Source organism: Telluria sp. RB2R28, from assembly GCF_059685835.1.
This window is the reverse complement of sequence record NZ_JCASIK010000001.1, coordinates 1-57,671: the sequence shown is the minus strand read 5'-3', so window position 1 is coordinate 57,671 and position 57,671 is coordinate 1. Positions and strand designations below refer to the sequence as shown.

45 protein-coding genes (1 of these 45 running past the window's edge) are annotated in these 57,671 nt (G+C 64.2%); 13 read left to right on the top strand and 32 right to left on the bottom strand.

Going from position 1 to position 57,671, the window contains the following annotated elements; translation table 11 throughout:
• Positions 1-477, top strand: the 3' portion of a protein-coding gene (locus AC56LV_RS00225; protein WP_499555105.1) for a hypothetical protein. It extends 48 nt beyond the left edge of the window; only the last 477 of its 525 coding nucleotides appear in the window; the start codon falls outside the window, past its left edge; it ends in the stop codon at positions 475-477.
• Between the two features lie 98 nt (positions 478-575).
• Here AC56LV_RS00225 and AC56LV_RS00220 read toward each other — a convergent pair whose 3' ends face one another.
• The 5 genes from AC56LV_RS00220 to AC56LV_RS00200 form a co-directional block, all read right to left on the bottom strand.
• Entirely contained in the window at positions 576-2,387 is a 1,812-nt protein-coding gene (locus AC56LV_RS00220; protein WP_499555103.1) for a glycoside hydrolase family 2 protein, read from the bottom strand.
• A complete protein-coding gene (galK, locus tag AC56LV_RS00215; RefSeq protein WP_499555101.1) occupies positions 2,374-3,489 on the bottom strand; it encodes a galactokinase in 1,116 nt (371 codons plus the stop codon). The genes AC56LV_RS00220 and galK overlap by 14 nt, the downstream gene beginning before the upstream one ends.
• Entirely contained in the window at positions 3,486-4,589 is a 1,104-nt protein-coding gene (locus AC56LV_RS00210; RefSeq protein WP_499555099.1) for a M24 family metallopeptidase, read from the bottom strand. Before AC56LV_RS00210 ends, galK begins: the two co-directional genes overlap by 4 nt.
• The gene (galT, locus tag AC56LV_RS00205) at positions 4,586-5,680 is read right to left on the bottom strand and encodes a galactose-1-phosphate uridylyltransferase (RefSeq protein ID WP_499555097.1); all 1,095 of its coding nucleotides are present in this window, start codon (positions 5,678-5,680) and stop codon (positions 4,586-4,588) included. Before galT ends, AC56LV_RS00210 begins: the two co-directional genes overlap by 4 nt.
• Positions 5,681-6,043: 363 nt before the next feature.
• Positions 6,044-7,570, bottom strand: coding sequence for a dipeptidase (locus AC56LV_RS00200; RefSeq protein ID WP_499555095.1), 1,527 nt, complete (start codon positions 7,568-7,570; stop codon positions 6,044-6,046).
• A gap of 125 nt (positions 7,571-7,695) precedes the next feature.
• On the opposite strand from AC56LV_RS00200, the gene AC56LV_RS00195 reads away from it, so the two are divergent.
• Positions 7,696-8,562: a pirin family protein gene (locus tag AC56LV_RS00195; protein WP_499555093.1), complete on the top strand. Its 867-nt coding sequence runs from the start codon at positions 7,696-7,698 to the stop codon at positions 8,560-8,562.
• On the opposite strand, the gene AC56LV_RS00190 is transcribed toward AC56LV_RS00195, so the two are convergent.
• Complete coding sequence (locus AC56LV_RS00190; protein WP_499555091.1) at positions 8,548-8,940, bottom strand: hypothetical protein; 393 nt, start codon at positions 8,938-8,940, stop codon at positions 8,548-8,550. The two genes, AC56LV_RS00195 and AC56LV_RS00190, sit on opposite strands and share 15 nt — an antisense overlap.
• Before the next feature lie 260 nt (positions 8,941-9,200).
• On the opposite strand from AC56LV_RS00190, the gene AC56LV_RS00185 reads away from it, so the two are divergent.
• Complete coding sequence (locus tag AC56LV_RS00185) at positions 9,201-10,226, top strand: asparaginase (RefSeq protein WP_499555089.1); 1,026 nt, start codon at positions 9,201-9,203, stop codon at positions 10,224-10,226.
• A 140-nt stretch (positions 10,227-10,366) separates the two neighbouring features.
• On the top strand, positions 10,367-11,968 hold the full coding sequence (locus AC56LV_RS00180) for a methyl-accepting chemotaxis protein (RefSeq protein ID WP_499555087.1): 1,602 nt from the start codon (positions 10,367-10,369) through the stop codon (positions 11,966-11,968).
• Positions 11,969-11,988: 20 nt separating this feature from the next.
• Here AC56LV_RS00180 and AC56LV_RS00175 read toward each other — a convergent pair whose 3' ends face one another.
• From AC56LV_RS00175 to AC56LV_RS00135, 9 genes are all read right to left on the bottom strand, one after another.
• On the bottom strand, positions 11,989-12,846 hold the full coding sequence (locus AC56LV_RS00175; RefSeq protein ID WP_499555085.1) for a hypothetical protein: 858 nt from the start codon (positions 12,844-12,846) through the stop codon (positions 11,989-11,991).
• An 87-nt stretch (positions 12,847-12,933) separates the two neighbouring features.
• On the bottom strand, positions 12,934-13,629 hold the full coding sequence (locus AC56LV_RS00170; protein WP_499555083.1) for a fumarylacetoacetate hydrolase family protein: 696 nt from the start codon (positions 13,627-13,629) through the stop codon (positions 12,934-12,936).
• A gap of 70 nt (positions 13,630-13,699) precedes the next feature.
• Positions 13,700-16,573, bottom strand: a complete 2,874-nt coding sequence (locus AC56LV_RS00165; protein ID WP_499555081.1) for an ATP-binding protein — start codon at positions 16,571-16,573, stop codon at positions 13,700-13,702.
• Positions 16,574-16,752: 179 nt separating this feature from the next.
• Positions 16,753-17,694 carry a LysR family transcriptional regulator gene (locus AC56LV_RS00160; protein ID WP_499555079.1) on the bottom strand — a complete coding sequence of 314 codons (942 nt, stop codon included), beginning with the start codon at positions 17,692-17,694 and terminating at the stop codon, positions 16,753-16,755.
• Positions 17,695-17,698: 4 nt separating this feature from the next.
• On the bottom strand, positions 17,699-18,646 hold the full coding sequence (locus tag AC56LV_RS00155; protein WP_499555078.1) for a glycoside hydrolase family 43 protein: 948 nt from the start codon (positions 18,644-18,646) through the stop codon (positions 17,699-17,701).
• 14 nt (positions 18,647-18,660) lie between these two features.
• Entirely contained in the window at positions 18,661-19,626 is a 966-nt protein-coding gene (gene yjfF / locus AC56LV_RS00150; protein ID WP_499555076.1) for a galactofuranose ABC transporter, permease protein YjfF, read from the bottom strand.
• Entirely contained in the window at positions 19,623-20,630 is a 1,008-nt protein-coding gene (locus AC56LV_RS00145) for an ABC transporter permease (RefSeq protein ID WP_499556755.1), read from the bottom strand. Before AC56LV_RS00145 ends, yjfF begins: the two co-directional genes overlap by 4 nt.
• Before the next feature lie 59 nt (positions 20,631-20,689).
• Positions 20,690-22,222: a sugar ABC transporter ATP-binding protein gene (locus AC56LV_RS00140; RefSeq protein ID WP_499555074.1), complete on the bottom strand. Its 1,533-nt coding sequence runs from the start codon at positions 22,220-22,222 to the stop codon at positions 20,690-20,692.
• Positions 22,223-22,229: 7 nt separating this feature from the next.
• Entirely contained in the window at positions 22,230-23,192 is a 963-nt protein-coding gene (locus AC56LV_RS00135) for an ABC transporter substrate-binding protein (RefSeq protein WP_499555072.1), read from the bottom strand.
• Positions 23,193-23,377: 185 nt separating this feature from the next.
• On the opposite strand from AC56LV_RS00135, the gene AC56LV_RS00130 reads away from it, so the two are divergent.
• The 3 genes from AC56LV_RS00130 to AC56LV_RS00120 are packed head-to-tail and all read left to right on the top strand — an operon-like array spanning position 23,378 to position 25,412.
• Positions 23,378-24,253, top strand: a complete 876-nt coding sequence (locus AC56LV_RS00130) for a ParA family protein (RefSeq protein WP_499555070.1) — start codon at positions 23,378-23,380, stop codon at positions 24,251-24,253.
• Complete coding sequence (locus AC56LV_RS00125) at positions 24,250-24,717, top strand: hypothetical protein (RefSeq protein ID WP_499555068.1); 468 nt, start codon at positions 24,250-24,252, stop codon at positions 24,715-24,717. The genes AC56LV_RS00130 and AC56LV_RS00125 overlap by 4 nt, the downstream gene beginning before the upstream one ends.
• A complete protein-coding gene (locus AC56LV_RS00120) occupies positions 24,714-25,412 on the top strand; it encodes a hypothetical protein (RefSeq protein WP_499555066.1) in 699 nt (232 codons plus the stop codon). The genes AC56LV_RS00125 and AC56LV_RS00120 overlap by 4 nt, the downstream gene beginning before the upstream one ends.
• Positions 25,413-25,646: 234 nt before the next feature.
• Here the strand turns inward: AC56LV_RS00120 and AC56LV_RS00115 are convergent, their stop codons facing one another.
• Complete coding sequence (locus AC56LV_RS00115; protein WP_499555064.1) at positions 25,647-26,624, bottom strand: ferritin-like domain-containing protein; 978 nt, start codon at positions 26,622-26,624, stop codon at positions 25,647-25,649.
• A gap of 243 nt (positions 26,625-26,867) precedes the next feature.
• Here AC56LV_RS00115 and AC56LV_RS00110 point away from each other — a divergent pair, with 243 nt between their 5' ends.
• Both AC56LV_RS00110 and AC56LV_RS00105 read left to right on the top strand, forming a co-directional pair.
• The gene (locus tag AC56LV_RS00110; RefSeq protein WP_499555062.1) at positions 26,868-27,455 is read left to right on the top strand and encodes a sigma-70 family RNA polymerase sigma factor; all 588 of its coding nucleotides are present in this window, start codon (positions 26,868-26,870) and stop codon (positions 27,453-27,455) included.
• Positions 27,452-28,168, top strand: a complete 717-nt coding sequence (locus AC56LV_RS00105) for an anti-sigma factor (protein WP_499555060.1) — start codon at positions 27,452-27,454, stop codon at positions 28,166-28,168. The genes AC56LV_RS00110 and AC56LV_RS00105 overlap by 4 nt, the downstream gene beginning before the upstream one ends.
• An 18-nt stretch (positions 28,169-28,186) precedes the next feature.
• Here AC56LV_RS00105 and AC56LV_RS00100 read toward each other — a convergent pair whose 3' ends face one another.
• The 12 genes from AC56LV_RS00100 to AC56LV_RS00045 form a co-directional block, all read right to left on the bottom strand.
• On the bottom strand, positions 28,187-30,544 hold the full coding sequence (locus AC56LV_RS00100; RefSeq protein WP_499555058.1) for a beta-L-arabinofuranosidase domain-containing protein: 2,358 nt from the start codon (positions 30,542-30,544) through the stop codon (positions 28,187-28,189).
• Positions 30,541-31,557 (bottom strand): arabinan endo-1,5-alpha-L-arabinosidase, encoded by a 1,017-nt coding sequence (locus tag AC56LV_RS00095; RefSeq protein WP_499555057.1) that lies wholly within the window; start codon positions 31,555-31,557, stop codon positions 30,541-30,543. Before AC56LV_RS00095 ends, AC56LV_RS00100 begins: the two co-directional genes overlap by 4 nt.
• A complete protein-coding gene (locus AC56LV_RS00090) occupies positions 31,558-33,102 on the bottom strand; it encodes an alpha-N-arabinofuranosidase (RefSeq protein ID WP_499555055.1) in 1,545 nt (514 codons plus the stop codon). It lies immediately after the preceding gene.
• Between the two features lie 78 nt (positions 33,103-33,180).
• The gene (locus AC56LV_RS00085; protein WP_499555053.1) at positions 33,181-33,948 is read right to left on the bottom strand and encodes an SDR family NAD(P)-dependent oxidoreductase; all 768 of its coding nucleotides are present in this window, start codon (positions 33,946-33,948) and stop codon (positions 33,181-33,183) included.
• Between the two features lie 31 nt (positions 33,949-33,979).
• Positions 33,980-35,551 carry an aldehyde dehydrogenase (NADP(+)) gene (locus tag AC56LV_RS00080; RefSeq protein WP_499555051.1) on the bottom strand — a complete coding sequence of 524 codons (1,572 nt, stop codon included), beginning with the start codon at positions 35,549-35,551 and terminating at the stop codon, positions 33,980-33,982.
• Positions 35,548-36,540 (bottom strand): AraD1 family protein, encoded by a 993-nt coding sequence (araD1, locus tag AC56LV_RS00075; RefSeq protein ID WP_499555049.1) that lies wholly within the window; start codon positions 36,538-36,540, stop codon positions 35,548-35,550. The genes AC56LV_RS00080 and araD1 overlap by 4 nt, the downstream gene beginning before the upstream one ends.
• Positions 36,541-36,564: 24 nt before the next feature.
• A complete protein-coding gene (locus tag AC56LV_RS00070; RefSeq protein WP_499555047.1) occupies positions 36,565-38,307 on the bottom strand; it encodes an IlvD/Edd family dehydratase in 1,743 nt (580 codons plus the stop codon).
• 151 nt (positions 38,308-38,458) lie between these two features.
• On the bottom strand, positions 38,459-39,340 hold the full coding sequence (locus tag AC56LV_RS00065) for an SMP-30/gluconolactonase/LRE family protein (RefSeq protein ID WP_499555045.1): 882 nt from the start codon (positions 39,338-39,340) through the stop codon (positions 38,459-38,461).
• A complete protein-coding gene (locus tag AC56LV_RS00060; RefSeq protein WP_499555044.1) occupies positions 39,337-40,389 on the bottom strand; it encodes an aldose epimerase family protein in 1,053 nt (350 codons plus the stop codon). Before AC56LV_RS00060 ends, AC56LV_RS00065 begins: the two co-directional genes overlap by 4 nt.
• Positions 40,390-40,402: 13 nt before the next feature.
• Positions 40,403-41,353 carry a glycoside hydrolase family 43 protein gene (locus AC56LV_RS00055; protein ID WP_499555042.1) on the bottom strand — a complete coding sequence of 317 codons (951 nt, stop codon included), beginning with the start codon at positions 41,351-41,353 and terminating at the stop codon, positions 40,403-40,405.
• 22 nt (positions 41,354-41,375) lie between these two features.
• The gene (locus tag AC56LV_RS00050; RefSeq protein ID WP_499555040.1) at positions 41,376-42,737 is read right to left on the bottom strand and encodes an MFS transporter; all 1,362 of its coding nucleotides are present in this window, start codon (positions 42,735-42,737) and stop codon (positions 41,376-41,378) included.
• Between the two features lie 93 nt (positions 42,738-42,830).
• The gene (locus AC56LV_RS00045) at positions 42,831-45,539 is read right to left on the bottom strand and encodes a TonB-dependent receptor (protein ID WP_499555038.1); all 2,709 of its coding nucleotides are present in this window, start codon (positions 45,537-45,539) and stop codon (positions 42,831-42,833) included.
• A gap of 580 nt (positions 45,540-46,119) precedes the next feature.
• Here AC56LV_RS00045 and AC56LV_RS00040 point away from each other — a divergent pair.
• Positions 46,120-47,142, top strand: a complete 1,023-nt coding sequence (locus AC56LV_RS00040) for a porin (RefSeq protein ID WP_499555036.1) — start codon at positions 46,120-46,122, stop codon at positions 47,140-47,142.
• Between the two features lie 392 nt (positions 47,143-47,534).
• Here the strand turns inward: AC56LV_RS00040 and AC56LV_RS00035 are convergent, their stop codons facing one another.
• The 3 genes from AC56LV_RS00035 to AC56LV_RS00025 all read right to left on the bottom strand — a co-directional run bounded on the left by AC56LV_RS00035 (position 47,535) and on the right by AC56LV_RS00025 (position 51,757).
• Positions 47,535-49,274: a methyl-accepting chemotaxis protein gene (locus tag AC56LV_RS00035; protein ID WP_499555034.1), complete on the bottom strand. Its 1,740-nt coding sequence runs from the start codon at positions 49,272-49,274 to the stop codon at positions 47,535-47,537.
• 25 nt (positions 49,275-49,299) lie between these two features.
• On the bottom strand, positions 49,300-49,770 hold the full coding sequence (locus AC56LV_RS00030; protein ID WP_499555032.1) for a chemotaxis protein CheW: 471 nt from the start codon (positions 49,768-49,770) through the stop codon (positions 49,300-49,302).
• 232 nt (positions 49,771-50,002) lie between these two features.
• Positions 50,003-51,757: a methyl-accepting chemotaxis protein gene (locus AC56LV_RS00025; RefSeq protein WP_499555030.1), complete on the bottom strand. Its 1,755-nt coding sequence runs from the start codon at positions 51,755-51,757 to the stop codon at positions 50,003-50,005.
• A 267-nt stretch (positions 51,758-52,024) separates the two neighbouring features.
• Between AC56LV_RS00025 and AC56LV_RS00020 the strand changes: the two genes are divergently transcribed.
• Together AC56LV_RS00020 and AC56LV_RS00015 are read left to right on the top strand one after the other, a co-directional pair.
• Entirely contained in the window at positions 52,025-52,555 is a 531-nt protein-coding gene (locus AC56LV_RS00020) for a GNAT family N-acetyltransferase (protein ID WP_499555028.1), read from the top strand.
• Between the two features lie 113 nt (positions 52,556-52,668).
• Positions 52,669-55,251: a hybrid sensor histidine kinase/response regulator gene (locus tag AC56LV_RS00015; protein WP_499555026.1), complete on the top strand. Its 2,583-nt coding sequence runs from the start codon at positions 52,669-52,671 to the stop codon at positions 55,249-55,251.
• Positions 55,252-55,276: 25 nt separating this feature from the next.
• On the opposite strand, the gene AC56LV_RS00010 is transcribed toward AC56LV_RS00015, so the two are convergent.
• Positions 55,277-56,914: a M28 family peptidase gene (locus AC56LV_RS00010; RefSeq protein ID WP_499555024.1), complete on the bottom strand. Its 1,638-nt coding sequence runs from the start codon at positions 56,912-56,914 to the stop codon at positions 55,277-55,279.
• Between the two features lie 138 nt (positions 56,915-57,052).
• Between AC56LV_RS00010 and AC56LV_RS00005 the strand changes: the two genes are divergently transcribed.
• Positions 57,053-57,460, top strand: coding sequence for a putative quinol monooxygenase (locus AC56LV_RS00005; RefSeq protein ID WP_499555022.1), 408 nt, complete (start codon positions 57,053-57,055; stop codon positions 57,458-57,460).
• The last annotated feature ends 211 nt before the right edge of the window (positions 57,461-57,671 follow it).

Below are 57,671 nucleotides of genomic sequence, written 5' to 3'. Positions count from 1 at the left end.
GTGCTCACCATAACGGGCTGCGCCAGCGACATGTACAGTGACGCAACGAGCAGCAGCAACGATGATGTCGCCAGCAGGGGCGACGTGGACCGCATTGTGACCAGCTCGGCCATCACGTCGGCCAGTGCGGGGACGTCCGGCAGCAAGGGTGCCACCGAATCGGGCAGTGCCGGCATGCAGGACGAGCGTGGCGACCGGCCCGCCGCCGCCGCTGCGCGCACGCCAGCGCCAAATGGCACGGTGCTGTCCATCGCCGCCGCTGCTGCTGCCCAGAGTGGTGTGAGCACAAGCGACGCGTCCATGGGCGCCAGTGGCACGGCCGGCACCTCCGGCAGTGGCGGTGGCAGCGCCGACCAGGCCTACCGCGTCACGGTACGGATGGACGACGGCAGCACCCAGGTCATCACGTACCCAGGCACACCCGACTTCCGCATCGGCGAGCGCATCAATGTGACGGGCGGCGCAATCCGGCGCTGACCGCATGCGCTCGTACAAAGGCCACATGCGCCTGCGCGACATGTGGCCTGGTAGACGCTCAGCGGGCAGGCCGTACAGGCCCTGCCCCCGGAAAGGCGTTACGGCGTGCCAGGATCCTTGCCCTCTTCCACCGCGCGCTGGAACAGTGGCATATTGCGCGTGGCGGCGCTGATCACATCGAGCGGCAGTTTCGGCGAGCGATCGGCATTCAGCAAGCCATTGGCTTCCTGGAACGTGTCCGTGAACTGCGTGTAGCAGAAACCACTGAACATGAACGTCTCGTTGACCACCTGCAGCAGGCGCCGGTACTGCTTCAGATAGCTTTCGGCCGTGTGCGCGCGGCTGTAGCCCCACGTGGTTTCGTCGGGATTGGGCGTCTGCTTCGGATCGTAGGCGATGCCGCCGAATTCCGTCAGCACGATCGGCTGGCCGCGATGCGGGAAGCCATCAAGCGTCAGGATGCGACCACCAGGGCGGCGCTGATCGAACAGCGTGCGCACCGGGTCGGTGACGGCGTAGCGCGCCAGCACTTTCTCGGGATCGCTGTCGTAGTCGTGGATACCCAGGATATCGGTGGCCGACGCCTCCCAGCCATCGTTGCCGATCACGGGGCGGGTGGAGTCGAGCGTGCGCGTCAGGTGGTACAGCGCCTCGACGGCATTGCGATGCGCCTGCGTGAGCGTCAGGTTCGGCACACCCCACGACTCATTGAAAGCCACCCAGACGATGATGCACGGGTGGCTGTAGTCGCGCTCGATTGCCTCGGTCCACTCCTTGACCATGCGCGTGATCGCGCGCGGGCTGAAGCGGTAGGCCGATGGCATTTCTTCCCACACCATCAGGCCCAGCTTGTCGGCCCAGTAAAGAAAGCGCGGATCCTCGATCTTCTGGTGCTTGCGTACGCCATTAAAGCCCATCAGCTTGGCCAGCTCGACGTCGCGCTTCAGGTGCTCGTCGGACGGGGCCGTCATGAACGATTCCGGCCAGTAGCCCTGGTCCAGCACCAGGCGCAGCTGGTACGGGCGGCCATTGAGCATGAAGCGGTCACGGTTGATCGACACCGAGCGCAGCGCCGTGTACGAGCGGATGCGGTCCAGCACCACGTCGCCTGCGCGCAGGGTCACTTCGGCATCGAGCAAGGTCGGGCGTTCCGGGCTCCACAGGATCTCATTGCGCGAATCGTCGATCCCCGGATCGGACAGCGCGATCTTGCGGTTCGCCTCACCATTGAGCAGCTTGTAGTAATCGTCGGCCAGCAACTGGTCGCCGTGCCAGATCTTGACTTCGACAAACAGCTCTTCCTGGATATCGCCGGTGGCAAACACTTCGCAGCCGATTTCATAGGTCTCGAACACCGGCGTCCAGCGCAGCTTCTGGATATACGTCTGCGAGACCTGCTCGATCCAGACAGTCTGCCAGATGCCCGTGGTGCGTGGATACCAGATCGAGTGCGCATCGAGCAGCCAGTCCTGCTTGCCGCGCGGCTTGGCCAGGTCGGCCGGATCGTCTTCGACCCAAACCGTGACGACCTGCTTGCCATCCGCGTTCAGGGTGCCGGAAATATCGGCGGAAAACGGCGTGTGTCCACCCTCGTGCTCGACGACCAGTTGGCCGTTGACCCAGACGCGTGCGCTGTAGTCGACCGCGCCGAAGTGCAGGATCGTGCGCCCATCCATGGGCATGACCTCGAATTCGCGCTGGTACCAGACGAAGCGGTGAAAGCCCGTGTCCTCGATGCCGCTCATCGCGGTTTCCGGCGCAAACGGCACGGTGATTTCATGCGTCCATTCCTTCACGTCCGACGGCAGCGTGTAGTGCCCTTCGTCATCGAAGCAGAACTGCCATGTGCCGTTCAGGTTCTGCCACTGGTCGCGCACCAGTTGCGGACGCGGATATTCAAACTGATTCATTCTTGTCCTTTCTGTCAGTTGGCACCGGAATCAGGATGCGTCCCTGGACGTCATTGCCTGGTCCATGGTGGTCGTGATACGCCGCCAGCGCGGTAGCGGCTGCTTCTTGCGCCTGCCCCTTGCGGCACAGGGCGACGCAGGCGCCGCCGAAGCCGGCGCCGGTCAGGCGCGCGCCCAGCACGCCTGGCGCAGCGCGCAGCGCCTCGCACAGGACGTCGAGCGCGCGGATCGAGACTTCGTAATCGTCACGCAGGCTCACGTGCGACGCGTTCATCAGTTCGCCGAAGCGTTCGGCGTCGACGCCCTTGGCGGCCTCGAGCACGCGCAGGTTTTCCTGCACCACGTGGCGGGCCCGTTCGCGCAGTGGCGACGGCAGCGTCTCGACCGATGCCGGGTCGACCACGTCGCGCAGCGCCGTCACGCCCAGGATGCGCGAGGCTTCTTCGCATTCGGCGCGGCGTTCGTTGTACTTGCTGGCCGCCAGCGTGCGCGCCACGCCCGAATCGATCACGATCAGTTCGGTCTCTGGCGGCAGTGCCGACAGGTGGTGTTCGAGCGTGCGCGCATCGATGAACAGCATATTGGTTTCATCGGCCAGGCTCGACGCCATCTGGTCCATGATCCCGCAGTTCACGTGCGCGTACTCGATTTCGGCGCGCTGGGCGATGCGCGCCAGCTTGACGTCGTCGAGCTCGAACCCCAGCAGCGCGCGCATGGCGCGCAGCGTGGCCACTTCGAGCGCGGCCGACGACGACAGGCCCGAGCCCACCGGCAGGTCGGTCTCGACGTACACGCGCAGCGGCGGCACCTCGATGCCCTCGGCCTGCACGAGGCGGATGCAGCCCTCGATATAGCTGCCGAAGCCCTGCGGCGCGCTGCTGTCCTTCGCGAACGTGACAGTCGCGTCGAAGTTGGGCGAATAGAAGTGGAAATGGTCGTCGCCACTGCGGCTCATGGCCACCAGCGTGCGCTGGGGCGTGGCCACCGGCAGCATGAAGCCGTCGTTGTAGTCGGTGTGCTCGCCCAGCAGGTTCACGCGGCCCGGAGCTGATGCGTTCACCTCGGGCGCGCCGCCAAAGAAGGTATCGGTCGTGATGGTCATGCGTCCACCTCCAGCCAGAGCGGCCGCTGACGGCCTTGGATATCCACCGACGGCCAGGCCGGGTCGAAGGTCAGGTTTTCGAGTCCGTCGGGGCCGAGCAGGAACGTGTCTTCGATCTTCATACCGTTATAACTTGGATTGAACGCAAATGCCATGCCCTGTTCGAGCTGCGTGGCCGTGCTGGGGGTAGCCACGATCTCGCGCGCCAGGTAGCCGGTGATGCCGCCCTGGTGGTGTTCGCGGATCGCGTCCTCGACGTCGGCGTGGTGATAGGCCTGGGCCAGCGCGTGATACACCGACGACAGCGATTTGCCCGGCGCCACGGCCGCCAGGCCGGTGGCCTCGAGCGCCATCAACGCGCGCTGGGCCGTTGGCGCCGAGCCAGCGCCGCCAAAGCTCACGAAACGCGTCAGGTTGGCATACAGGCCGTGGCGGCGCGCGCAGAACACGAGCATGGCGCGCTCGCCGATCGGCTCGTGCGATGGCGTCGCATGGCGAAACAGCGGCAAGCGCCGCGCACCGGCCACCAGCACCAGCGCCGGGTGGATGCCGCGGCGCCACAGCGCCTCGGCGCCGGCACCGGCCAATTGCTGCTCGGTCCAGTCGGGCCGGGCGCGGTGCAGCACCTCGGTCATCGCTTCGGCCGCTTCACGCCCCAGCAGGCGGTAGCGCGCCTGCTCGGCGTCGCCCAGCACCAGCTTGCGCTGGCGGAGCGGCAGCGGCAACGGCAGTTCGTCCGCCTGCGGGCGGTCCGACAGCACCGGCCGGCCCTCGGCCGCGGCCAGCACGAAATGCTCGCGCAGCTCGGGTTCGGCCCATGGCTCGATATGAAAGCTGAACCCGGCCGGTACTTCTTCGAGGCGCAGGCGCTCGCCTTCGATCTGGTCGGTCAGCACGCAGGCGTCGCCCGCAGTGACCAGCACTTCGGCAATGCCCGTGTCGGTGGTGTGCAGCACGGCGCTCGAGCCGCCGGCCGTGACCCACGCGAACCAGTCGGTACCGCGCAGGCGCACGGCGCCGGCGCCGCTGGCGGCAAGGGTGGCGCGCAGCAGCGCGAGTTTGTCGGCGACCTCCTGGGCGCGCATATCGATGTCCGTCATGCGCCCTCCTCCAGGTCGATCTCGACCTGCTGCAATTCGTACGCTGTGGTCTCGGGCAGCACGTCCATCGCGAACATGCCAGCGGCCAGCTCGGTGCCGGCCAGGTATTTCAGGCGATCGCGCGTGCGGTACGGCGGATAGAACTGGGCGTGCAGCTGCGTCTCGGGATGCTCGGCGCCGTCGGTCGGCGCCTGGTACCACGCCATCAGGTACGGGAACGGCCGGTTCCATAGCGTCTCGTACTTGAGCAGCACGGTCTTGAGCGCGCGCGCCAGCGAGTCGCGCTGCGGCGGCGTGAGCGCCGCGAAATCCTTGCACGGCGCGGTCGGCATCACCCAGACCTCGTACGGATAACGGGCGCAGGCTGGCACGAAGGCGATGGCGAAATCGTCCTGGTACAGCACGCGCTTGCCATCGGCCGCTTCGTCGCGCGCCATGTCGCACAGCATGCTCGCGCCGTGCTGCTGGTAGTAGTCACGCTCTTGCGCGAGCATGCGCGCCGGGACCGACGGCACGAACGGGTACGAGTAGATCTGGCCGTGCGGATGGTGCAGCGTCACGCCCACTTCGGCGCCGCGGTTTTCGAACGGCAGCACGTACTGGATGTGCGGCAGGCTCCCCACGCGCGTGGTGCGATCGCCCCACACCTGCAGCAAGAGCGCAATGCGCGACAGCGGCAAGTGGGCCAGCGCCGTGTTCGGATCCTGCGTGAACACGACCACTTCGCACTGGCCATTGGCCGGCGCGGTCTGCACCGTCACCGACGGCGGATCGTGCGACTCGAGCGCCAGCGACGGAAAGCGGTTGTCAAACACGGCGATCTCGTAGTCGCCAGCCGGCATCTCGGTGGGATTGGCAGGGTCGATCGTCGGCGCCAGCGGGTTGTACTGGGGTGGCGGCTGATACGTGCGGTTCTGGCGGAACGCAGCATAGGTCACCCACTCGCCGCGCAGCGGATGCCAGCGCAGGTGCGGGTTGGCGTGCTGTGGATCGGAAAATGGGCTGGTTGCAACGAGGCCATCGGGGATGGGCCGGTTGCTGTAGAGAGTAAGGTTGCGTCCGTCCGGTTTTTTGAGTTCTTTACTGTGCATGGCAATCAATAAGGTTCGGTCACATCCGGCGCGAACGCGCACGCCAACATCGACGCATTGGCGCGCTCGCGGCTGCAGGAGCTTGGCTCCAAGCCGATCCTATCATGCTGTATTTGCCACATTTTCTGCACGGAACCTGGTACTTTTCCAGGCGACAATACTGTGGCTGTATCAAGACGATACCGCCCTTGGCATACAACGATGATTCACAAGGGAGAGCGCCCTTGGGAGCGCTCCACGGCAGGGATATTGTAGTCCGGCGCCTACGCACAAATTAGAAGTTTTTACACTACCTGGCAAGAAGCATCCCTACAAGTCAGCCGTGGCAACTACGGCATTCCGGCAGGGCTGCAGAGCACTCGCTTAGCGCGCCAGCTCGACCAGCACCGCCGTGTACATCTGCAGGTTCAGCAGCAGTTGTTTCGTCGTGATGAACTCGTGCTCCGAATGCCCGGAATATTTCTGGCCCGGCATCGATGGCCCGAAGCTGACGGCATTCGGGAACAGGCGCGAGTTGGTCCCGCCGCCGATGGCAACCGGCTTCGCATCCTTCATGCCGGTGAAATAGGCAAAGGTCGCCAGCAGCGTCGGCACCTGCGGCGCATCGTTCAGCACCCACGGATCGCGCACGCCGACCTTGATGTTGGTGAGCGGGACCTGGCGCGCCTGCCACTGGCTCAGTGCGGCGTTGATTTCATCGGTCAGTTGCGCGCCCGTCTTGCCTTGCGGGCGGCGCACATTGATCGCCACTTCGATGCCGTCGTCCAGCTGGCGAATCACGGTCGGCTTGAACGTCAGCGGGCCCATGAACTTGTCGCGGTAGGCGATGTTGCCGGCGCCGCTGCCAAATTTCTCGCCGTAGTAGCCCGTGCCCACCATCTCGTTGAGGTAATTGACGACGCCGCCGGCGGTGGTATTGGCCCACGGCCGCACGGCCAGTGCATCGGCCAGCATGCTCACGGCGTTCACGCCTTCCTGTGGCTTGGACGAGTGGGCCGACAGCCCTTTGGCACGCACCGCCAGGTCCTTGCCCTGCCATGTGTAGGTGTAGGTCATGCCCTCGTGTTGCGCGCCGCGCGCGCGGATCTGCCCTTCGATCTGCGGCGTGGCGTTGGCCACCAGCGCTTCGGCGTCTTCCGGAATCTGCGTGTTGAACGAGCCGCCCGCGAACGCGGCGATGTAGGCGTCGCCCTCCACGGGCGCCTGCGCGCCGGCCTTCGGCACCGTCACGGCCACGAGGCCGCCGCCCTTCTCGGCCGTCACCACCGGATACTCGGCGTCGAGCGTGATGCTCATCTGCGGCGGCACGTGCGTCTTGAGAAATTCGGTCAACGGGCCCCAGTCGGATTCCTCGCCCATGTACACGTACAGTTCAATGCGCTTGCTCAAGGGGATCTGGCGGTCGCGGATCGTCTTCATCGCATACAGCGCGGTGGCGATCGGGCCCTTGTCATCCTCGGCGCCGCGCGCGATCAGCTTGCCCGGCTCGCTCGTGCGGTCGAGCACGAACGGCGACTTCTTCCACTTGGTCGGGTCCACCGGCTGCACATCGCCATGGGTGACGATGCCGACACGCTCGGCACCCTTGCCCAGGCCGATGACGACCGTCCAGCCGTAATCGGTGTAATCGAGCCCCATGCGCTCGGCTTCTGCCTTGAGCGTGGCCTTGAACGCAGCATGCACCGGGTTCCGGTCCGACGGGTAGCGCGGATCGGCCACCGTGTTGAAGCTCACCAGTTTGGCGAGCGTATCGACGACGTCGTTGCGGTAGGTGGCCACCGCATACTTGGCGGCGCTGACGGCGGCCTCGCTGGGCGCTGCAACCGGCGGCGCGGCCAGAACAGTGGATGAGGCCAGCAACAGGCTGGCAAGGCAGGCGTTCTTGTACATACGGGGCCGATCTCCAAGGGTTGCAGACATGCAAACGCCCAGCATAGCGCCTTCTGCCACCGCTGTGAACGCGACGGCCACTTTCAGCGTATCGTTACGCATCCTGACTAAACGGCATCCACACCATGACTGACAAGACCTTCCTGCGCGCGCACGCCGCGCTGCGCGACGACATCGGCGACCTGCTCACGCAGCGCCCCGTGCCCTCTCCCCAGCTCGACCAGATCGATCCGTTCCTGTTCCTGAATCACCACGGCCCGCAGACCTATGGCCCGCACAACCGCGGCCTGCCATTTGGTCCGCATCCGCACCGGGGTTTTGAGACCGTAACCTTCATCGTCGAAGGCATGCTGGCCCACCGCGACAGCGCCGGCCATGAAAGCGTGATCCACGCCGGCGGTATCCAGTGGATGACGGCCGGCAGCGGCATCGTGCATGCCGAGGTCTCGCCGCGCGCGTTTTTGGAGACGGGCGGCCCGCTCGAAATCCTGCAGTTGTGGGTCAACCTGCCGTCGCGCCTGAAGATGACGGCGCCTGCCTATACCGGCGTGCAGCAGGACCGCATCCCCGCGTTAGCGCTCGACGACGGCAAGGTCACGCTGAACCTGATCGCGGGCGAGTGGGATGGCAGCACGGGCCCGGTGCAGTCGCTGACCGGCGTGTTCATGAGCACGGTTGCAATGCAGGCCGGTGGCCGGCTGCGCATCACCGGCCTGCAAGGTCGCAACGTGCTGCTGTATGTGGTGCGTGGACGCATCGGCGTGGGTCACCACGGCGATCTCGCCAACGCTTACCAACTGGTGGAGCTGAGCACGGAGGGCGACACGCTGGAGATTGTCGCCGAGACCGGCTCGCTGCTGCTGTTCGGGCACGCCGATCCGATCGGCGAACCGGTGGTCTCACACGGGCCCTTCGTCATGAACACCCGCGATGAAATCGCGCAGGCGATCACGGACTACCAGGCCGGCCGCTTCGGCTCAACGCTGGCTTGACGCCAGCACCCGGCCGCCATCGTCCTTGAGGTGCACCGTGTGCGGGAACGGTCCGCCGTCGAAGCGCACGCTCAGGTCCCTGCCGACCGCCTCGAAGCGGTCGCGGCCCACATGGACGATTTCCTGCGGCCCGTCGCCCAGGTCGGCGTACAGCTTGCGGCCCTTGCCGGTCACGTGCAGCGTGCGCCCGTCGTCGAGCTTGTAGGCGCCCTGCATGCGCTGGTACATCAGCGGATCGATATAGACCTTTTTTGGCTGCGCGGCGTGCACGTTGATGAGGCCGACGGCATCGGCGCTGGCCGCAGTAACTGGCTGGGCGGCACTGGCCAGCGAGACGACAGCGGCGGCGGCGAACAAGGCGAGGTGGGAGAGGCGCATGATGGAAATTCCTTTCAGGTCGGTGGCGGAGAAGTCCGTGTCGCCAGCGCTTCGTTGCCTGACGATGAAGCCAGTCTAGCGAGCCGCAAAAAGCGTTCAAGCACCAGGGGATCAAGCGCCGGAAATGCGTGACGAAATGCGCAATCGGCGGGGTGAACGGGAGGTGCATATATGAAAGCGCGCCTTGTTTCAACTGTGTGTCTGCATTCCGTACGTATGTCGTACAGTAGGGTTCCTTCAACGCCAATTCGCCCTCTCCCATGCCAGTCATTCCCCTCGCCGCGACCACGCGCGGCTACCCCGACAGCGGTAACGTGATCGAGAACGTGCACCTCGGTTCGATCGCCGTCGTCGACACGCACGGCCGCCTGTTATGGTCCGCCGGCGACCCGGATTACCCGACCTTCACCCGCTCGGCGCTCAAGCCGTTCCAGGCCCTGCCCTTCATCCTGGCCGACGGCCCGGCGCGCTTTGGCCTGTCTAGCGACGAAGTCGCGCTGCTGTGCGCGAGCCACTCGGGCGAAGACAAGCATCTCGACGGCGTCAGCTCCATCCTCAACAAGATCGGGCTCGACCCCGGCCACCTCGAATGCGGCTGCGCGGTGCCGCTGCACTACGAGTTCACCGGCGGCAAGCCCCCACAGGATGCGCAGTGGACGCCGCTGCACCACAACTGCTCCGGCAAGCACAGCGGCTTTCTGGCCTGGTGCCGCCTGCACGATGCGCCCACCGCGAACTACGTCGAGCGCGCGCACCCGCTGCAGCAAGCCGTGCGCAGCACGCTGGCCGACGCCATCGGCATGGCGCCCGAAGCAATGCCGGTTGGCCTGGATGGCTGTTCGGCCCCCAATTACGCGATGCCGCTCAGTCGTCTGGCGCACCTGTACGCGCGCCTCGCGCACGGTCCGCAAGACCCGCAGCTGGGCGGCGCGATGGGCACGCTGCGTGACGCGATGATCGCCCGCCCCGACCTGGTCTCGGGCGAGGAGCGCACCGACCTGCACTGGATGACGGCAGGCGGCGGCGACTGGGTCACCAAGATCGGCGCCGATGCCGTGCAGGCGATCGGCATCCGCTCGGCCGGGATCGGCATCGCGATCAAGATCACCGATGGCAATGTGCGCGCGCTGCACCCGACCGTGCACGCGGTGCTCGACCAGCTGGGCCTGCTGAACGCGGCGCGGCGCGAGCTGCTCGAACGCTATCGCCAGCCTGTCATCAAGAACGCGCGCGGCGCCGTGGCTGGTGACATCCGTACGCTGTTCAAGCTGGCGCGTCAGGCATAAGCCGGATAACGCCGCAGCCGGCTTGTGCGGCGTCATTACAACATGCTGTCTTATTGCTATTTCATTTGAAGTTTAAAGGGTTGATACTTGCCGTACGGCATTTCCTCGGCACTCAATCCTTTCTTCAAAGTGATGACATCGTGTTAAAAAATCTACGTATCGGCTCCCGCCTCACCCTTGGCTTTGCCACGATGCTCGTCCTGTCGCTGGCTGGCACCTCGTTCGCCCTCTACACCACGCGCTCCAGCGCCGAGGCAACCCAGCAGATGATGCAAAAGCCGCTGACCAAGGAACGCCTTGTCTCGGACTGGTATGTGCTGACCTATTCGGCCATCGCGCGCACCTCGCTGATTGCGCGCAGCACCGACAGTACCCTGGCGGCCGTGTTTGCCAAGCCGATCAAGGACAGCGTCGCCGACACCACGGCCATCCTCAAGAAAGTCGAAGTCCTGCTCGACTCGCCCGAAGAGAAAGCGACGCTGCAGGACATCCTTGGCCTGCGCAAGACCTACCAGAAGGCCAAGGAAACCGTGATGAACGCGCGCACGTCGGGCGACTCAGCGACGGCAGAACAGGCCTATGAACAGGTATTCGCGCCAGCAGCGGCCGCCTATGGCGCCCGGGTCCAGAGCCTGTTGCAGATCCAGCGCAAGAGCATCGACGAGACGGCGCAGGCCATCGAAGCGGCGAACGGGCGCAGCACCCAACTGGTGCTGCTGCTGGCCCTGCTGTCGACGGCGATCGGCGCCGTGGCTGCCGTGCTCGTCACGCGCAGCATCACCCGGCCGCTGGACGCCGCGCTCGACGTCGCCGAAACGGTCGCCTCGGGCGACCTTGGCCACACGTTCGCGACCTACCCGAAAGACCAGGTCGGCGACCTGATGCGCGCACTGGAAACGATGAATGGCTCGCTGGTGCGGGTGGTCTCGCAGGTCCAGCAAGGCACCAATGCCATCTCGACCGCATCGAGCGAGATCGCCGCCGGCAACCTCGACCTGTCCGCGCGCACCGAACAGCAGGCCAGCTCGCTCGAAGAGACGGCCGCCTCGATGGAAGAACTGACCGCCACCGTGCGCCAGAATGCCGACAATGCGGTGCAGGCCAACGGCCTGGCAAAAACGGCCTCGGATGTTGCGGCGCGTGGCGGCGCCATCGTCGGCCAGGTGGTCGACACGATGGGCTCGATCGACGCCTCGGCGCGCAAGATCGTCGACATCATCGGCGTGATCGACGGCATCGCCTTCCAGACCAATATCCTGGCCTTGAATGCCGCGGTGGAAGCGGCGCGCGCCGGGGAACAGGGGCGCGGCTTTGCGGTGGTGGCGTCCGAAGTGCGCAACCTGGCGCAGCGTTCGGCCGGTGCGGCGCGTGAAATCAAGGGCCTGATCGGCGACTCGATGACGCAGGTGAATGCCGGCACGGCGCTCGTGCAGCAGGCCGGCGCCACGATGGACGACGTCGTGGCCAGCGTGGCGCGGGTGACCGACATGATGTCCGAGATCAGCACCGCCACGCAGGAGCAGCGCGTGGGCATCAACCAGGTCAATGAAGCGATCGCGCAGATGGACCAGGTGACGCAGCAGAACGCGGCGCTGGTCGAGGAAGCCGCCGCCGCGGCAGCGAGCATGCAGGAACAGGCCGCGCAACTGGCGCAGGTGGCCGCCGCGTTCAGGCTGGGCCACACCGGCGGGCGGACGCGCCCGCAACTGGCGGCGCGCGCCGTGCCGGCACTGGCAGCCTAGACGTCCATAATGCCGCGATGCTACGCCGCCAGGCGGCGCAGCATCGCGGCGATGGCGTCCAGCACCGTGTCATCGTCCCAGTAGGTATTGTGCGCCAGCGGATTCCAGCTGCGCAGCAAAAAGTCCCCCACCCCGCCGCCGGCATTGATCGCGCGGTCCTCGACCAGCGTGCGGTAGCCGTTTGACAGCGGCTGCAGCGGCCAGCCCAGCACGTCATCGGGATCATAGAAGTTGATCCACTTGAACATCGGCGTCGGCGGCGCAATCGGGATGATGTGCATTTCCTGGTGCGCGGCGACAAAGATCGGGATATTGCAGCCGGTGGTGACCAGACCGACGCAGGTGCCGCCGCCGATAAAGGCCAGTTCGCTTGCTGTCAGCGCGCGGCCGAGCGTCGCGCCGGCCCAGGCACCGATATTGCGCCAGATGCCGGCGCCGACCGGTTTGCCGGCGGCCGCCTTCTGCGCATCGTACAGATAGCTCGACAGCACCTGGCAGCCCAGCGAGTGCGCGACGAACACGACCGGCATGCCGGGCCGCGCGGCGTGGGCCGACAACAGCGCGCTGGCGATCTCGCCCTGAGCCTGCTCATAGATCGAGCCGGGGTCATCCTTGCTGTTTTCCAGCCCGGCGGCGTCGCCCAGGCCATACAGGACGAATTTGCGCAGCGCGGCGTAGCGCACCTGGCCGGTGGCTGCGGTGCGGTCCCAGACCAGGCGCTGGTTATCGTGCAGGATGCCCTGGTAGTAGACCGAGCGCATGACGACCTGGCCGGCCAGCGCATCCAGGCGGGTACGCAGCCCCGCCATCAGGCCGTCGGCATAGTCGGGCAAGGTCTCGCCCATGCCATGCACGGCTATCAATGCAACTTTTGTCATTGCCACCTCCCCACGCGCGCCGATATCCCTAGCGTATCAAATTTCGCACGTGTTGAGGCAGAACAAAGATTGTGGGAAAGCTGACCCTCAGCGCGGCGCGATTTGCAGCTCGAACGTGTCGACGCCGTCGACACCGCCGCGCACCCGGTCACCCGGCTGCAGCGCGCCGACGCCGGACGGCGTGCCCGAATAAATCAGGTCGCCGGGCGCCAGCGTCACGAGGCGCGACAGCGACGCGATCACGTCCGCGATGGGCCAGATCATTTCATCAAGGTTGCCTTCCTGGCGCAGCGTGCCGTTTACTTCGAGCCAGATGCGCGCCTGGGCCGGGTGCCCCACGTCGCTGACCGGATGCAGCGGGCTGCACGGGGCCGATGCGTCAAAGCCCTTGGCCATGTCCCATGGCCGGCCGGCGTCCTTGGCCACGGCCTGCAGGTCGCGCCGGGTCAGGTCCAAACCCACGCCATAACCCCACACCAGATCGAGCCCCTGCGCCGCGTCGATGTCCTTGCCACCGCTTTTCAGCGCCACGACCAGTTCGATCTCGTGGTGCATGTCGTTCGTCGATGGCGGATACGGCACCGCGCCGCTGGCCGGCACGACGGCATCGGCCGGCTTGGTGAAGAAGAACGGTGGTTCGCGATTCGGGTCGCTGCCCATTTCACGCGCGTGCGCCGCGTAGTTGCGGCCCACACAGAACACGCGGCGCACCGGGAAGCGCGCGCTGGAACCGGCGACGGCCACGGACGCCGTGTCGGGTGCAGTGATGACGAATTCGGTCATGCTCATCCTTTCATTGACAGGAGCATCATCATACTCCCGCCATGGAGGGCGGCAAGGCTCAGGTTCAGGTTCAGGCCGATGCGGCCGCTGCCTCGGCCTGCGCCGCCTGCGCCGCACTCGCGTCCAGGATGCGCACGAGCGCCGTCATGTCGACCGGCTTGACCAGGTGATGGACGAAGCCTGCCTCGAGCGCCCGTTCGCGGTCCCTGGCCTGGCCATAGCCGGTCACGGCCACCGGCACCGTGGCCGCCATCTCGGGCAGCGCGCGCAGGCTCGATGCGAGCTGGTAGCCGTCGATGTCGGGCAGGCCGATATCGATCAGCATCACGTCGGGATGTTCGACGCGCGCGCGGCGCAGGGCCGAGGCCGCGTCGTATTCGACGGCGGTGGCGTGGCCCTGCACCTGCAGCAGCGTGGCCAGGCTGTCGGCGGCGTCCGTGTTGTCGTCGACGATCAGCACGCGCAGCTGGCGGCCGAGCGTGGCCCGTACCGGATCGGCGTCGGATGGCGGCGCGTCGTCGTCGTTGCTGTCGGCGCGCGCGCTCACGCACGGCAGGCAGAGCGTGAACGTGCTGCCGCAGCCGACGCCATCGCTGTATGCGGTGACGTCACCATCGTGCAGGTCGATCAGGCGCTTGACGAGCGTGAGGCCCAGCCCCAGCCCGCCCTGCGAGCGGGCCAGCGTGCGCGCGCCCTGCGTGAACAGGTCGAACACATTGGGCACGAGGTCGGGCGGCATGCCGGAACCGTTGTCGCGCACTTCAAGCGTCATGCGCCCATCGTCCGCTACCAGGCGCAGGGCCAGCGTGCCGGCCTTGGGCGTGTACTTCGCGGCATTGCCAACGATATTGGCCACGCTCTGCACGAGGCGCGTCTGGTCGCCCCGCACGTACACGGGCGTTTCGGGCAGCTGGACCGTCACGTGGTGCGCTTTTTCGAGCACCAGCGGGCGGGTCTGGTCGAGCGCCCCGTTCACGACATCGCGGAAATCGACCGTCGCCAGCTTGAGCTTGACCAGCCCGCGCGTGACGCGCGAGACGTCAAGCAGGTCGTCGATCAGGCGGCTCATGTGCTTGACCTGGCGGCTGATGATGGAACTGGTCTGGCAGATGCGCGGCTCGTTCGCGAACTGCATGCTGAGCAAGCTGGCCGAACTGCTGATCGGCGCGAGCGGATTGCGCAGCTCGTGCGCCAGCATGGCCAGGAATTCATCCTTGGTGTGACTGAGGCGCTCGGCCTGCACGCGCGCCAGGCGCTCGCTCTGCAGCAGCGCATCGCGTTCGAGCGCCGACGTTTGCGCGATCTCGTACAGGTGCGCATTGTCCATCGCCACGGCGGCTTGCGCGGCGAGATTGGCAACCATGCGTTCGGTGCGTTCGGTGAACATGGCCGGCGCCGGATGACCCAGGAACAGGCCGCCGAGCACCTTGCCCGATTGCGACACGACCGGCACCGCGAGATAGCTGCGCACGCGCAGCTGCGCCAGCGGCGTGCCGTCGGCCACCAGCGCAGCGTGCTGCGGATCGCACGTGATGTCGTCGCTGCGCACCGGCGCCCCGCCTTCGATCAGCGGGCGGAAGATGGCCGCCGTCGGGGGCGCGAGCCGGTCGAACTGCTCGCGCGACGCGCCCGACAGCGCGTACAGGCGCATCTGCTCATGCGCCGTGGCGCAGACCGGCGCATCCACCGCATCGTGCAGCGGGTCGCCCCGGCCGGCCGGATTGCAGAAGAACGCACCGAAGCGCGCGCCACTCAGTTCGGCGCCGGCGTCGGTGATCGATTGGGCGAGGGTATCGAGGTCGAGCGTCGATGCCAGCGCGCGCCCGGCGCGGTTGACCGTCTCGAGGATGCGGCTTTCATCGCGCAGGCTTTCCTCGACGCGCGAGCGGCGCGCCACTTCACGCGTGTGGCGCGCCACGTCTTCGGCCAACGCCACTTCTTGTTCGGTCCAGTGGCGCGCCATCGGTTCGTGCAGGTAGAACACGGCGCACAGGCGCCCTTCCTCGATGATCGGCACCATCACCAGCGCGCGCGCGCCGATGGCGGCGTAGGCTGCGGCATGCGGCGCACTGCGTTCGTCGGCATCGACGTCGTCGATGCGCACGCTGCGGCCCTGGCGCAGCTTGGCATTGACCACCGGACCGAATGCGTCGAGGGGATGCGAGCGGCCGGCCAGGCTGGCCATGCGGCCACTGGTCCAGTCGCAGTCGATGCTGACGGTGCGGCCTGGAACGTCGACCTCGGCGTAGCCCACGCGCGCTACGCCCAGCGTCTGCCCGGTCATGGCGCTCGTCGCGCGCATGATGTGGTCGGCGTCATCGAGGCCATCGAGCGCTTCGCCGAGCTTCTGGTGGAAGGCATGCCGGTAATCGGACAGCACGTCGGACGTCGTTTCGGTGAGCACGCAATAGACGCCGGCCACCTGTCCTGCATGGCGCACAGGCGACAGCGAAACGCAGAAAAAGCGCCGTTCGCGCTTGCCGTTGCGCTCGAATTCCATCAGCGCGTGCTGGAGCTGGGCCGATTCGCCGGCCAGGACTTCGTCGAAATACGGCCGCATGCGGTCCCACAGCTCGGGGCGCACGCTGGCATACGGCGCGCCGCGCGCAGCCGGGTGCTTGTCCCCCAGCAGGTCGGAATACGCGTCGTTGTAGAACAGGCGCAGCTCGCGCCCGATCGCCAGAAACATGGGAAAGCGCGACGCCTGAATCAGGTCGGCGATGGCGCGCAGGCCTTCGGGCCAGGCGTCCGGGTGCAAGTGTGCAAGCCCGGCCAGCGCACGCTCGGTGGCTGCGGGTGGAGGGGCAAATGCTGCTGCAGGGGAAGACGCAAACAGCGCCGACGGCGCGGCCAGAACTGGCGCAGGCGCGTCCAGTACGGTGGGGTCGCCGGACAGCGTGGAACCGCCGCCGACCATCGGCATGAAGCCGCTCAGATTACTCATCAGGAATACCCAGTGTGGTTCTTGCAGGGCTGGCGAGCTCGATATCCTGAAACATCTGATCCTGCCCTGCTGCAGCGCCGCCAACATATCCTTGTTGGGACGATTATAGCGAGCAACCAAACTGGGCCGCGCCCGTTACACCTGAGGTGTCGAGCGGGCGTGGCGGGGATGCCACAAGCCTAGTAAATTTCTGCAGCAGCGGCCCGCACGGCGCCCAGCAGCAACTCGGCGCCCGGAGACAGCAAATGATCCTGCTGGCGGATGATGCCGAACGCATCCATCTTGCAGGGCAAATCGATCGGCAGGATCCGCATCACATTCAGCGACGCATAATATTGCGCGACTTCCTGCGGCATCACGTGCAACGCGTCGGTTTGCTGCAACAGCGCGGTGACCAATAACAGCGCCGTCGTATCGACGACGTTCACCGGCGGCTGCAGGCCGGCGCGCAGGAACATCATGTCGAAGCGGTGGCGCAGGATGCTGCCCGGTGGCGGCAGGATCCAGGGCCGCCCGACAAGCGCCTCGAGCGTCAGGTTTTTACTTTCCAGCAAAGGATGACCGGGCCGCACGACCGCACAGGCCGGCTCCTCGGTCAGCTCTTCGTAGATCAGCCCGGTGGAATCTTCTTTTTCGAGAATGCGCCCGATCATGAAGTCGAGCGTGCCGTGCTTGAGCTTATCGAGCAGCACATTGCTCGACTCGAGCTGCACGCCGATGCGCAGCAGCGGCGCCTGCTCCTTGATGCGGGCGATAGCGCGCGGCAGCAGCGCCATCGCCGGCGTCATGATCACGCCCACCTCGACCTGCCCCGCCAGGCCGGCCTTGAGCGCGACGATGTCGTCGTGCGCCAGCGCCAGGCTGGTCAGGGCCATGCGGGCGTGGCGGATCATCGTCTCGCCGTAGATCGTCGGCTCCATTCCGCGCGGCAGCCGTTCGAACAGGCGCACGTCGAGCATCTCTTCCAGATCCTTGACCTGTTTCGATGCCGCCGGCTGCGTCATGTGCAGTTCTTCGGCCGCCCGGTGAATGTTGCGGTAGTCGTCCAGCGCAATCAGCAGCAGCAACTGGCGCGTTTTCAGGCGCGCCTTCAAGAACCAGTTGGGGTTGGTCGTCTCCATCAGATCACGTGCAGCCCGGCGCTGGATTGGCGGCTGGCCCGGCAGTCGTTTGCGCGACCGGCAAAATCTTGCCGTCCGGCGCGTAGTGCAACTCCTCGACCGCGACCGAGCGGCGGAATTCGCCGCCCGTAGGCAGCTTGCCGTTATGGTAGAAGATGTACGACTTGCCATTGAAGTCGACGATCGCCTGGTGGATGGTCTTCACGTTGGTGTTCTTTTCCATGATGACGCCATCCATCGACCACGGCCCATGCACGCCCGGGCCGCGCATGGCCACGGTTTCTTCGGGAAAGTGGCGCGAGTAGGTCAGATAATACGTGCCCTTGTGCTTGTGCACATAAGCCGCTTCGACGAAATTGTCCAGGCCCGTGGTCTGGATCGGGCCATCGAACTCGATCATGTTCGACTTGAGTTTGACATACTTCATGACCGTATTGCCCCAATACAGGTAAGCCTGGCCATCGTCGTCGATGAACACGGCGGGGTCGATATCATCCCACAGGATCTGCGTCTGCTTCGTCATGTCGTTCGTCACGAGGGCCCGGCCCAGTGCATCGACAAACGGGCCGGTCGGGCTGTCCGACACCGCCACGCCGATCGCCTTGCCGGGAATCGTCGCATGGTCGACCGTCGAATAGAAATAATACTTGTCGCCGCGCCGGACGATGTCCGAGGCCCAGGCATCGCGCCCGGCCCATTTGAAGGTCGAGTAACGCAGCGGCGAGCCGTGGTCCGTCCAGCGCTGCATGTCGCAGCTCGAGTAGACGCGCCACTCGTTCATGACGTAATCCTTGCCGCCCGCCGGTGCGTCATCCTTGCCGACGTACAGGTACACGCGGCCCTTGTCGACCAGTGCGGCCGGATCGGCCGTGAAGATGTCCCGGACGATCGGGTTGGCGGCTTGCGCGCAGGCGCTCGCGCACAGCAGCGCGGCGAACATGGTGTGTTTCATGGTGTCTCCTTCTTTTATTTTCTTCCGAATGCCATCACGCGCTGGACGACGCAGAACACGAACAGCAGGCCGCCGATCACGATCCTCGTCCACCACGAACTGAGCGTGCCATCGAAGGCGATCAGCGTCTGGATCGTGCCCAGCACCAGCACGCCCGACAGCGCGCCGGCCACGTAGCCGTAGCCGCCCGTCAGCAGCGTGCCGCCGATGACGACGGCGGCGATGGCATCGAGTTCGGTGCCCTGCGCATGCAGCCCGTAGCCGGACAGCATGTAGAACGCGAACAGCACGCCGGCCAGCGCGGCGCAGAAGCTGCTCAACGCATACACGAGCACCTTGGTGCGCCCGACCGCCAGCCCCATCATCGCAGCCGAGGTTTCGTTGCCGCCGACCGCATACACGGCGCGGCCAAAGCCACTATAGTGCGCGAGCCAGATGGCCAGGCCCAGCATGCCCAGCGCAATCAGCGCGCCGGGCGACAGGAAGCCCCCGAAAAACGGGAGCTGGGTCTGCGACATCGCCACGAACAGCGGATCGTCGATCGTGATCGACTCGATGCTGATCAGGTAGCACAGGCCGCGCGCGAGGAACATGCCGGCCAGCGTGACGATGAACGGCTGCAGCCGGAAGTAATGGATGATCGCCCCCATGCCCGCGCCGAAACCGGCGCCCAGCAGCAGCACAAAGGCGATCACCGCCAGCGGCGGCCAGTGCGCCACCTGCAGCAGCCAGGCCGCAATCATCGTCGCCAGCGCGAGTACGGCGCCCACCGACAGGTCGATCCCGCCGGACAGGATCACGAAGCCCATGCCGATCGCGATCACGAGCAAAAACGCATTGTCGATCAGGAGATTGAGCAGCACCTGCAGCGACAGGAAGCCGTCGTACAGCGCGCCGCCGACGAGCAGCATCGCCACCAGCAGCGCCACCGTGACCAGGGATGTGAAGGACGGGGCCTTCGCGAGTACGCGGACATTCATGCGCGCCTCCGCTGCCACAACTGCCTGAACTGGTCGGACTGCGAGATACAGACCAGGAACACGACAACCGACTTGACGACCATATTGACCTCGGGCGGCACGCCCAGCGAATAGATGGTGTAGGTGAGCGTCTGGATGATCAACGCCCCGACGAGCGAACCGGCCAGGCTGAATTTGCCGCCCGCGAGCGACGTGCCGCCCAGCGTGACGGCCAGGATGGCGTCCAGTTCGAGCATCAGGCCGGCGTTGTTGGCGTCCGCGCTCTTCACGTTGGAACTGATTAACAGGCCCGCCATGCCGGCGCAGGTGGCCGCGAACACGTAGACGAACACGATCAGCGCCGCCGTACGGATGCCGGCCAGGCGCGCGGCCACCGGATTGATGCCCACCGCCTGGATGAACAGCCCCAGCGCCGTGTGGCGCAGCAGCAGCGCCGTGACACCGAACACCACGGCCACGACAAACAGTGCGAACGGCAAGCCGAACAGATACCCGCTGCCCAGGAAAAAATACGGCTGGTAGTAGACCGTGACGATCTGGCCATCGGTGAGCAACTGGGCCAGGCCGCGCCCGGCCACCATCAGGATCAGCGTCGCGACGATCGGCTGCAGGCCAAGACCGGCAACGAGCGCGCCGTTCCACAGCCCGCACAGCAGCGCCGCGCCGAGGGCGGCGGCAATCGCCACCAGCATCGGCGTGTCGGCCAGGTACACCGGCACGCCATCCTGCATCACCATCGTGCCGCCAATGAGCATCGAGGCGACGGTGCCGGACAGCGCGACCACGGCGCCGACCGAGATGTCGATGCCGCGCGTGGCAATCACCAGCGTCATGCCGATCGCCGCCAGCATCAGGGGCGCCGCGCGGTTGACGATGTCGACCAGCGCGCCATACAGGTGGCCGTCGCGGACCTCCAGATTAAAGAAGCCGGGAATCAGCAGGAAGTCGATCAGCAGCAGCACGGCCAGCGCGGCCAGGGGCCGGAACAGGCGGTGCGCCAGCATGCGTGATGCCAAAGGCGCCCGCGCGGGCGGCTGCAGCGCCGGGATGTCGTTGACGGCCATCACGCGCCCTCCCCGGCAATCACGTGCAGCACCGTGCTGTCGTCGAGTTCACCGCGCCGGTACTCGCCGCAGGCCTTGCGGTCGCGCATGACGACAATGCGGTCGCTCACGCGCAGCACTTCCGGCAGTTCGGACGAGATGAACAGGATCGACATGCCCTTGCGGCACAGGCTCGTGACGTAACCCATGATCTCCTGCTTGGCGCGCACGTCGATGCCGCGCGTCGGTTCGTCGAGAATCATCAGGGTCGGTTCGGTAGCCAGCCAGCGCGCCAGCAGCACCTTTTGCTGGTTACCGCCCGAGAGCGTGCCGATGGGCGTCTCGATGCTGGCCGTCTTGATCCCCAGTTGCTGTACATAGTGATCGGCCAGCGCCTGCTGGCGGCGCAGCGGAATCGCGCGCAGCAGGCCCTGGCGCGCCTGCAGGGCCAGGATCAGGTTTTCGCGCACCGACAGGTCGAGGATCGCGCCTTCGTGCTTGCGGTCTTCGGAGCAGAACCCGACGCCGTGCGCGATCGCATCACGTGGCGTGGCAAGAGCGCGTGCGCGGCCCTTGATCTCGATCGCGCCGCTGTCAATCCGGTCGGCGCCGAACAGCATGCGCGCGGTTTCGGTGCGGCCGGATCCCAGCAGGCCGGCAAGGCCCAGCAGCTCGCCCTTGCGGATCACGAGGTCCAGCGGCGCAAGCACGCCGCGCCGGGCGGCGCCGCGCGTGCGCAGGACAATCTCGCCCGCCCCAGCGCTGGCTGCCTGCGCCGCTTGCTGACCGGTGGCAGGCAGCTCCTGGGCATCGGGCGCAGCACCGATCATCTTGTTCACCAGCGCCAGGCGTGACAGGTCGCTGCACAGGTACTCGCCTTCGCGCTCGCCGTTGCGCATCACGGTGATGCGGTCCGAGATCGCGTAGGTCTGCTCCAGGAAGTGCGTGACGAACAGGATCGCCATGCCCTGCTCGCGCAGCGCGCGCAGGTTGGAAAACAGTAGCTGGACTTCGGCTTCGTCGAGGCTCGACGTGGGCTCGTCCAGGATCAGCACCCGCGCCGAAATGCTCAGCGCGCGCGCAATGGCCACCATCTGCTGGACCGCCAGCGGGAAGCTGGCTAGCGGCTGGCGCACGTCGATGTGCACCTGCAGGCGCGTCAACAGCGCCTGCGCCTGCTGCCGCATCCGGCGCCAGTCGATCATGCCCCAGCGGCGCGGATAGCGGCCGATGAAGATGTTCTCGGCGACCGACAGGTTCGGGCACAGGTTCACCTCCTGATACACAGTGCTGATGCCCAGGTCCTGCGCGTCCTGCGTCGAGCGCGGCGCAATCGGCTCGCCAGCGAACACGATGCTGCCGCGATCGGGCTGGTAGACGCCCGTGAGCACCTTGATCAGCGTGGATTTGCCGGCGCCGTTCTGGCCCATCAGCGTGTGGACTTCGCCCGGGTACAGGCGCAGGCCCGCATCCGACAGCGCGCGCACGCCGGGAAACTGCTTGTGGATGCCGGTCACTTCCAGGACCGGCACCTGCGTTGTCGTGGGGAGCATGGCCGCCTCAGTAGCGACGGTTCGGGAATTCCTTCGCGGCCACTTCAGCCGGGAATACGCCCTCGTTCACGACGATGCGTTTGGGGACCGGTTTACCCGCCTTGACCGCCAGCGCGGCCTGCATCAGCTGGGGACCGAGCAGCGGGTTGCATTCGACCGTCACGTTCAGCTTGCCCTGCAACATGGCCTCGAACGCGCCGCGCACACCGTCGATCGAGATCACGAGGATGTCCTTGCCCGGCTCGATGCCCGCTTCTTCGATCGCCTGGATCGCACCGATGGCCATGTCGTCGTTGTGCGCGTACAGGACGGTGATGTTCTTGCCCTCGGACTTGAGGAACGCTTCCATCACCTCCTTGCCCTTGGTGCGGGTAAAGTCGCCCGTCTGCGAACGCAGCATCTTCAGGCGCGGCTCGCCCTTGATCACTTCGGCGAAGCCGGCCTTGCGGTCGATGGCCGGCGCCGAGCCGACGGTCCCTTGCAACTCGACGATGTTATAGGCACGGCCCGGGTTCTTCTTGGCGTGCTCGACCAGCCAGCGGGCGGCGCGGCGGCCCTCTTCCACGAAGTCGGAACCGAGCAGCGTCACGTACAGCGACGGGTCGGCAACTTTCACGCCGCGATCGGTGAGGATGACGGGGATCTTGGCCGCCTTGGCTTCCCGCAGCACGGTGTCCCAGCCCGATTCGACAACGGGCGAGAACGCGATGATGTCGACGCGCTGGGCGATGAACGAGCGGATGGCCTTGACCTGGTTTTCCTGGCGCTGCTGGGCGTCGGCGAATTTCATGATGACGCCGGCCTTTTTGGCGGCGTCCTTGATCGAGGTGGTGTTGGCGGTGCGCCATTCGCTCTCGGCGCCGACTTGCGAAAAGCCGATGGTGAGGGGCTTGGCGGCGAGCGCCGGGTGGGTTGCTGCAAAGGTGGCGGCCGTGGCTACGCCCAGGAACTTCCTGCGGGTGAATCGCATCACTTGTCTCCGATATTGTTGTTCTGCAATCGTAGGACAAAGTGTGATACTGATCCAATCAATTTTTCACAACGATTGATAACAAAAATGGTATCCCAGCATCTTTATTGACAGTAATATGCACAGTGAATTGCTATTGTAAAATAACATGTTTATTATGAAATTTTAATAAAATATAATAAACTATGCTAAAAAACAAGCTTGCACCTGTGATCTCAACATTGAACATGAAGGGTGGAGTAGGGAAAACAACTATTACTGCTCACCTTTTTAGACATCTTGTTGAAACACTCTCAAAGTCAGTTCTCTTAATCGACTTCGACCCTCAATTCAACTTAACTCAAGCATTATTATCACGCGCAGAATTTGAAAACAACAAAAATGCAGGGCGTACCATATTCTCGGTTATGGAACCCAATACTGAGCCATCGCTATTTAAGATTACCACCGCTTTGGGCCCACCTCCTGTAGTAGAAGATGTAGCTAAGAATCTGTTGGTATGGAAAGGAACTGATCGTCCAGCCTTAAGCATTATTCCTGGCGATTTTCGAATGACCAAATACACATTAGTAGACGATCAAAAAGCCTTACAACCCGTTCGGGCTAGATTTTTAGAATTCATTAACTCGGCACGACAAAAATATGATCTCGTAGTCATAGACTGCAATCCTAGTAGCTCTTTTATGACAATATGCGCTCTTCTGGCGTCTACACACGTTTTGGTACCAGTCCGACCTGACCGATATTCGATCTTAGGCCTGGAATTGCTTAATGAATTTATCGATAACGTTCCTATCATTATCAACAAACCTAAACAGATAGTTCTTATTAACGGGTCTCCAGGAAAGATTGACACGGATGTTGAAAATACACTGCGCGGCGATCCGAAGTTTGGCATAATAACTTTACCGACAACATTGAAATTTTCAAGTTTACTTTCAGCAAAAGAAGGGCAAACCGGTTTTGCCACAGATAAAGGCGTTGCTCACGTTAACGCGCTGAAACGCCGCTTTACTAGAATTGTCAACGATCTCAAAATTCCTTTGGGCTGGCAACAATGAAACCAATACTTCGTCAATTCCTAAATTTGCTTGCTTCTGCAAATTTTGATAATAGGCAAATTCGCGAGATACTTCTGCAGTTAATGAAAACTCCTCAAAACGAATTATTGTCAGAAATCGAAAATATTCAGAATAGTTTTGGATCTAAGCTAGGGCGCTCACCATCATCCACAGAAAGTCCTTCGGATTTTTTCTCCGATAGGGTTGTTGAATTATTAATTACTCAGGCAGGCTATTCAAAATCAGAGGCGCATTATCATCTAAATCGAATGCTGCAGACTATTTTTCCTAGCCGAAAAATTCCAAGTCTAAGCCCGAAATCTGGATTTGCAGCTTGGCTTAAATTATTGCGGAAATCGTATAGCGAGTCTGAGCTGCTTCATGTGGCTACCAGAATACGAAATGAGCGAGTTCATGGTGCGGGTGATAAGGACGATTGGCTTCACAGAAAAGGTGAAGTATGAATATCGAAGAACAAATCGCTGAGTTGAGAGACAAGTCTACGACGTTTGCAAACCACCACGGTGCTGATGTTTCAAAAAACATTGATTCAAATTCAAATCTTGTTCTTAATTGGCTTGACTATCTGCGTAGGCATAAGACAGGAGTCGCTGATGAACTCCTTGATGGCGCGGCGTCCTCTCTGATTGAGGCTGCCGCATGTGCAGGCCTTGGCCTCATACGTCCTGCAATGTTCGCGATGAGGACTGAAGTAGACGTCATACTTACTTGGCTATTCTTTAAAGATCATAAAGTCGAGTGGGAGAATGTTAACTTAACCGGGGATGGATTTAAATTAAAAAAAGAATTATTTGAATATTTCAATAGGTATATTCCTGGTTTCGGTGAAAGATATGGAATACTTAAGCAAACCGCTCTAAGAAAAGAACAGGACGTATATCGTTTTTTATCCGCTCACATTCATTCACAAAGCTCCACAACACTTCCCGGGGTAAAAAATTTGTCCGATGTGGTGCAGGACAAAAGAACTGCTGATGAGCTTGTTCTGGTATCGTTCTCAGTTGATGAGTACGTCAACGATCTTCTTTTATCAATATATATTAGAGACTGGGCGCATTTACCCAAAATTTTAGTTTCAAACTTAAATGCGAGATTTACTACTGACCAACAGCGTCGAACTTTTTATGCAACCATATAACGATAATATTAGACAAGAACTGTGCCGTCCACTTCATAATTCCATTGAGAATAATACTCTCCAAAACAATAAGAAAAATATTAGATTCAAAGAATATATTTAATCGCTTTATTAAACTAAATTTATCGCCTAGTTGATTGCGACGGCACTTTGATGAGATTGAGTAAAATTTATTCAACTACGATTTTCGGAAGCGATGCAGTCTTTTAATTGACCGCATCGCTGCCAAAAATATTAAGAGTAAGCAGAGCTCATATTCAGCACGCCATTGACGCCACGCGGGAAGAAGCCGCCCATCGTGACCGATTCCTTGGTCAGATACACGATATTGAGCACATCGCCCGGTGTACGGCTAAATGCGATGCCATCCTTGTCAAGCGGGACGATGTTCGACACGGTGCTGTCGTTGGCATTCACGATGCCCTGGTCGACGTCGGTCGAGCCGTCGAGGCTGTCGCGCGCATTCGAGATCGCCGTGGCTGCGGTGCGCAGCGTTGGCGCCGTCAAGCCTTTCGTGTACAACACGGTGCGCACGATGCCGGCGTGGTACGCCTCGGCCGCCAGGATGCCGGCTGCCGCTTCCAGGAACGTCTTGTTCGTGATGAGGGGCGAGGCGCCTTTGTACGCAGTCACGCCGACGTCCTCGAAAATGAACGCGCCGAGCAGGAAGTTTTCATCGCTGGCATACGGGTCAAAGGCGACGCCCGGGCCCACCAGGCCGGCCGCGCGGGCCGCGTTCGAGAACGCGCCGTTCGGATCGGTGCCGCCGATGTCGATGGCTGGCTGGGCAACGGCCGCCGAACCGAGTGCTGCGCGCAGGAAGCCCACGTGCGCGATTTCATCCTGCGCGATTTCCTTGGCGTACTGCGCGACCAGCGGATCCTTGAATGCGACTGCGCGCCCGCCCGTCACGGCGCCTTGGGTGCCCGTGCCGCCCGTCAGGTTTGCTGCCAGGCCCGTGCCGAACACCGCGTACGAATAGAACTGCGCTTCGAGGTACTCGAGGTTCAGCGCAAAATTAAGGATGTCGATGTCGGTCGGCTGCGCGGCCTGCGCAATCGCGTCCTTGACCGAGCCGCCGCAGGCGGACAGGAAGGTGCCGCCTACCATACCGACGCTGATCCCTCCCACGTTCTTGAAAAACGAGCGGCGCTTTTCCAGCTTTTCCTTGCGTGATTCGAGCAGTGCCAATGTCACATTCGTGTCTGTCATGGTAGGTCTCCGGTTGATGCGATCGTGTAAATGGGCGGGCGTCTGCACGGTTATTCCAGCCAGGAAACCTGGCTGCCAATGCAGCGCGTATAGCTTGTACTGACGCACGATTGAATCGGTTTCAACTATTTTTAAAAATAGTGTTGAATATGCACGCGGGCCCATCCGTGCGAGCGCGACCGGGACGATATGATATTGTCAATATCACCCGATTCTCCACTCCTACAACGTCAAAGGATGGCAGTGCCAGACACCCTTCATCCCGATCCCGAGCAGCTGGCCACTTGGCTGCAAGCGACAGCACGAGGCGACGCGGCGGCATTTCGCGCGCTGTACGACACCATTTCTCCGAAACTGTTTGGCTACGCGCTGCGTATATTAGGCAAGCGTGAACTGGCTGAAGAAGCACTGCAGGATGGATTCGTGGCGATCTGGAACGGCGCCGCCGGTTACCAGCGCCACCTGGCCGCGCCCATGACCTGGATGACGACGATCGTGCGCAACAAATCGCTCGACCTGCTGCGCCGCTGTGCCCACGACCTCGACATCGACGGCCCCGTCTTCGATGCCGAGATCATGGCGGCCCTGCAGGATCCGCGCGCCACGCCGATCGACGCCCTCCTGATCAGCCATGACGCGAAGGCGCTGGCCTTGTGCATGTCGTTGCTCGAAGGCGCGCACCGGCAAGTCGTGGGCCTGGCCTTCTTCCACGACCTGTCGCACAGCGAGGTGGCGCAGCAGATGGCGATACCCATCGGTACCGTCAAGACCTGGATCCGCCGCAGCCTGGAGCGGCTCAAGACGTGCCTGGTAAGAGGCGAACGAGCATGAATATCCGCGACAACCCGCAACTGTGCGACAAGCTGGCGGCCGAGTATGTCCTCGGCACGCTCCGGGGCGGCGCGCGCCGGCGCTTCGAACGCTATCTGCGCGACGACGTGGCCCTGCAGCGCCTGACGGCCGAATGGCAGGAGCGCCTGATGCCGATGGCCGAATTCTCGGGTGCGCAAACACCGCGCGCGCAGGTGTGGCGCGCAATCGAGCGCCGCCTGGGCCTGAGCCAGGTTCAACAACGTGCGCACGCTGCCTGGCAGTTCTGGCGCATCGAGTCGCTAACGTTCTGGCGTTCGCTCAGCCTCGCGTCGCTGGCGGCGACCTTGCTGATGGTGGGCGTGCTGCGCTCGACACTGGTCGAGGCCCCGCAGGTCGATCTGGTCGCCACGCTGATCGATGACAAGGCACGCACGGCGCTGCTGCTGACTGCCGACAGCGAGCGCCGCGTGTTCACGGCGCGGCTGGTCGAGAACGCACCGGTCGCCGCCGACAAGTCGCTGCAGCTGTGGGCCGTTCCGAAGGAAGGCGCACCCCGTTCGCTCGGCGTGATCCCGCCGGAAGGCACGATCGAGCTGCCGCTGACCGGTAGCGCCATTGGCGACGACATCGCTACGCTGGCCGTCTCGCTCGAACCGCGCGGCGGCTCGCCCGGCGCCGGCGGACCGACCGGACCGATTCTGTACAAGGGTAACTGGGTGCGGATGCTGTAGCGAAGTCTGGCCTCAACGTCAGCGCAGCAGCCGCAGTCCATACAGGCCGCCGGCCAGCGAACCGGCCTGCGCGACAAAGCGCACGTTGAGTCGACCTTGCGCGGCGTCGCGCAGCGCGGCCGGAATCGGGTAGTCGACGGTGTAGAAATCCTCGTCCGCGTCGGCGGTCAGCGTGACGTTGGCCAGCAACCGGTCATTGATAAGGATGTCGAAGCGCCGCCCCGCGTCGGCCTTTGCATAGGTCAGCCGCAGCACGCCCGCTTGCTGCTTCGGATCCTTCAATTCATAGCTGAACCACTTCGACGCATGGCGCCAGTGGCGTCCGTCATTGACGCCCGCGTCGATCCCCTCGCCCTTGAAGAAATGGTCGGACTCCGGTTGCTGCTCGCCCGGCGCGACCTGGTCGATGGTGCGCGCATCGAGCGCCAGGCGCTCTGCCTCGCCCGCCGCATTGGCCGCCTGCTGCGCCTTGAGCCCGACCGGCGTCGCGTGCTGCCAGTACATCGTGTAGCGCGATTCGTGCAGGCGGAAGAACGGCACGAACTCGGTGGCCGGTCCGTCCGCGCCATGCACCAGCCCCGGCGCGGTGAACGTCAACGGCTTGCCGGCCACCGGCTTGAACCTGCGGATGAAGTCCACCGAATCGCTGACGAACATCGGGGCCGATTCCATCGGGCAGACCGGGCCGGCTGCGATGTGCCCCATGCGCGCGTCGTCCGCGAGGTACTGCAGCCGCTCGTCGCCCGGCATCCGTGTCCTGGCCGCCAGCACCACGGGGCCGTGCAGCACTGCGTAGTAGTTCGACTTGTCCGGCAGTTGCTCGAGGTGCGTGGTCATCGGCAGGCGCACGTCGATCCGGTCGCCGCTGCGCCAGCTGCGCATGAGCGCCACGTAGCCGCCTGGCCGCGTATCAAGCTTGACCGCCCTGCCATTGACCCGCACCTTCATGCGCCCAGGGGCCACCCAGCCGGGATAGCGGATCTTGACCGTGAACGTGTTCGAACCGGGTGTGGCGCGGTCGATCGTCAGGCGCGTCGTCTCGGCATCCGGGAAGCGGGTCGCCTGTGTGAGCCGGACACCCTGCGCTTTCCAGTCGAGGGTCGAGGCCATGAACAGGTTGACGAACAGCGTGTCCTTCTCGTGCGCGTAGATGAATTCCCCGTACTTGGCGTGGCTTTCGATGCCCGAGCCCACGCAGCACCACATGCCTTGGTCGGGCTGCGAATACACGCGGTAGTGATTCGGCCGCAGCGGCGTGAAATACACGAACCCGCCCTGCGGGCGCTGCGACGACAGGATGTGGTTGTACAGCGCGCGCTCGTAATAGTCGCCGTACGCACCCTTCTGCTCGGCCGCGAACAGCATCTGCGTCAGCTTGAGCATATTGTAGGTGTTGCAGGTCTCCGGTCCTTCGACGTCATGCACGGTCGGCGCGAAGTCGTCCCGGCTGTGGAAATGCTCCTTGACGCTGTTGCCGCCGATCGCCACCGAGCGCTTGTCCACCACCGTCTCCCAGAAGAACCTGGCCGCGTCGCCCATGTCCTTGCGCCCGGTCGCATCATGGATCCGCTGAAAGCCAATGACCTTCGGGATCTGCGTGTTGGCATGCAGGCCGGTGAGCTGGTCGTCGCGCCGCGCCAGCGGCTGCAGGATCGCCTGGTGAGAAAAGCGCAGCGCAAGGTCGAGATACTTCCTGTCGCCGGTGATGTCGGCGACATCGACGAAAATCTCGTTCATGCCGCCATGCTCGCTGCGCAGCATCGCCTGCATCTGTTCCGGCGACAGGCGCGCGGTCAAGGCCAGCGCCCAGTCGGACAGCGCAACCAGCATGGCGCGGGCGTCGGCATTGCCGCCATAGCGGTAGGCATCGCGCAGGCCCGCATAGACCTTGTGCAGGTTGTACCACGGCACCCACTTGCCGTTGACCGAGAAGCCATCGGCTTCGAGCTTGCCGGCTGCGACATCGCGCCAGGCCTGGCGGCCCCCCGGGATGCCGCCGAGGTAGCCGTCGCCATTGGCGTGCTGCGCGCGTTGCAGTTCGGCGACCATGTAATTCAGACGGCGCAGCGTTTCCGCGTCGCCGGTCGACGCGTACATCAGCGCCAGCGCCGACAGGTAATGCCCGCCCATGTGGCCATCCAGGCCCGAGGATTCCCAGTTGCCGTAGCCTGGCTTGCGCGGTGCCAGGCCCGCCTCGCGCAGGAACGGCGCGAGCAGGCGGTCCGGCTCCATCGCCATCAGGTAGTTCAGGTTGGTGGTCTGGGCATCGAGGAACGGCCCCGCGCCCAGGCGCACGTCCGCCAGCGGAAACGGCGCGGCCGCCTGGGCCAGCGTACCCGCCCCCAGCAGCAGCCATGCCAGGAGGTGAAGCTTCATGGCTGCAGCGCGCTCTGGTAGCGATTCAGGTCCTTCTGATCGAGCACCGGCCAGCCATCCCGGTCCCAGCCCATGTCCAGCACCTTCAGCTTCTGCTTGAAGCGGTCGGCGGTTTCATAGGCGTGCAGCACCATGTAGTCCTTGCCGTCGAAGGTGTAGGCGCTGTTGTGGCCGAGGCCACGCCAGTCGCTGTCGCCCGCGATCACGAGCGTGCCGCCGCCCTTGGCCATGTCGACGCCGTTGCGGTCGAGGTAGGGCCCGGTGATCGTTTTCGCGCGGCCCACCACCACCTTGTACGTGCTGTCCTTGCCCTTGCAGCACAGGTCCCATGAGGCGAACAGGTAGTACCAGCCGTTCTTGGGGAAGATGAACGGCGCCTCGATCTGCGCCGGCCCGGCTTCGTCGTCCGGCGTAAAGGCAGGCCGTTCGCGGCGCGCGATCGTGTGCCATTCCTGCGGTTCTGCGAGCCTGGTGCGGCTGGCGTCGAGCCTGACCAGTTTCAGGCCGCCCCAGAACGAGCCGAACGACATCCACGGCGTGCCTTTGGCGTCATCGATCACCTGCGCGTCGATGGCGTTCCACAGGTCTCGCCCCGGCACCGACTGCACGACCGGGCCCTGGTCTTCCCACTTGTAGGCGGGCGAGCGCGGGTCGAGCGTCGTGTTGACGGTCACGCCGATGGCCGACGTGTTCTTGCCGAAGCCCGACACCGAGTAGTACAGGTAGTACTTGCCGTCGTGGTGATAGATGTCGGGCGCCCAGATATGGCCGTTGAAGGTCGGCGCGGCCTGCGTCGCCCAGGCCGGGCCCTCCTTGAAGACGCGGCCTTCCGGCTTCCACGTCGTCAGGTCGGTCGAGCTGTAGAACGTGATGCCGGGGCCGGTGCTGAACAGGTAGTAGCGCGCGCCCTGCTTCGCCATGACCGGGTCGTGCACGCCGACCTGCGCGGCGCTGGCGCCGCCGGCGGCGCCGGCAACCACCAGCGCCGCCCACACGAAGTGTGCGGCCCGCATTTACGCCTCGACCGCGAAGACCATCACGGCCTTGGCCGGGACCTTGATCGTCAGCTTGCCATCCTGCGCCCTGGCGCTGAACGGCGCCGGCTTGATCGCCTGTGGCTTCTCGAACGTGTTGTGCGCGTCCATGGCGTCGGCCGTCAGCACCTGGCCCGCAACGCCACCGACCGTCAGGCCCGCTACATTGAGCGTGACATCGCTGGCGCGCGTCGGGTGCGTGTTGACCAGCGCGATATACACCTTGCCGTCCTTCGCACGCGCCGCCGTGGCGCTGATGCCCGGCACGCCCTTGCCATTGCTCGAATAGGCCACGTCGTTGTCGACCGCCACCGGCAGCGACGTCGCATCCTGGAACGGGATGTACATCTTGTACGCGTGGTAGGTTGGCGTCAGCAGCATCTTCTCCTTGTCGGTGATGATCATCGCCTGCAGCACGTTGACCATCTGCGCGATGTTCGTCATGCGCACGCGCTCGGCGTGGGCATGGAAGATGTTGAAGTTCAGCGCCGCCACGACCGCGTCGCGCAGGGTGTTACGCTGGAACAGGAAGCCCGGATTGGTGCCCGGTTCGACGTCATACCAGGTGCCCCACTCGTCGACATAGAACCCGATTTTCTTCTCGGGGTCGTTCTTGTCGAGGATGGCGATGTTCTGCTTGATGTGCTGGTCCATGCGCAGCGTCTGCTGCATGGTCGAGAACCATTCCGATTCCGGGAAGCCCGTGGCGGCGCCCTTCTTTTCCCACACGCCGGTCGGCAGCGTGTAGTAGTGGAAGCTGATGCCGTCGGTGCCGCGCGCGGCCTCCTTGCTCAGGACCTCGGTCCACCTGGTGTCGTTGTCGTTGCCACCGCTGGCGACCATTTTCGGGCGCGCATCCGGTGGCGTTTTCAGGAACGTCGCATAGTGGTTGTACAGGTTGGCATAGTATTCCGGCTTCATGTTGCCGCCGCAGCCCCAGGCTTCGTTGCCGATGCCGAAGTAGGCCACCTTGTACGGCGCCTTGCGGCCATTCTTGCGGCGCAGTTCGGCCAGGGACGACTTGGTATCCGACGTCATGTACTCGAGCCATTCGGCCATCTCCTGCGGCGTGCCGGAACCCAGGTTGCCGTTGACGTAGGCTTCCGTCCCCAGAATCTCGACCAGGTCGAAGAATTCATGCGTACCCACGGCGTTGTCCTCGGCCACGCCGCCCCAGTGCGTGTTGACCTTGACCGGGCGCTTGTTGCGCGCGCCGATGCCGTCGCGCCAGTGGTATTCGTCGGCGAAGCAGCCGCCTGGCCAGCGCACCAGCGGGACCTTCAGTTCCTTCAGGGCGCCGACGACGTCATTGCGCCAGCCGCGGGTATTGGGGATGGATGAATTCTGGCCGACCCACAGGCCGCCGTAGATGCCGGTGCCAAGGTGTTCGGCAAACTGGCCGTACACGTTCTTGTTGATGACGGGGCCTGGCTTGCCGGTGTCGACCGACACGCTGACCTGGGCAAAAGCAGGCATGGCGGCCAGGCCGCATGCGAAGATGAGGGGTTTGAGTGCTTTCAACATTGTCTCCATTGGTTTTGCCTGCTTGTTGTTGCAGGCTTGTTTTATTTATCAGGGCCGCGATGTGACGGCCGGCGCATCTCAGGTCCAGCCGGCATCCACGACGAAGTCCTGCGCCGTGCACATCTGGCTGTCGTCGGCGCCCAGGAACAGCACCATGCGCGCGACATCCTCCGGCATCAGCTTGCCCGGCAGGCACTGGGCTTTCTTGATCTCGGCTTCGGCCGCGTCGTCCACCCACAATTCGATCTGGCGCTGCGTCATGACCCAGCCGGGCGTGACGGTGTTGACCCGCACGCCGAACGGTCCCAGGTCGCGCGCCAGGCTGCGCGTCAGGCCGATCACGGCGGCCTTGGTGGTCGCATAGACCGGGTAGCCGGCGCCCTTGGCATGCCAGGACATCGAACTGAAATTGATGATCGAGCCGCCGCCCTTCTTCTTCATGCCCGGCAAGACCGCCTGGCAGGTGAAGAACATCGGGCGCTGGTTGATCGCGATGCGCTCGTTCCAGTAGTCGAGCGACACGTCATGGATATCGTGGCGCTGGTCGTTCGCGGCATTGTTGACCAGCACCTCGAAGTCGCCCAGCTGCGCGGCCAGCTCGGCCATCGTGCGCTGCAGCGCAGGGATATCGGTGATGTCGCAGTGCCGATACACCGGCGCCCGGTGGCCGGCCGCGGCCAGCCGCGCGCACAGCGCTTCGCTGGCGTCGCGCGCGATGTCCACGAACGCGACGACAGCGCCCTGCGCCACGAACGCTTCCACGATCGCCGCGCCGATACCGGTGCCGCCGCCCGTCACAAACACCCGCCTGTCCCTCAGGCTCGGGTAGTTCGCCATGTGTTGCATGCTTGTCTCCATCTTGTTGTTGTCTGCCCACTCACTCTTTGGTGAGCGCGCCATCCCGGCGCCGCCAGGTGCCCAGCGGGTTACCGTCCTGCAGGACCTCCGGCAGCAGTGCGGCCGGCAGGTTCTGGTAGCAGACCGGCCGCAGGAAGCGGCTGATCGCGCCCGTTCCCACCGAGGTGCTGCGGCCGTCGGCCGTCGACGGGAACGGCCCGCCATGCACCATCGCCGTCGAGACCTCGACGCCGGTAGGATACCCGTTGGCCAGGATGCGCCCGACTTTGCGCTCCAGCGTCGGCAGCAGCACTCTGGCAGCGGCGATGTCGCCCGCGTCGAGCTGCAGCGTCGCGGTCAGCTGGCCCTCAAGGGCCTCGGCCACGTCGCGCATCTTGGCCGCATCCTTGCAGACCACCAGCACCGAGGCGGGGCCGAACACTTCGTCGTGCAGCTCGGTGCGCGCCAGGAATTCGTCCGCCGTGGTGCGAAACAACGCCGCGCCGCCCTTGCCTTCTTCGTGCGCCACCTGCGCGAGCGTCGTGATCGCGTCGTTGCCGGCCAGCGCCTCGACGCCCTTGCGGTAGCTGTCCGCAATGCCCTGGTTGAGCATCACGGCGCTGCTGGAGCCCGCCAGGGCATCGCTTGCGGCCTTGGTAAACGCATCCAGGCCCGGCCCGTCGACCGCCAGCACCAGTCCGGGATTGGTGCAGAACTGGCCGACACCCATGGTCAGCGACGCGGCAAAGCCCTTGCCGATCTCCTGGCCGCGGTTGGCCAGCGCCTCGGGCAGCAGGAACACCGGATTGATCGAGCTCATTTCAGCATACACGGGAATCGGCTGCCTGCGCGCGGCCGCCACCGCCATCAGGGCCAGGCCGCCCGAGCGCGAGCCGGTAAAGCCCACGGCCTGGATCGCCGGGTGCGCCACGAGGCGCTGGCCGATGCCGTTGCCGGTTCCGCTCAACAGCGCAAACACGCCGGCCGGCAATCCGCATTGCGCGACGGCCCGGGCGACTGCGCGGCCCACGAGTTCCGACGTGCCCGGGTGGGCCGAGTGGGCCTTGAGCACGACCGGACAACCGGCCGCAAACGCAGACGCGGTGTCGCCACCGGCAACAGAGAACGCAAGCGGGAAGTTACTGGCGGCGAACACGGCCACCGGGCCGACGCCGATCAGGCGCATGCGCAGGTCGGGCCGTGGCGGCGCGCGCTCGGGCAGCGCCGTGTCCAGGCGCGCGTCGTTCCATGAACCTTCACGCAGCAGCGTGGCAAACAGGCGCAGCTGGCCCACGGTGCGCATGCGCTCACCTTCCAGGCGCACGCGCGGCAGGCCGGTCTCCAGCATCGCACGCTCGATCAGCGCGTCGCCGATGGCCAGAACCTGCTCGGCCACGGTTTCGAGAAACTGCGCACGGGCCGCGTCGCTGGTAGCGCGAAACGCGTCGAAGGCGTCGCCCGCCAGGGTGCAGGCGCGGTCGATCTGCTCGGGCGTGACCATGTGGAAGGCCGGCTCGATGTGCTCGCGCTGGCCCGGCGCCCAGGCCTGGAACGCGTCCGCGCCGCCGCGCTCCGCAAGGCCGTTGATGATGGCGTCGCCGGCGATGCTCATAAGGCGGTCACTTTCGTGTAAGGGGTGGCTTGCACCGCGAGGCGGTTGCGCAGCGCCGGGCCGAAGGTGGGCGAAGCGACTTCGAAGGTTTCCCCTTCGCTGACCTGGACGCCATCGGCAAAGCTCAGCGTGGCGGTGCCGAAGAAATGGATGTGGACGTCGCCGGCGCGCTTGAACAGGCCGTACTTGAAGTGGTGATGCTCGAGGTTCTCGAGCGTGTGCGACATGTTCTGTTCACCGCTGACGAAGTGCTTTTCCCAGCGCACCTGGCCATCCGCGCCGATGATGCGCGAGACGCCCGCGACATGCGCCGGCAGTTCGCCCACCAGGAGCGCCGGCCCCAGGCCGCAGTTGCGCAGCTTGGAATGCGCAAGATACAGGTAGTTCTGGCGCTCGGTCACGTGGTCGGAAAACTCGTTGCCGATGGCGTAGCCGAGGCGGTACGGGTGGCCATCGTCGCCGATCAGGTACAGGCCGGCGATCTCCGGTTCTTCGCCGCCGTCGAGCGAAAATGCCGGCATCTCGAGGTCCTGGCCGGTGGCGCGCACGATCGAGCCGTCGCCCTTGTAGAACCATTCCGGCTGCACGCCGGCCGTGCCGGTCGGCGGCTTGCCGCCTTCGACGCCCATGCGGAACATTTTCATGCTGTCGCTGAGCGCGGCGATATCGCCGCCGATCTTCTGGTGCATGGCGTCGCGTGCATCGGCGCTGCCCAGGTGGGTCAGGCCGGTGCCGGTCACGTAGCAGTGGGCAGCGTCCGGGTGGTCGAGCGGCGGCAGGATGCGGCCGGCCTGCGCGGTGGCGTCATAGTCGGCGTGCTGCACGCCGGCGGCGCCCTCGGCCAGCTGGGCCAGGCCCTGGCCACTGCCGATCGCGGCGCGTGCGAGCTCCAGGGTGGTGGTGTAGCCATCGATGACGCGGATGGTGGCGCCGGTCAGGATGCCGACCCGGCGCTCCTGCGCTTCGGTCAGAAATTGGATGAGCAGCATGCTCTGGTCTCCTCGGTTCTTGGTTCAGTGGGAATGCTTCGGCACCGCCGAGCCACGGCAGCCGACGAGGAAATCGAAATCGCAGCCATCGTCGGCCTGCATCACGTGATCGAGGTACAGGCGCTGGTAGCCGCTGTGCTGCACGGGTTTGTTCTTTTCGGCGCGGTCGGCCAGCCGGCGCACGATTTCGGCATCCGGCAGTTCGACGTTGAGCAGCCCGTTATGGCAATCGAGCTGGATCATGTCGCCGTCTTGCACGATGCCCAGCGGGCCGCCGTCCATCGCTTCCGGCGCCACGTGCAGCACCACGGTGCCATATGCGGTGCCGCTCATGCGCGCGTCCGAGATGCGCACCATGTCGGTGATGCCCCTGGCCAGCAGCTTGGGCGGCAAGCCCATATTGCCCACTTCGGCCATGCCCGGATAACCTTTCGGGCCGCAGTTCTTCATCAGGAGCACCGAGTTTTCGTCGACGTCCAGGTCCGGGTCGAGGATGCGCTGCTTGTAATGATCGAAGTCTTCGAAGACCACGGCGCGTCCGCGATGCTGCATCAGGTGCGGCGACGCGGCCGACGGTTTGAGCACGGCCCCGCGCGGCGCGAGATTGCCGCGCAGGATGCAGATGCCGCCGTCCGCGATCAGCGGATGATCCAGCTGGCGCACGACGTCGTCGTTGTAGATGGGCGCGGCGACGCAGTTTTCCCACAGCGTGTTGCCGTTGACGGTCAGCGCATCCTTGTTGGGAATCAGGCCGCCCTCGCCCAGGCGGCGAATCACGGCCGGCAAGCCGCCCGCATAGTAGAACTCTTCCATCAGGAAGCGCCCCGATGGCAGCAGGTCGACCACGGTCGGCGTGCCCTTGCCGATGCGGGTCCAGTCCTCGAGTTCGAGCGGCACGCCCACCCGTCCGGCAATGGCCTTCAGGTGGATCACGGCGTTGGTCGAGCCGCCGATGGCGGCATTCACGCGGATGGCGTTCTCGAAGTTTGCGCGTGTGAGGATCTTCGACAGGCGCAGGTCTTCGTGCACCATCTCGACGATGCGCATGCCCGACATGTGCGCCAGCACGTAGCGGCGTGCATCCACGGCGGGAATCGCGGCGTTGTGCGGCAGCGAGGTGCCCAGCGCTTCGGCCATGCAGGCCATCGTCGACGCCGTGCCCATCGTGTTGCAGGTGCCGGCGCTGCGCGAGTGCCCTGCTTCGGCCGACAGGAATTCGTGCATCGTGATCGTGCCGGCCTTGGCCTGCTCGTGCAACTGCCAGACGGCGGTGCCGGAGCCAATGTCCTTGCCGTTCAGCTTACCGTTGAGCATCGGACCGCCGGTGACGACGATCGTCGGCAGGTCGACGCTGGCCGCGCCCATCAGCAGCGCCGGCGTGGTCTTGTCGCAGCCGACCAGCAGCACGACCGCATCCATCGGATTGCCGCGAATGGATTCCTCGACGTCCATGCTGGCCAGGTTCCGGGTCAGCATCGCCGTCGGGCGCAGATTGGATTCGCCGTTCGAAAATACGGGGAATTCAACGGGGAAGCCGCCTGCTTCCAGGATGCCGCGCTTGACGTGCTCGGCCAGTTTGCGGAAGTGCGCATTGCACGGGGTCAGTTCGGACCAGGTGTTGCAGATGCCGATGATCGGCTTGCCCTGGAATTCGTGGTCGGGTATGCCCTGGTTCTTCATCCAGCTGCGGTACATGAACCCGTTTTTATCCTGCGTGCCAAACCATGCCGCAGAACGCAGCGGCGTCTTTTTCTTTGCCTCGGACATCGTATCTCCTCGTTATTCTCTGGATGAAGCGTGCATGGTGCCGCTGTCCATATCACTTGATTACCGAGAGGAAGTCTAAAGTCCGGGCAGATAACTTACTAATCAAATTTTAACGAAGATTGATACCGTTTTTCGTATCGCTGACGGGCCGTCAAACGTGCAGGAAACGCGACTCGGGCAGGCCGCGCAGTTCAAGCGCCTGGGCGAACAATGCGCCCGACAGCGGCGCAGCCGCGCGTTCCTGATCCGACATGCCCAGGTGGGCGCTGGTGACGAACAGCGTCGTCAGGTCAGGCCCGCCAAAGGCCGGGCAGCTCGGCTGCGGCGCCGCCAGCGTCATTGTTCGCTCGAGCTGGCCGTCGGGCGCAAAGCGCGCCACGATGCCGGCGCCCCAGCGCGTGCTCCACAGGTAGCCGGCGGCATCGATCGTCGAGCCGTCGGGTTCCCCCGGCACGGCATCGGCCGCGACGAACGTGTGCACGCGCCCCACTTCGGCGCTGCACGGGTTGTAGTCGGCGTACAGGATCGCCTTTTGCGCCGAGTCGGCAAAGTACATGCGGCGCCCGTTGGGACTGAAGCAGATGCTGTTGGCGATGGCGGCGTTGGGCAGGGGCAAGCGCTCGAGCGACAGGTCGAGGTTCAGGCGGTAGAAGCCACCCAGTGCGTGCTTCGGATTCTCGGCCTGGTTGAACATGCCGAACACGAACCGCCCCTGCCGATCGCAGCGCCCATCATTGATGCGCGTGGACGGAATGTCAGGCTCGACATCGCAGATGCGCGTCACCTTGCCGCTCGAGAAGGTAAAGAACGCGAGACCGGACGCCAGCCCCAGCAGCAGGCGGTCGTCGCTGCCGGTGAGCGCGAAGCAGCACAGGCGCTCGGGCATCGGCCAGCTGGCCGTGCGGCCGGTGGCGGGCGTGTATGCCCACAGGGTGGCGGCGGGAATATCGGTCCACAGCAGGCGGCCGGTGCGCTCGCACCACAGCACGCACTCGCCCAGCTCGTGCCGGGTGTCGGTCAGCACCTCCATCACGCCGCCTCGGTGGTAAAACGAAAGCGCGACTCGGTGGCGTACACCTCGCCCGGGCGCAGGATCACGCTCGGGAATTGCGGCTGGTTCGGCGAATCGGGGAAATGCTGGGGCTCCAGGCACAAGCCGCTGCGGTGTCCGTAGCTGCGGCCCTTGCCATGCAGCGATCCATCGAGGAAGTTCCCGCTGTAGAACTGCACGCCGGGTTCCTGCGTCCATAGTTCGAGCACGCGGCCCGAGACCGGTTCGCTCACCCGCGCCGCCCGTGTCAACGCCGTGCCTTTCGGCCTGTTCAGGACGAGATTATGGTCGTAGCCGCTGCCGTGGCGCAGCTGCTTGTCGGGCTGCCCGATCCGCTCGCCGATCTGGCGCGGCAGGCGAAAGTCGAACGGCGTGCCGGTGACCGGCGTGAGTTCGCCCGTGGGAATCGATTCGCTGTCGATCGCCACGAAGCTGTCGGCATCGATGGTCAGGTAGTGCCCCAGGATGTCGCCCTCGCCGGCCAGGTTGAAGTAACTGTGCTGCGTCAGGTTCACCGGCGTCGCCTTGTCGGTCACGGCATGAAAGCGCACCACCAGTTCGTTGGCGTCATTGAGCTGGTAGACGACCGTGACATCGAGATTGCCGGGATAGCCCATCTCGCCGTCAATGCTGCGGTAGGCCAGGCGCAGGCTGGCGCCATCGACCGTGGCCGTCCACAGGACCCGATCGAAGCCGCCGGCGCCGCCGTGCAGGTGGTTGTTGCCGTTGTTGACCGGCAGCTGGACCTGCGCGCCATCGAGCGTGAAGCGCCCCCTGGCGATGCGGTTGCCGTAGCGGCCGATCAGCGCGCCGAAGTACGGGCTGTCGGTGCAGTAGGGTTCGAGCGTATCGAAGCCGAGCACCACGTCGGCGAGCCTGCCGTCACGGTCCGGCGCATGCAGTTCGGTGATGACGCCGCCGAAGTCGATGATCTTCGCCACCATGCCATTGGCATTGGTGAGCGTGAACTGGGTGACGGCGGCGCCGCCTGGCAGGTGGCCAAATGGCGCTTGCGTGATACCGGTTTGCACGGTGATGTGATCCTTAATAGACAGAGGGTCGGCCGAACACCGGCATGCCGTGGTCATCCCAGCGCAGCGGTTTCACGAAGGTGTGGCGGTCCGGATTCCAGAGCGGATCGCCGACGATCTCGGTGTAGGTGCGCGCGTGATAGACCAGCATCACGGTGTCGTTGTCTTCGGCGAGCGTGAAGCTGTTGTGGCCCGGCCCATAAACGCCGTGATCGTAGCATGTACGCAAAACGGGCTGCGCCGACTTGGTCCACGAGTGCGGATCGAGCAGATCGGCGTCTTCGTCGGCCCACAGCAACCCCATCGCGTAGTTGTGGTCGGTCGCGCTGGCCGAGTAGCTGATGAAGATCTTGCCGTTGCGGCGCAGGATCGACGGACCTTCGTTGACCCAGAAGCCGATGGTTTCCCAGTCGTGCTCCGGTTTGCTCAAGAGGATCGGGGCGCCTTCGATCTGCCAGGGCGTTTTCATCGGCGCGATGTACAGGTTCGAATTGCCCTCGATGGCGGGGTCCTTCTGCGCCCACAGGTAATACAGCGTGCCCTTGTGGGTGAACGTGGTCGCATCCAGGCAGAAGCTGTCGATGCCGGTATCGACCTGGCCCATGAATTCCCACTCGCCTTCCAGCGGGTTGGCATGGCGGTTGCGGATCGCATACATGCGGTGCTGGAACAGCTTGTCCTTGATGGCGCGGGTGGGCGCGGCGGCAAAGTAGACATACCAGGCGCCGTCATTGAAGTGCAGCTCCGGGGCCCAGACCAGCTCGGAATACGGGCCCGTATCGGGCTTGTGCCAGGCGTCGACCGTGGGCGCGGTGGCCAGGCCGGCAATGGTCGTCGCGCGGCGCAGTTCGATGCGGTCGTACAGCGGCACCGAAGCGGTAAAGTAATAGTAGCCGTCGGTGTGCTTGTAGATGTAGGGATCGGCGCGTTGCTCGATCAGCGGCTGAAGGATGGTTTCTTGCATGGTTGTTCTCTGTGTGTGATTGTCAGGTGGTGGCGTAGCCGTGCGCCTGCATGTCCTGCTTGACGGTGGTGTAATAGTCGTCGCTGATCCGGTACTTGAACATCAGCATCCCCATCAAAAAGTGGAAGAAGCCCGGAATCACCGACAGCATCAGCGCGATGCCCTGCAGCGCCAGCGCAGATTGCGACTGGTTCGGCACGTAGCGGAAGTAGTCGAGCAGGATGCCGACCATGTAGCCGGCCACGCCCATGCCGATCTTCTGGCATACCGAGATGCCGCCGAATGCGAAGCCCGAGACGCGCTTGCCGGTCTTGACCTGGCCGTAGTCGATCGTCTCGGCGATGGCCGACCAGAATACCGGCGCGTGCAGGTCCACCACCAGCGAGAGCAGGAAATACAGGACGAAGGCGAGCACCATGTCGCCGGGCTGCACCAGGAAATACATCATCACGCTGAGCACCGCCACCGCGATCTGCGAATGCCGGAACAGCTTGACCTTGCAATAGAACTTGGTGGTCCAGGTCGAGACCACCATCGCCAGGATCGCCGCCGCCACGCCGGTCGACAGGAAGGCCGATACGGCCGCGGTGTCGCCGCCCAGGTAATACTTGGCATAGTAGATCGCCACCGAGCCGCGGATCACGTAGCCGATGGTGCCGGTCACGCACACGGCGCACAGGATCAGCCACTGGTCGTTCTTGAGCAGCACGCGCACCTGCGCCAGTAACGGCTGTTTCTCGACCTTGTGCACGACGCGCTCGGTGGTGGTGAAAAAGCAGAACACGAACAGCAGCACCCCGATGGCGGCCATCACTGCCATCGCCGCCTGGTAGCCGGCAGCCGGATGCGCGCCGTCCCAGGCGCTGGCCAGGACCGGCACGACGATGGTCACCATGAAGGCGCCCACCTTGGCGAAGAACAGCCGGTAGCCGTTGGCCGACAGGCGCTGCTGGGGATCGGCGGTCAGGCCGCTGATCAGCGAGATGTACGGAATGCCCACGCCGGCGGTCATGATGGTCATGAGGATGTAGGTGGAGTAGGCCCAGATCAGTTTCGCGTCGTAGTCCCAGCCTGGTGTGGAAAACACGAGGAACACCGACAGGCCATACGGCACCGCGAGCAGCAGCAGCCACGGGCGATAGCGCCCCCAGCGCGTCAATACGGAATCGGTCACCTGCCCCATCGCCAGGTCGGCCACGGCGCCGACGATCTTGACGACGACGAACAGCACCGCCAGGTCGCGCACATGCAGGCCATAGATGTCGGTGTAGAAGAAGGTGATGATCAGCATCATCGACGAGATCACCACATTGAGCGCCATGTCGCCGGCGCCGAAGCCGACTTTTTCAAGCGTCGAGAGTTTTTGCGTTTGCACGTTTTCCATCCAATCAAAACAACGACGGGGCGCGGCAGGAAATCCTGCGGCGCCCGGTTGGAACAGGTCAGCCGGCCGTCATTAAAGGCCGGCCGGCGCCACTCAATTGCGCCACCTGAGCGCCAGGCCGACCACGCGGTCGTAGCGGCGCACGTCGCGCGGCAGTTCGGGCACGCTGTGGTAGTCGTGGTACGACTGGTCCAGCAGGTTGCTGCCGTCGAGCGTGACCGTCAGCTTGTCGGTCAGCTTGTACGACACCGAGGCGTCGAGCGTCTTGAGCGGATCCACGACGATGTTGTAAGGCAGCGCGCGGTAGTTGTACTCGGCAGTAAACTTGTCGCGCCAGCTGTAGGCGATGCGGCCCGACCATTTGCCGTATTCGTACAGCGCGACCAGGTTGGCCGACAGCTTCGACATGCCAGCGAACGTGTTGATGGTGCCGTCGGCTTCGGCCAGGCCGCCATCCATCCAGGTCACGTTGGCCTGCATCCCGAGCCCGCCCAGCCAGCCCGGCAGCTTCGTGTAGAACTGCTGGTAAGCCAGTTCGGCGCCCTTGAGCTTGCCCTCGACCGCGTTGTACGGGCGGCTGACGTTGTAGGTCAGGCCGTCATAGGTTTCCGGCCGCGCGCTACGGCGCAGGTAGTTTTCGTAGTCGTGCTGGAACAGCGTGCCGGTGATCGAGCCGGCCGGCGCGAAGTACCACTCCAGCGCCACGTCGACGTTCCGCGCCTCTTGCGGCTTGAGGTTCGGGTTGCCGGCAGTGCCGGTGGCCAGCGTCGTGGTGGTGGACGGGAACAGCGTCAGGCCCGGATTGAAGTCGCCGAATGGCGCCCGTTCGATCGCCTTGCTGGCCGACAGGCGGCCGATCAGGTCTTGCCTGAAGTGGGCGCGCATCGACAGGCTCGGCAGCACGTCGTTGGTGGTGCTCGAGACGGTAACGGGCGAGACCACGCCGGCCGTGGACGAGAAGCCGCTGATGCGCTGCTTGGTTTTCACGTAGCGCAGGCCGGCCGTGCCGTCGATCGGCAGCGACCATGCATCGAAGCCGAAATTGGCCTTGATGTAGGCGGCGCTCGACTGCTCGCGGTCCGAATAGAACGACAGCGGATTGTCCGGTTGCGGATCCGGATTGCCCTTGATGACCTGGCGGATCGCGCCCGTGTTGTCGAGCAGGTAGTCCCGGCACGGCGCATAGAACTGGTTCATCCCGTAGTTGCCGCCCGTTTTCGGGCTGGTGCAGTTCAGGCCCGGGAAGTCGGTGACCTTGATCGCGTTCGGCGTGAACGAATTCGGCGCGGCCGTGTAGCCGTTCAGCTCATGCACGAACGAGGCGTCGCGCTGGACATGCCGCGCGCCCACGCTGAGTTCCTTGAAGAAGCCGTCGGCTTCCGGCGTCCAGGCCACGTCGCCGCGCCAGTCGGTGGCGGCGCCGCGCGAGCGGTTGTGGTTATCGAACAGTGCGAACATCGTCCAGTTGGCCGGATCGGTCATGTCGGTGCCCGGGTATTCCAGGTAGCCACCGCCATCGCGCACTTCGGCATTGATCGCCTTCGACATGTTCATGACCGTGTCGAGGATCGGATTCTTCTGGCTGTACTTGCTGACCGTGCGCACCACCTCGCCGCTGACGCGCACGCCGGGGGTGGCCTTCCAGATCGCGCCGACAGCGCCCTGGTGGGTTTCCGAATCGTCGCGCCGCGCCTGGGTCGAGCTCAGCGTGAAGGTGTTCACATTGGGATTGCTGATCGAACCGAGGTAATTCGAGCCCGGCATCGGCGTGACGGTGGAGCCGGGATTGTTGATTGGCAGGTCGCCCACGAAGAAGATGCTTTGCGAGTCGTGGTCAATCTTGGTCGAGAAGCTCTCGGCGTACACCTCGAGGTCGCTCGACGGGCGCCACTGCGCCGACAGGTTACCGGCCAGGCGTTCGCGATCGCCGCCGCTCATCACGCGGCCCATCGACGGTGCGCCGATGATGCCGCGGTCGATCGTGCGTGGTTCGCCCACGAAGGCGGTTTCGTCATGGTAGCGGCCGCGCTGGTACGACAGGCCGCCCAGCAGGCCGATCTCGCCCATGGCCGTTTTCCAGCGGTTCGACAGCAGGCCCGAGACGTTCGGATCGATCTTGTCGGCCTTGTCGCGGTGCTCGCCGCGGACATTGAAGGCGGCCTGCGCGCCCTTGAAATCGAATGGCCGGTTGGTGCGCACGTCGATGACGCCCGAGGTGCCGCCTTCGACCATGTCGGCGCCCTGCGATTTGTAGACGTCCACGCGCTGCAGCATGGCGACCGGCACATCGGCCAGGAACAGGCTGCGCCCGGCGGCGGTGAACATCTCGCGGCCGTTGTACAGCGTCGTGATGCCGCCCAGGCCACGGATGACGACGTTACCGGCTTCGCCGTTCTGGCGGATGACCTGCACGCCCGGCACACGGCCCAGGATCTCGGCCACGTTCTTGTCGGGGAATTTGCCGATGTCGTCGGCGACAATCGAATCGAGCACCTGCTCGGCGTTGCGCTTGATGGCCTGCGCGCTCTGGGCGGCCTGGCGGGTTCCGGTGACGGTCACGACGGCCGCATCGCGGTCGGCGACGGCGCGCGCCGTGTTGTTTTCGGCATTCGACGGCGCGCTGGCGGCCGGGACGTCCGCCGTGGCGGCGCCGACTTCCTGGGCGCCGACCGTCGCCGCGCTCATCAGGCCAGCGCCGGCCAGGGCCGCGACCGTGGCGCGCAGGGCAAACCTGCGGCGGGCATGAATATGGGGGGTCGGGGAAAATGTGGGCGCAATGCTGCCCGGTGAATACCGTGTCATATGTCTCCTTAGTCGTTATACGTCGCTGTGCGACTTTATTGTTTCGATGCTGTACGGAATGGTAGGCGTTGCACTGAGAACGTTCCAATCAATTTTTCCGCAGTTCCGATACCAATTTACGTATCGACATTGCAAGTGATATGGGTTGCTGTCAGTACGACTGTGACGGGTGCTGCGATGCACTATTGCGGTGCAAAAAAACGACGGCGTCAGGGGATGCCAGGGCGGATATGTCCTGACTCGGTACTGTCGCGCCCGTTGCGGGATGGACGTCAAACCGCATGCGTGCACCGTTATTGCGCATTGCAGCAGCTGTCAAGGCCGAAAATGTGGCGTCTCTGCAACGCCGCTGGTTGATTTTCAGCAATATTTTTAGCCCTTCGCGGTAGCGATTCGCGCCGCTGGAAAGGCCGCTGAAATCCGTTGTTCTCCTATGAGAATCAGGTCCTGTCTGAATTTTTTTGACGACGATTGCGGTCGTTTTCGTGAGAATTCCGCTTGGGCGAACCCGGTGACAGATGTCCGTCGGGCATGTCATGATTACTAGGCTATTTCACAAACAAACACTGGAGATTCATCCATGAAGCACAAAATTCTTGCCATCGCCCTCGTGTCGGCACTGCCACTCGTCGCCCAAGCCCAAACCAGCGTCACCATGTACGGTATGGTCGATGCGTCGATTGGCGTTGAAAACAACGATGCGCCTGGCGAGAGCAGCCGCACCGTTGTGTCGTCGGGTACCCAATCGGCCAGCCGCATCGGCTTCCGCGGTACCGAAGACCTGGGCAATGGTCTGAAGGCACTGTTCAACATCGAAGCCGCTGTTGCCGTCGATACCGGCGCAACCGATTCGAACATGTTCCAGCGCCGCGCTGTCGTGGGCCTGCAAGGCGCCTTCGGTACCGTGACCGTCGGTCGTGAATACGGCCCGATCGCTGCTGTTGCCGGCGCATCGGACACCCTGGGCCAGGGCTTCTACGGTTCGAACCTGGCAGCCTTCGGCGCCAACCGCCTGACCCGTCGCCTGTCGAACTCGGTCAACTACCAGAGCAACGCCCTGAGCGGCTTCACCCTGCGCGCAGCCTACGGCGCCGGTGAGCGCAGCATCGATCCATCGGGCGACGTGACCGGCGTCTCGCTGGAATACGCAAACGCTGGCCTGTACCTGGGTGCTGGTTACCAGAACGTCGAGCGCCTGGCCACCGGCGACGACAAAGAGTACAACGCAGGTATCGGCTACAAGTTCGGCGACTTCGAAGTGCGCGCTGGCTACATGGCTGCTGATCCGGAAACCGGCATCCTGCCAAGCGCCAAGTACGAGCAGAAGAACGCCGGCGTGTCGTATGGCTTCGGCGCCAACCGCGTCTTCCTGAACTACCAGCAGCAAGAGCTGGCCAGCGGCGCAGAAGGCAAGGCAGTCACCGTTGCCTACACCTACACCCTGTCGAAGCGCACCAATGTGTACGCATCGTACGCAAAACTGCGTAACAACAACAACGGCGTGTTCTCGCTGACCTCGCCTGCTGGCTCGCTGGCCCTGCCAGCAACGGCCTTCGGCGCAGACCCACAGGTCTACAACGTTGGCGTGCGTCACTCGTTCTAAGCGACGCCATACCGCATCGGGCGCATGTCGCCTGGTGCGCGACGGACATGAAAACGGCAGACCGCAGGGTCTGCCGTTTTTTTACGTCTGCGGTTTGCCGGGTTGGCGCTGTCACCGTTAAATAGGGGATGCGTCGGGTGCACCGGATAGCGTACCGGTTTCAGAGGGAATACGTGGCGTACGGCGTCATGGGATGACGGGGTTACGGCGGCACGAGGTCATGAGGTCATGGGGTCATGGGGTCATGGGGTCATGGGGTCATGCCAGCGCCCTCATCCATCGCTGACGATGACAGCTCCTGCAACGTTCAGACCACGCAACAAAAAAACGGCAAGCCCTGCGGCTTGCCGTTTTTTCTTGCCCGCTATCCGGGCCCGCAGGTCCTGACCGGCTTAGAACGTTTCCCACTCGTCCGCAGCGACAGGCGTCCTGGCCTGCGTCCGCGTCGGGGTCGGGGCCGGCGCCGGGGCCGGCTTGGCATGAGCAATGGCAACCTTCTTCACTGCCGGTGCCGGTGCCGGTGCCGGTGCTGACTTGGCGCGCACGACGGCAACATCGGCTGGCGCCGCCTCGGCCATCTGCCCGGCATCGATCCTGAACACCGCCACGGCGGCCGCCAGCATCGCCGCCTGCTCCTGCATCGATGCCGACGCCGCTGCCGCTTCCTCGACCAGCGCCGCGTTCTGCTGCGTGCCCTCGTCCATCTGCGCCACGGCCTGGTTGATCTGCTCGATGCCGGCGGTCTGCTCGACGCTGGCGGCGCTGATCTCGGTCATGATGTCGGTCACGCGCCGGACGCTCTCGACGATTTCCTGCATCGTGGAACCTGCCTGCGCCACCAGCTTGCTGCCGTCGGCAACTTTACTGCTCGAGTCGCCGATCAGCGTCTTGATTTCCTTGGCCGCCGCCGCCGAACGCTGCGCCAGATTGCGCACTTCGCTGGCCACGACCGCAAAGCCGCGGCCCTGCTCGCCCGCACGGGCCGCTTCCACCGCCGCGTTGAGCGCCAGGATATTGGTCTGGAAGGCGATGCTGTCGATCACGCCGATGATGTCGCTGATCTTGTTCGACGAAGCATTGATCTGGTCCATCGTGTCGACCACCTGGTGAATCACTTCACCGCCGCGCGCGGCCACGTTCGACGCGGTCTCGGCCAGCTTGTTGGCCTGGCGCGCATTGTCCGCATTCTGCTTGACGGTCGACGTCAGTTCTTCCATCGACGATGCCGTCTCTTCCAGCGCGCCGGCCTGCTGCTCGGTGCGGCCAGACAAATCCTGGCTGCCCGCCGCCACCTGGCTGGCGGCAACGGCGATGGTGTCGGTGCCAATCCGCACGGCGCCGACGGTGCGCGCCAGGCTCTCGTTCATCGTCTTGAGTGCCTGCAGCAGCCGGCCGGTCTCATCCTGCGTGGTGACGTCAATGCGGCTGGTCAGGTCGCCGGCGGCAACGGTATTGGCCACTTCCAGCGCACGGCGCACCGGCACCGTGATCGAACGCGTGATCAACGTGGCCACCAGGGCCGCGAAGGCCAGCGCCAGACCGCCCAGGGCCCAGGTTTGCCACATCGTCCTGTCATAGGTTGTTGCGGCGCTTGCTGCAGCTTTCGCGCTCAGGTCCTTCTGCAGCGCCAGTTCGGCGGCGGTGGCTTCCTTCAGCCTGGCCAGGCGCGGGCGCAGTTCGTTGGTCAGGTAAACCTTGGCCGGCTCTTCCTGGCCTGCGTTGATCAGGGCGAGCAGTTCGGTGACGCCGGTCAGGTAGCTGGTGCTCGTGCTCTGCATCGTACGCAGGATGGCCAGTTCATCGGGGTGCGCCGTCAGCAGCGGTTCGATCTCGGTCAGCGTTGCGGTGATCGTCGCGCGGGCGTTACCGATCGCTTCCACCTGCTTCTGGCGGTCGGTCGGCTCGGCATTGAGCATCATGTTGCGCAGCGCGATGGCAATGACGTTGATCTGGCCTTCGAGCCGGTTGCTCATCTCGATCGCCGGGATCCGGTGCTCGACAATATCTCTGGTGCCATTGTTCACACGCAGCAGCGACGCATTGCTCATCACAATCATCGCAATGAGCATGACGCCGACGATGCCAAAGCCAAGCGACAGGCGCGTGGCGATATTCAGATTACCGAGTTTCATGGGGTTGTTCTTTCAGCGAGGCGGCTCAGGCGGCCAGCGCGAGCGACGGCACGAGGCCGAGTTCTTCGGATTGCATCAGGGCGTCGATATCGAGCAGGATCAGCATGCGTTCGCCGACCGTCCCGAGACCATGCAGATAGCCCGCGTCCAGCGTACCCATGGCAGGCGCCGGCCGGATCTGGTCGGCTTTGAGCGTCACGACCTCGGAGACGCTGTCGACCACCATGCCGATCACGTGCTGCGCAATGTTCAGGATGATCACGACCGTCAGGCTGTCATAGGCTGGATTGGCGAAACCGAACTTGATGCGCATGTCCACCACCGGCACGATCCGGCCGCGCAGATTGATGACGCCCTTGAGAAATTCGGGCGCGTTGGCCAGGCGCGTCGGCGCCTCGTAGCCGCGAATTTCCTGCACTTTGAGGATGCTGATGCCATATTCTTCCTTGCCAAGGCGGAAAGAGAGCACTTCGCGATCGTTGACTGTGTGTTCCATGAGATTACCTTCCAATGCCGTTAGTTTTCGTTATATTTCTTTTCGGCAAGCAGGGTAAGTTCTCATGCAGACGATAACGATGCATGCACGCTAACGAACCGGCAATGCCAGCGTGATTGCCATGAATACTGGACGATGCGCACGTTTTCAGTCGTGCGTGTGTTGGTTGTTCGTATAAAAAAAACGGCAAGCCGCAGCTTGCCGTTTGTCGATGCCGCTCGAGCGGCCGAACTCAGAACTCTTCCCAGTCTCCGGCCGCTATCGGCGTTGTGCCAGACACCGCTTCCGGTTTGGGAGATGCCTTCGGCGCTGCAGTTGCCTTGCGCGGCGCCGTTGCCGGTACCGGTGCCGGTGTCGCGACCGGAGCAGGCGCCGGGATTGCCCGCGCTGGCGCCACCGGCTTCGGCGCGACCGCTGCCGCCGATGCCCCCTGCATCTGCTCCCCATCGATCCGGAACACCGCCACAGCCTGTGCCAGCAGGGCCGCCTGCTCGCGCATTGAGGTTGCTGCCGCCGCCGCTTCTTCGACCAGCGCTGCGTTCTGTTGCGTGCCCTCGTCCATCTGCGCCACGGCCTGGTTGATCTGCTCGATGCCCGCGGTCTGCTCGACGCTGGCGGCGCTGATCTCGGTCATGATGTCGGTCACACTGCGCACGCTGTCGACGATCTCGCGCATCGTCTGGCCGGCCTGCGCCACCAGCTTGCCGCCCTCGGCGACCTTGCCGCTCGAATCCTGGATCAGCCCCTTGATCTCGCGCGCTGCCGCCGCCGAGCGCTGCGCCAGATTGCGCACTTCGCCCGCCACCACGGCAAAGCCCCTGCCCTGCTCGCCCGCCCGGGCTGCCTCCACCGCCGCATTCAGGGCCAGGATATTGGTCTGGAACGCAATGCCGTCGATGACGCCGATGATGTCGTTGATCTTGTTCGACGATGCATTGATGCCGTCCATGGTGCCGACCACCTGCTCGATGACGTCGCCGCCACGAGAGGCGACGCTCGAGGCCAGGCCCGCCATGACATTGGCCTGGCGCGCGTTGTCCGCATTCTGGCGCACGGTCGCCGTCAGCTCTTCCATCGACGACGCCGCCTCTTCCAGCGCCGCGGCCTGCTGCTCGGTGCGGATCGACAGGTCGTGACTGCCCGCCGCCACTTCGGCCGCCGCCACCGCAATCGTGTCGGTCCCCACGCGTACGGTGCCGACGGTGCGCGCCAGATTTTCGTTCATGGCCTTGAGGGCTTGCAGCAGTTGCCCCGCTTCGTCATGCGTGGTCACCTCGATGCGGCTGGTCAGGTCGCCGGCGGCAACCGTATTGGCCACGGTGAGCGCCTGCGCCAATGGCCGCGTGATCGAGCGCGTGATCGCCCACGCCGCCAGTACCGACAGCAGCAACGCGACGCCGCCCAGCCCCCACATCAGGCGGCTGGTATTGCGGTAGGTGGCGGCAGCGTTTCGCGCCGCCTCGTCCGCGATCGCGACCTGCAGCGCAGTCTGCTCGGCCGTCGCCCGCTTCAGGCGTATCAGCAGCGGGCGCAGGTCTTCGCCAAGCAGCGCGCGCGCCTCGTCGACTTCCTCGGCCTCGAGGTGTTTGATCATCGCATCCTGTCCCGCCTTGTACAGCGCGGTTTCCTTTTCCATCTGGGCGAGCAGCTCAAGCGCCTTCGGGTTGTGCAGCGAGGCCCGCAACTTGACCAGGATGGCGTCCATCGCAGCGCGCGCGGCCATGATGTCCTTGACCTGGCGCCGGTGGTCGGAGCCGCTCTCGCTGAGGATCATATTGCGCAGCGAGATGGCGATATCGTTGATCCGGTCCTGCATCTGGGTGGTCAGCGCGATGCGCGGCATGCGCTCGTTGACGATCTCGGCGGTGCCGGCATTGGTGCGGGCAAGCATCGTATTGCTCAGCACAATCATCACAACCAGCATGATGCAGATCAGGCCGAAGCCCAGTGCCAGCCGCTTGCCGATGCGAAGATTTGCCAGTGTCATGGCACGGCGTTTGTTGTTTGGTTCTGTCATGGTCATCCTTGTGCAGCGCCGGACGCTGAAATAGTTACCGTGGAAGAACATTACAAGCGACTTTTCATCGTGTCGATAGATCGATGTCAATACTAGAAAATAAAACTTGGTCAAGGCACGAAGTATGGCGCGTCCACAACAGGTGATGACACATTGACTATATGCAAATGGCCGTGGTGGCATACATCGTGCTTCAAATAAACAGACAATCCACCCACCCTCAGTTCCGGGAGTTTTATGATCATCCGCAGACTCGATCCACGCACCATCGCTCAATCCATGCCGTCGCTGGGCACGCTGCTCCTCGATGCGGTTGCCGATGGCCATTCACTGGGATTCGTCAACGGCCTTGACCAGGAACAGCTCGACGCTTACTGGCAAGGCATTGCGGAAGAAGTCGGTCTGGGCCAGCGCGTCCTGTTGGCAGCGGAACGTGACGGCGTGCTGGTCGGCACTATCCAGTTAGCATTAACTACAAAGCCAAACGGCCATAATCGCGCTGAAGTGCAACAGTTGCTCGTACACTGCACAGTACGGCGCAGCGGCATCGGGATGGCGCTGCTGCAAGCCCTCGAGATCGAAGCGCTGGCCTTGCGCCGCGGCTTGTTGTTTCTGGATGCGGCAGTAGGTTCCGGCGCCGAGCGCCTGGTGCAACAAAGCGGCTACGAACGGGTCGGTGAGTTGCCCGAATACGCTTGTACACCCAATGGTCGCTGGCACGCGACGGCAATTTATTACAAGACACTGTTCACGCGTAACCGGCGCTGACCGACACAGCCTGCTGCCAGTCGCCTGAACGAATGTGTGCGCCACCGGTTTGTGGCGTAGAATTTGCCGGATTAAACGTTCTGGAAAGCAATGTGACTGGCATATCGTCCACCATGCCCCGCAGACCACTGCGGGCTTATTTGCTCTGGCTGGTCCTGGTAACGCTGTTACCGGGCGTGGTTGGCGCATCGCTCCTGTTCGTCCATCAGTACCAGAAAAGCCGTGCCCAGTTCGAGCGCAACACGATGCAGACCGTGCGCGCGCTGGTGCACACGGTCGACAGCAAGCTGCTGCAGGCGCAGGTCATCGCCCAGACCCTGTCGACGCTCGATGCGCTCCAGGACCGCGACTTCCCGCTCGTGCACCGCCAGGCGCGCGAGGCGCTGCAACTGGCCGGCGACGGCATGGTCGCCGTGCTGCGCGAGCGCAGCGGCCAGCAGATCCTCAACACCGCCGTGGCCTACGGCGAACGTCTTCCGCTCGAACCGTCCGACTCGCTGGAGAAGGTATTTGCCAGCGGCCGGCCAGGCATCTCGCGCGTTTTCATCGGCAAGGTCATCGGCGAGCCCACCGTCAGTGTCGACGTGCCGGTGATGATCGGCGGCAGCGTGGCCTACGTACTGAGCATCGGCGTACGGCCCGGGTATTTCGACGACATGCTCACGCCCAGATCCGTGTCGGATGGCGCGCGGGCGTCGGTGGTCGACGCCGGCGGTACCATCTTCGCGCGCAACCTGAGCCCAGAGCGCTTCGTCGGCAACCGCGTCACCGATCCGCTGTTTCGCGCCATGGGGCGCAAGCGCGAAGGGATCGTACCGTCGGTGTCGCAGGAAGGCACCGCCCTGCTCACCTTCTTCTCGCGCTCCGAAGCCACCGGCTGGCACGTCGCCATCGGCATGCCGCGCTCGAACCTGAACCAGGTGCTGTTCGAGCCGCTGGCCGCGCTCCTGACCGGCGTGCTGCTGCTGTTTGCCGTCGGCCTGTGGCTGGCCTGGCAGATTGGCGGACGCCTCGCGCGTTCGGTCCAGGCCCTGACCGCGCCGGCCGTGGCGCTGGGCAAAGGCGAAACACCGCCCCGCTTCACGCAAGTGCACGTCAAGGAAGCGGCCGAAGTGGCCGAGGCGATCAGCGCCGCATCGACACTGCTCGGCGAACGCGCGCAAGCGCTGGCCATCAAGGAAGCCGAACTGCGCGACGCGCACCGTATGGCGCGCTTCGGCACCTGGCACATGCAACTGCCGTCCGGCGCCCTGGTTACGTCCGAGTCGGTGCCGCACATCTACGGGCGCGAACTGCCGCCGTTCGACGAACAGCGCGGGCCGGTGCTGCCCGAAGAATCGTGGCAGCGCGCCAATGCCCTGATCCGCGAACTGCAACGCACCGGCGGCAGCGGCAGGCTGCAGCTGCAGGTGCTGCACGCCGACGGCCACCGCATCTGGATCGACCTGCATTGCGAGGCGGTGCATGACGGCGACGGGCGCGTGTCGGCGCTGCGCGGCACGATCCAGGATGTGACCGACCGCGTCAACGCCGAAGAAGCGCTGCGCCAGGCCGACCAGCGCAAGAACGAATTCCTGGCGATGCTCGCGCATGAGCTGCGCAATCCGCTGGCGCCAATCGCCTCCGGCGCCCAGTTGCTGGGCCATGACACGCTCGACCCGGCGCGCACGCGCCAGATCAGCGGCATCATCGCGCGCCAGGCGCGGCACATGGCCGGCCTGGTAGACGACCTGCTGGACGTATCGCGCGTCACGCGCGGCCTGGTGGCGCTGTCGAAGGTGCGCCTCGATGTCAACGAGGTACTGGCCGAAGCGATGGAACAGGTTCAGGAACCGCTGCGCCAGCGAGGCCACACGCTGACCTCATCGCTGACGGCGACGCCGGCCTGGGTGATGGGCGACCGCAAACGGCTGGTGCAGGTGGTGGGCAACCTGCTGCACAACGCGGTCAAGTTCACGCCCGCCGGCGGCAAGTTGCGCGTGGCGCTCGAACTGGACGCGTCGCGCCTGCGCATCGTGGTGGCAGACAACGGCATCGGCATGCTGCCCGAAGAACTGGACCGTGCATTCGAGATGTTCGTGCAGGGCGAGCGCACGCCCGACCGCACGCAGGGCGGCCTGGGAATCGGGCTCGCGCTGGTGCGCAGCCTGGTGCAGCTGCATGGCGGCAGCGTGCGCGTGGAGAGCCCGGGCCAGGGCCTGGGAAGCAGCTTCATCGTAACGCTGCCGCGCAGCGAGGAGCGCAGCGAGGAGCGCAGCGCCGGCAGCAGCGCCGGCAGCAGCGCCGCGAACACGCCCGAGGCGGGCGCGCTGCAGCAGCTCAAGGTACTGGTGGTGGACGACAATATCGATGCGGCGCAGGTGCTGGCGATGTACGTCAGCGCAGCGGGGCATGAGGTGGCGGTCGAACACGATCCCTTCGATGCCCTGCGGCGCGCCGCGCAGTTCGTGCCCGACGCCTGCCTGCTCGACATCGGCCTGCCCGGGATGGATGGCCACGAACTGGCGCGCCGCCTGCGCGCAGCACCGGCGACCACGAACGCCTTGCTGGTGGCGGTTACCGGCTATGGCCAGTCGCAGGATCGCGATGCCAGCAGCCAGGCCGGCTTTGACCATCATCTGGTCAAGCCGGTGGACATGACCGACCTGGATCGCATTCTGACGGCGGCGGCCAGTGGCGCCGCCGCTGCCGTGTGACCCGTGTGAGCGCTGGCGGCGAACCCTATTTGCGCTTGACGCTGCCGAAGGCTTCGCCCTTCTTCCAGGTCGGCATGCCAGGTGCGTTCGCGACCGCGTAACCCAGATTAAGCGTAAACTGGGCCTGCTGCACCATGCCGGACAAATCCCACTCGGGCCGGTATGCATCGCTGACCTGGTGGTAGTGGTCCTTGAAGCCCTTGATGTTGGTGCTCGATTCGTTCTGGTGCTGCTCGAACTCGAAGTGGCCATCGCCCGAGAACACGGCCGAGCCGACGTTAAACGCCGGCACGCCCGCCTTGGCAAACGCGAAGTGGTCGGCGCGGAAGTAGGCGCCCGACATGTCCGGCGTGCTTGGCGCGATCTTCAGGCCCATCGACCTGGCCACCTGGCTCGAGGTTTCGTACAGGCTGCTGCGCTCCGCGCCGGCGACACCGATATCGCGGGTGCGGCCGACGAAGTTCAGGCTGTCGAGATTGAGGTCGGCGGCCGTTTGTGCCAGCGGCCAGACCGGGTTGGCGACATACGCCGCCGCGCCCAGCAGGCCCTGCTCTTCGGCGGCGGGCCACAAGAAGATCTGGGTGCGCCTGGCCGGCTTCTTGACCGCTTCGGCTGCCATCACCAGGAGCGCCGCCGTGCCCGATGCGTTATCGATCGCGCCGTTGTAGATGCGATCGGCCTTCGGATCGTCGCCGGCCTTCAGTTCGGCCATGCCCATGTGATCCCAGTGCGACGAGTAGACGACGGCCTGCTCTTTCAGCTTGGCGTCGGTGCCGGGCACGATGCCGATCACGTTGAACTGCTCGACCGGCCGGATCGCCGAGCGCAATTCAACATGCCCCGCGACCTTCAGGTCGACCGGGCGAAAATCGCGGCGCTCGGCCTGCGCGCGCAGCTTGTCGAGGTCGTGGCCGCCAGCAGCAAACAGTTCACGCGCCGTGTCTTCGTGCAGCCAGCCTTCCATCGGATTGCCCGGGCCCTTGAGACCGAAGCGCTCGTTGCCGAAGCCATTGGCCGGCACGCTCCACGGATACGAGCTCGACGGCGTCGTGTGGATCAACAGCACGCCGGCGGCGCCACGGCGCGCGGCTTCCTCGAATTTGTAAACCCAGCGGCCATACCAGGTGTAAGCCTTGCCGGCAAAGCGGTTGGGCTCGTCGGCGGTGGGTTGGGGATCGTCGACCATCATGACGAGGATCTTGCCCTTGGCGTCGAGGCCCTTGTAGTCATCCCATTTTTCTTCGGGCGCTGCAGCGCCGTAGCCGACGAAGACGAGGGGCGCATCGAACGACAGGTTCTCGTTGCCGCTCTTGGTGCCCATGACAATCCCCTTGCCCAGCTCCGGCTTGAAGCTCTTGCCGCCGGCGGTGAAGGTGGCGCTGCCGCTGAGAAGTCTGCTGCCCTCGATCTCGACCTTCTGGCGATAGCCGCCGCCGGGGATGGGCTTGAGGCCAATCAGGGCCGCCTGGGTTTCCAGATAGCGCACGGCCAGATCGCCGCCGCGCTGACCGGTGCCGCGGCCTTCGAGCAGATCGTCGGCAAGGAAGGACAAATGGGCGCGCAGTGCGGTTTCGGACACGGCGGCCGGCTGCTGCGCATGCGCAGCCTGGGAGACGGAGAAAATGCAGGCGCTGACGGCCAGGGCAAGAGGATGAAGTCGCATCGAGGCTTTCGTGACAGGATGATGGAAAAGCCATCTTAACCCGACCTGCATCGAATGCGCCAAGATCCCCGTTTGTGCTTGGCGGCACCAAAGGGCACACCTATACTGATCCAAGAACAATTGCACGCGAGAACACGCATGACCGCATCCCGCCGCCAGGTGCTGGGGGCGCTGGCAGCCCTGCCGCTGACCCAGGCCCGCGCCGCCGCACCTGTCACCACCACCACGATGAAAGATACACCCCGCATGTACGGTCTGATCGGAAAAATGCGCTCTACCCCGGGCCAACGCGACGCCCTCATCGCCATCCTGCTGGAAGGCACCACCGCCATGCCCGGCTGCCTGGCCTACATCATCGCCAAAGACAAACAGGACGCCGACGCCATCTGGATCACCGAAACCTGGGACTCACAAGACCACCACAAGGCCTCCCTGACCCTCCCGTCAGTCCAAGCCGCCATCAAACAAGCCCGCCCACTGATCGCCGGCTTCGGCGAACGCTTCGAAACCGAACCCGTCGGCGGCCAAGGCCTCTCCAACAAATAGGGTCAGTGTAGATTTATTGGGCAATTACCCAAAGTTGTCAAACAATTCGACTCTGACCCTAATTTATTCTTGCAGAAACTCTTGCAAATTAATTAGGGTCAGAGTGAGATGCACCGGGATGGTGGACAGATTGAATCAGGTACACCTGAGAATTTTTTCCACCTGGTCGGGGGTTCGATAGCCGAGGGTTTGGTGGAGGCGCTGTTGATTG

What these genes read in the sequence shown, in the direction of transcription:
- AC56LV_RS00220 (WP_499555103.1), bottom strand. Translation starts at nt 2,387, where the DNA reads ATGAATCAGTTTGAATATCCGCGTCCGCAACTGGTGCGCGACCAGTGG.
- galK (WP_499555101.1), bottom strand. Translation starts at nt 3,489, where the DNA reads ATGACCATCACGACCGATACCTTCTTTGGCGGCGCGCCCGAGGTGAAC.
- AC56LV_RS00210 (WP_499555099.1), bottom strand. Translation starts at nt 4,589, where the DNA reads ATGACGGACATCGATATGCGCGCCCAGGAGGTCGCCGACAAACTCGCG.
- galT (WP_499555097.1), bottom strand. Translation starts at nt 5,680, where the DNA reads ATGCACAGTAAAGAACTCAAAAAACCGGACGGACGCAACCTTACTCTC.
- AC56LV_RS00200 (WP_499555095.1), bottom strand. Translation starts at nt 7,570, where the DNA reads ATGTACAAGAACGCCTGCCTTGCCAGCCTGTTGCTGGCCTCATCCACT.
- AC56LV_RS00195 (WP_499555093.1), top strand. Translation starts at nt 7,696, where the DNA reads ATGACTGACAAGACCTTCCTGCGCGCGCACGCCGCGCTGCGCGACGAC.
- AC56LV_RS00190 (WP_499555091.1), bottom strand. Translation starts at nt 8,940, where the DNA reads ATGCGCCTCTCCCACCTCGCCTTGTTCGCCGCCGCCGCTGTCGTCTCG.
- AC56LV_RS00185 (WP_499555089.1), top strand. Translation starts at nt 9,201, where the DNA reads ATGCCAGTCATTCCCCTCGCCGCGACCACGCGCGGCTACCCCGACAGC.
- AC56LV_RS00175 (WP_499555085.1), bottom strand. Translation starts at nt 12,846, where the DNA reads ATGACAAAAGTTGCATTGATAGCCGTGCATGGCATGGGCGAGACCTTG.
- AC56LV_RS00170 (WP_499555083.1), bottom strand. Translation starts at nt 13,629, where the DNA reads ATGACCGAATTCGTCATCACTGCACCCGACACGGCGTCCGTGGCCGTC.
- AC56LV_RS00165 (WP_499555081.1), bottom strand. Translation starts at nt 16,573, where the DNA reads ATGAGTAATCTGAGCGGCTTCATGCCGATGGTCGGCGGCGGTTCCACG.
- AC56LV_RS00160 (WP_499555079.1), bottom strand. Translation starts at nt 17,694, where the DNA reads ATGGAGACGACCAACCCCAACTGGTTCTTGAAGGCGCGCCTGAAAACG.
- AC56LV_RS00155 (WP_499555078.1), bottom strand. Translation starts at nt 18,646, where the DNA reads ATGAAACACACCATGTTCGCCGCGCTGCTGTGCGCGAGCGCCTGCGCG.
- yjfF (WP_499555076.1), bottom strand. Translation starts at nt 19,626, where the DNA reads ATGAATGTCCGCGTACTCGCGAAGGCCCCGTCCTTCACATCCCTGGTC.
- AC56LV_RS00145 (WP_499556755.1), bottom strand. Translation starts at nt 20,630, where the DNA reads ATGCTGGCGCACCGCCTGTTCCGGCCCCTGGCCGCGCTGGCCGTGCTG.
- AC56LV_RS00140 (WP_499555074.1), bottom strand. Translation starts at nt 22,222, where the DNA reads ATGCTCCCCACGACAACGCAGGTGCCGGTCCTGGAAGTGACCGGCATC.
- AC56LV_RS00135 (WP_499555072.1), bottom strand. Translation starts at nt 23,192, where the DNA reads ATGCGATTCACCCGCAGGAAGTTCCTGGGCGTAGCCACGGCCGCCACC.
- AC56LV_RS00130 (WP_499555070.1), top strand. Translation starts at nt 23,378, where the DNA reads ATGCTAAAAAACAAGCTTGCACCTGTGATCTCAACATTGAACATGAAG.
- AC56LV_RS00125 (WP_499555068.1), top strand. Translation starts at nt 24,250, where the DNA reads ATGAAACCAATACTTCGTCAATTCCTAAATTTGCTTGCTTCTGCAAAT.
- AC56LV_RS00120 (WP_499555066.1), top strand. Translation starts at nt 24,714, where the DNA reads ATGAATATCGAAGAACAAATCGCTGAGTTGAGAGACAAGTCTACGACG.
- AC56LV_RS00115 (WP_499555064.1), bottom strand. Translation starts at nt 26,624, where the DNA reads ATGACAGACACGAATGTGACATTGGCACTGCTCGAATCACGCAAGGAA.
- AC56LV_RS00105 (WP_499555060.1), top strand. Translation starts at nt 27,452, where the DNA reads ATGAATATCCGCGACAACCCGCAACTGTGCGACAAGCTGGCGGCCGAG.
- AC56LV_RS00100 (WP_499555058.1), bottom strand. Translation starts at nt 30,544, where the DNA reads ATGAAGCTTCACCTCCTGGCATGGCTGCTGCTGGGGGCGGGTACGCTG.
- AC56LV_RS00095 (WP_499555057.1), bottom strand. Translation starts at nt 31,557, where the DNA reads ATGCGGGCCGCACACTTCGTGTGGGCGGCGCTGGTGGTTGCCGGCGCC.
- AC56LV_RS00090 (WP_499555055.1), bottom strand. Translation starts at nt 33,102, where the DNA reads ATGTTGAAAGCACTCAAACCCCTCATCTTCGCATGCGGCCTGGCCGCC.
- AC56LV_RS00085 (WP_499555053.1), bottom strand. Translation starts at nt 33,948, where the DNA reads ATGCAACACATGGCGAACTACCCGAGCCTGAGGGACAGGCGGGTGTTT.
- AC56LV_RS00080 (WP_499555051.1), bottom strand. Translation starts at nt 35,551, where the DNA reads ATGAGCATCGCCGGCGACGCCATCATCAACGGCCTTGCGGAGCGCGGC.
- araD1 (WP_499555049.1), bottom strand. Translation starts at nt 36,540, where the DNA reads ATGCTGCTCATCCAATTTCTGACCGAAGCGCAGGAGCGCCGGGTCGGC.
- AC56LV_RS00070 (WP_499555047.1), bottom strand. Translation starts at nt 38,307, where the DNA reads ATGTCCGAGGCAAAGAAAAAGACGCCGCTGCGTTCTGCGGCATGGTTT.
- AC56LV_RS00055 (WP_499555042.1), bottom strand. Translation starts at nt 41,353, where the DNA reads ATGCAAGAAACCATCCTTCAGCCGCTGATCGAGCAACGCGCCGATCCC.
- AC56LV_RS00050 (WP_499555040.1), bottom strand. Translation starts at nt 42,737, where the DNA reads ATGGAAAACGTGCAAACGCAAAAACTCTCGACGCTTGAAAAAGTCGGC.
- AC56LV_RS00045 (WP_499555038.1), bottom strand. Translation starts at nt 45,539, where the DNA reads ATGACACGGTATTCACCGGGCAGCATTGCGCCCACATTTTCCCCGACC.
- AC56LV_RS00040 (WP_499555036.1), top strand. Translation starts at nt 46,120, where the DNA reads ATGAAGCACAAAATTCTTGCCATCGCCCTCGTGTCGGCACTGCCACTC.
- AC56LV_RS00035 (WP_499555034.1), bottom strand. Translation starts at nt 49,274, where the DNA reads ATGAAACTCGGTAATCTGAATATCGCCACGCGCCTGTCGCTTGGCTTT.
- AC56LV_RS00030 (WP_499555032.1), bottom strand. Translation starts at nt 49,770, where the DNA reads ATGGAACACACAGTCAACGATCGCGAAGTGCTCTCTTTCCGCCTTGGC.
- AC56LV_RS00025 (WP_499555030.1), bottom strand. Translation starts at nt 51,757, where the DNA reads ATGACACTGGCAAATCTTCGCATCGGCAAGCGGCTGGCACTGGGCTTC.
- AC56LV_RS00020 (WP_499555028.1), top strand. Translation starts at nt 52,025, where the DNA reads ATGATCATCCGCAGACTCGATCCACGCACCATCGCTCAATCCATGCCG.
- AC56LV_RS00015 (WP_499555026.1), top strand. Translation starts at nt 52,669, where the DNA reads ATGCCCCGCAGACCACTGCGGGCTTATTTGCTCTGGCTGGTCCTGGTA.
- AC56LV_RS00010 (WP_499555024.1), bottom strand. Translation starts at nt 56,914, where the DNA reads ATGCGACTTCATCCTCTTGCCCTGGCCGTCAGCGCCTGCATTTTCTCC.
- AC56LV_RS00005 (WP_499555022.1), top strand. Translation starts at nt 57,053, where the DNA reads ATGACCGCATCCCGCCGCCAGGTGCTGGGGGCGCTGGCAGCCCTGCCG.